The sequence below is a fragment of the bacterium genome, assembly GCA_035380285.1.
Taxonomy (GTDB): domain Bacteria; phylum Auribacterota; class Erginobacteria; order Erginobacterales; family DAOSXE01; genus DAOSXE01.
In genome coordinates, this window is record DAOSXE010000004.1 from 1 (window position 1) to 57,671 (window position 57,671).

Sequence of the window (57,671 nt, forward strand, 5' to 3'; positions counted from 1 at the left end):
CTACGGGTTCGCCACCGACACCGTCGTCCCCGGGGACTACACCGGCGACGGAGCCGCCGATATCGCCGTCTTCCGTCCCTCCAACGGGAAGTGGCTGGTCCGGGGCGGCCCCACCGCTTACTTCGGGAACTCGTCGGACACGGTCCAGCCGGCGGACTACGACGGGGACGGAACCTGGGACTTCGCCGTCTTCCGATCCGCCTCGGGGAAATGGCTGGTGCGAGGGGTGACGGCTCCCTACTACGGATCCTCGACCGACCATCCCGTCACCAACCCCTGAGGGGAGGGAAGCAGAGCATAGAGCATGGGGTATAGGGCATAGCGTGCCCCTTAACCTCACCCTCTTCCGTCCCCCTTCATGGCCTTCATGTTCTTCATGGTGATCGTTTCCTGAATTCTGAATTTTTCTCCAACCAGAGTAATCAGGTGCGAAATTCCCCAGGGGCCGGGGCAGGGGGCTACTGTATTCTGAATTCTTCTACTGGCCGCCGCTGGGCATTTTCAGTCCGTCCTCAAACCGTTGAAAATCCCCTTGTGCCCATTTGTGCCTCTTGTGGCCACTTTTTCCCCTCTTGTGCCTTTTGTGGCTAACCCTCCCCCTTCATGATCTTCATGTCCTTCATGGTAGATTCTTTCCCTCATCTGTGAAATCTGTGGACACTCTTCCCGCTTAGCCGGTCGTCGGTTCCAGACGGTTGAGGGCGCTGATCACGGCTTTGATCGACGCGCGGCTGATATTGTCGTCCACCCCGACTCCGAAGATCGGCGCCCTCTCCCCGGCTTCGATGCCGATATAGGCGACGGCGCGGGCGTCGGCCCCCCGTTCGAGTTCGTGTTCCTCGTAAGACGCCACCGAGAACGAACGGCCGAACTTCATGCAAAAACCCCGGACGAACGCGTCGATGGGGCCGGTCCCCCGGCCGGTAAACGCCGTTTCCCGTCCGCGGTCGGAGACCGTCGCCCGGACCCGGGCGGTCCCGTCCTCCCCGGTTTCGATGCGCGCGGCCTTCAGGGCGTAGGGCGAAACCCGGTCCAGGTACTCCCGCCGGAAACAGCGGTAGAGGTCGTCGGGGGAAAGCTCCGCGCCGTCCCGGTCGGTCACCTCCTGGACGACCCGGCCGAATTCCGCCTGCATGGCCGCAGGGAGCCGGAAGCCGTACGCTTCTTCCAGGACGTAGCGCACGCCTCCCTTGCCGGACTGGCTGTTGATGCGGATGAGCCGTTCGTAGCTGCGCCCGACGTCTCCGGGGTCGATGGGCAGGTAGGGGACCTCCCAGTGCGTCTGCCCGCGCTCCCGCCGGTTCTTCATCCCCTTCCCGATGGCGTCCTGGTGCGAACCCGAAAAGGCGGTGTAGACCAGTTCTCCGGCGTAGGGATGGCGGGGATGGACCGGCATCCCGGTGCAGCGGGCGTAGACCTCGCCGACCCGGTCGAGGTCGGAGAAGTCCAACCCCGGGTCCACTCCCTGCGAATAGAGGTTCAGGGCCAGGGTAACGACGTCCATGTTGCCGGTGCGTTCGCCGTTCCCGAACAGACAGCCCTCGACGCGCTCCGCCCCCGCCGCCAGGGCCAGCTCGGCCGCCGCCACCGCGCAGCCCCGGTCGTTGTGGGTGTGCACGCTGACGATGACGCCGTCGCGCCGGGCCAGGCGCCGGTGCATCCACTCGATCTGGTCGGCGTAAACGTGGGGGGGCGCCACCTCGACCGTGGCCGGCAGGTTGAGGATGACCTTCTTCTCCGGCGCGGCACCCCAGACCTCGGTCACCGCGTCGCATACCTCCCGGGCGAATTCCGGTTCGGTGAACGAAAAAGTCTCCGGGGTGTACTCCAGGACCCACTCGGTTTCGGGGTGGGCGGCGGTCAGCTCCCGGACCAGGCGCACCGCCCCCGCCGCCATCTCCCGCACCTGGTCGCGGCTCAGGCCGAAGACCACTTCCCGGAAGACGGGCGCGGTGGCGTTGTAGACGTGCACGACGGCCCGCCGCGATCCTGCCAGCGCCTCCACGGTGCGGCGGATGAGGTGTTCCCGCGCCTGGGTGAGGGCGGACACGGTCACGTCTTTCGGAATGCGTCGCTCCTCGATCAGCGTTCGGACGAAGTCGAAATCGGTCCGGGATGCGGACGGGAACGCCACCTCGATCTCCTTGAACCCGATGTCGCAGAGCAGGCGGAAAAACTCCAGCTTCCGGGACGCGTTCATGGGCTCGAAGAGCGCCTGGTTGCCGTCGCGCAGATCGACGCTGCACCAGATCGGGGCCCGGGTAACCGTCCGGTCGGGCCAGGTGCGGTCACGCAGTCCGACGTCCGGGCGGGGCCGGTATTTGGCGAAGGGCATTTTCGTCATGGTTCATCTCCTGGCGCCGGCTTCCGCCGGCAGGCTAATGTTTGTCTTTCCTCGTTCGGGGCGGGGACGGTTCCCCGCCGATTGTATCCAAAGAAAAAGCCGCCGCCTGGCGGAGGCGGTGGCTTCGTTTCGACGTGGTTATTTACCGACGATTCGAGTAATCCGGGCGCACCCCCTCCGTCATCTCCCGGCGGAGAGCAGGAGGAGGCTAAGTCGATGCCCCGGATTTTCGAAATGCGCAGTCATCGCGGACACAACTACCCGCTTTGCCGGTCCCTGTCAAGCCCGGATTTCTCGGTAGTATCGTCTTTCCGGCATGGCGCCCCCAAAGGCAGGGCCGCTATTTTAAGTGCTTCGCCGGCCGCGTTGATCTACTATGCCTTCGGGACCCGGACGGATTGAAACGTAAACGAAAGGAGAAGGCGATGAAGATAGCGAAAGTAACCGCCGCCCTGCTCGGGCTCGCGCTCTCGGGCTGTTCGATCTTCGGCGGCTCCTCGACCAAGAGCACCGAGGATCTGCTCACCGCCGCCGGATTCAAGCTCAAGCTGGCCGACACCCCCGAGCGGGAAGCCCATCTCAAGACGCTGCCCCAGCGCACCGTGTTCCCCCGGGAACAGGACGGGACCGTTTATTACTTCTTCGCCGACGCCAAGCAGGACCGGCTTTACCGGGGCACCCAGGAAGCCTACCAGAGCTATCAGCTCGAACTGCAGGCTCAGAAGGAAGACGCGCTCGACCAGGAGTTGAGCGAGAAGGAACACGACGACGCCGTGCTCAACGCCGCGACCATGGGGGGCTGGGAGGTCTGGGAAGTCTGGGATCCCTGAACACTGGATCTCACATGTAGGCATGTAGGTAGTGTAGGGGGGAAGGGAAGGGTTCGGGGTTCAGGGGGGCAGGCATGGAGCATGGGGCATAGAGCGTAGAGTCCGTGACATTTCTTTCTTCCTGGCCTTCATGTTCTTCATGGTGATCGTTTCCTGAATTCTTCCCCAATCAGAGTTAATCAGAGAAATCAGGTGCAAAAAGGGTTCGGGGTTCAGGAAGGAGGCACCCCCCCCGGCCCTTGGGGGGAGCAGAGGGCATAGAGTAAAACACTCTGCTTTTCTTCCTTCATATATCCCCATACCTTCCCGATCTGTGTCATCTGTGGACGTATTGAGGGGGCGCGGTTGAGGGCTACTGAATTCTGAATTCTGACTCCTGAATTCTTCCCCTGAACTGTCTCTATGCTCCATGCCCTATGCTCTATGCTTTTCACAGGTGCAAAGATCTCCAGGGGGCCGAGGCGGGGGGCTCCTGAATACTGAATTCTGACTCCTGAATTCTTCCCCTGAACCCTGGGGGCTGGTGGGGGGATGTCTTATCCACCGCCGGGAACCGTTTCTACCGGGTTTTCCCCAGGTTATCCACAGGGGAAAATCAGTTGCCGATGGTGACGTTCTGATCCTGGGGCAGCGTGTCGGGAACAGCCACCTCGGCGTCGGTGGGGAGGTTGTCGGGCACGGCCACGTCGGCGTTCGCCGGCAGGTACTGAGGCACCGAGACCTCGGCGTTCGCGGGGAGGTTGCCGGGCACCGCGACGTCGGCGTCGGTAGGGAGGGAATCGGGGACCGCGACCTCGGCGTCGGTCGGCAGATTGTCGCCTACGGCGACGTTTTCCGGGGAGGGAAACGGCTGCGGTATCTCGACCGACGCGGAGCTCCCGGAGGGCTCGGCTTCGGCTACCCGCAAGGCCGTCGAGGTGGAGATCAGAAAAACCGTCAGGATTCCGGCGGCAAATGTCCGCATTGCCTGCTCCTTTTTTCCGGTTGCGGTTCCGCGTTTTCTCGCCCCGCTACTATACCACCGCGCCGCCCGGGCCGTGCGGCAAATCCATGTAACCTTGGACGCACCATGAAGGGGAAGGGATTTACCACAGGGCACAGAGGGGGAAGAGAGGGTTCAGGGTTCGGGGTTCAGGGGGAGGGAGGCATGGAGCATGGGGCATAGAGCATAGAGCCCGGCATTCTGCTTTTCACGGGTGCAAGAATCTCCAAGGCCAAGGCAGGGGCCTGAACCCTGAACCCTGAATTCCTCTATGCTCCATGCCCTATGCTCTATGCTTTTCATAGGTGCAAAGATCTCCAGGGGGCCGAGGCAGGGGGCTCCTGAATACTGAATTCTGACTCCTGAATTCTTCCCCTGAACCCTGAATTCCTCCCCCGAACTGTCTCTATGCTCCATGCCCTATGCTCTATGCTTTTCATAGGTGCAGAAATCTTCAGGGTTCGCGGCGGGGGTAGCCCGCTCAGCGGGCTCGGATCAGGGAAAACAGCGAGATCAGGCCCCAGAGGCCCGCGGTCGCAATCGCCGCCGGGGCCGGCCACACTTCCCACCCCCGCAGCAGCGCGTAGAATGCGGGGGCGAGGAGCCAGCCGGGGACGACGGCTTCGGCCGTGCGCAGCCCCCGGGGGATGCCCCGGCTCAGGATCCACTGCAGCAGCGCCGCCGCCAGCCATCCCGCGCCCAGCCACAGGATTTCCGGGGAGACCCCGTTGCCGGCCAGGGGCCGGTACCAGCCCTCGAAGAGCCCGGTGGCGGGGCCTTCCAGGATGACGGGGAGCAGCAGGAAGGGCGCCAGGCAAAGCAGGGCCGCCGCCGCCGCGGACCGGGCCGTCCAGCGGGGACGCGGAAGCGGCAGGCAGAGACGGTTCCAGCCGTCGCAGCGGCGGTAGACGAAAAAGAGGGTGGCTCGGGAGCCGGGACCCAGTTGGAGAGACGGGAACGACAGTTCCCGAGGCCCCGGTCCGAACGAGTTTGCTGTTGACACCTGCCACCTCCCCCTGTTTACTACCATGCGACGGAACCAGCGGTCAATAAACCACAACTGGGAGCTTTTTTCAGTAAAAAGTTCCAACCCTGCAAGGAGAAGGTGCATGAAACAATTGGGCGCAATCCTGGGCATCGCCGCTCTCGTGGTCCTGGGCGGCTGCATCAAGGCCAACGAGGAGATCACCCTGAACAAGGACGGGAGCGGTTCCTGCACCCTGACCTACGGGATGAGCGAGCAGAGCATCCAGCAGCTTCAGGCCATGGCCAAGCAGCAGGAAGGCGGCGAGATGGAGATGGACATGGACGCCTTCGAGTTCGACGAGAACAAGGTCAAGGAGAGCTTCGAGGCGCTCAAGGACAAGGGCGTGACCCTCAAGGACGTCAAGGCCGAAGTCAAGGACGGGTGGAAATACATCACCGTCGCCTTCGACTTCCAGAGCCTCAACGGCCTGGCCGAATCCGACACGCCCCTGGAGGGATTTTCCCTGAGCAAGGATGATTCCGGCAATTACGTCTTCATGACCGGCAGCGGGGAAGCCTCGGAAGTGACCCCCGAGCAGGCCGAAGAAGCCAAGATGATGGCCGGGATGTTCGCCGGAATGCGGATCCAGATCCGGATCAACGTCCCCACCAAGGTCATCGAGACCAACGCGCCGGTCAAGGGCGATTCCTACGCCGAATGGGTCTGGGACATCGACAAGGACCCGGTCGCCCTGGTCAAGATGGAGAACGAAGGGATGAAGCTGGTCTTCGACGGGACCGGCGTCGATATCCCCGCGTTCCAGGAAGTCGAGGAAGAAGACGCGGGAATGGTCGCGGTGGGCTCTTCCGACAACGGCGACGAGATGGAAGAGGAAGGCATCGAGGTCGAGGTCGAGGAGTAAGTTCCGAGCTTCGCGCCGAAAGCCCCCCGCCGTTCGCGGCGGGGGGCTTTTTTTACCGCGCCGAGCGGCCGGCCGGGGAGGAAACTCGTTGCCCGCGGCCGGAAATTATCCCATGATTCCCACCATGAAAATTTCCTCGAAACTCCCGGGAATCTGCGCCGGGTTGGGCCTGCTCGCCTCGGGCTGTTCCACCGGCGTCAACTTCATCTCCGCCGACCAGCTCGCCCCCGGCGAGCTGGAGGAGGAGCAGCTGCGGGAAGAGACCTTCACGCCCACCCTCAACCTTCTCACCGGGGAGAAACTGGTCTACGACGTCAACTGGATGGGGATTTCGGTGGGGCAGGTCGAGGTGGAGAACCACGGGATCGAAGAGGTGGACGGCGTGGAGGCCTACCATGTCACCACCGTCACCCGGGCCAACGATTTTCTCGCCAACTTCTTCAACATCGAAGACACCGTGCATTCCTGGATCCTCCCCGGGTCCGGGTGCCCGGTCCGTTTCGAAAAAGTCATCAAGGAAGGCCACTACACCAAGCACCAGCGGATCGTCTACGACCAGGAGAACCTGAGGGCGGTGTATACCCGTCCCGACCGGGAAAAAGACGAGCCCTACGGATTCGATATCTCGCCCTGTACCCAGGACGTTCTCAGCCTGCTCTTCTGGGTCCGCAACCAGCCCTTCCGCCTGGGGGACATCCTCTCCACCCGGGTCAATGCCGACAAGAAGAACTGGGACGTCGAAATCGAAGTGGTGGAACGGGGGGCGTTCGACACCGGCCCCCTGGAGAGAGTCAAGGTGTATCGGCTCGAGCCCCGGGCCACCCACGAGGGGAGCCCGCTCAAGAAAGGGACGATGTCGGCCTGGGTGACCTCCGATTACCGCCATGTGCCGGTCGCGTTTCAGGTCGAGGCCAAGATCGTGGGCAACATCAACGCCGTCATCTCCGAGGCCGTTCTCCCCCCGCTCCCGGTCGAACCGGTCGTCAGCGTGGAGGAAGTCTACGACATCATGGAGATTTACGACCCCGACCAGTGGATCCGCGGGGAAGCCCAGACCGACAACTTTCTCCGCGGGGCGGCGCTGCGCGCCCTCATCTTCGATCCCCCTCCCGGCGAAAACGGCGGCGGCGATGAGTGAGCCGGGCCCGCAACGACGGCTCTTCGAGCTGGTCCGGGAGCGGATGGAGGCCAACCCGGCCTGCCACGACTACGACCACACCCTGCGGGTCTACCGCACCGCCCTCGAGATCGCGGAAGGGGAGGGCGCCGACCGGGAGGTGGTGTCCGCGGCCGCGCTCCTGCACGATATCGCCCGCGACCGGGAACTGGAGGAGGGGAGCGAAAACTGCCACGCCCGCCTCGGCGCCGAGGAGACGCAGACCATCCTGGCCGGGTGCGGCTTCGAGGACCGCGCCTTCATCGCCCGGGTCGCCGCCTGCGTGGCTTCCCACCGCTACCGCCGCCGCCCGGGGCAGGAACCCCCGGCCAGCCCCGAGGAACGGGCCGTCTTCGACGCCGACAAGCTCGACGGCATGGGGGCGGTGGGCATCGCCCGGGCGTTTCATTTCGCGGGCCGGATCGGCGCGCGGCTCCACAACTCCCCCGAAGCCGCCCTGGAATCGGACCCGTACAGCCGGGAGGACACCGCCTACCGGGAGTACCTGATCAAGCTGCGCCGCCTGGAAGACACCATGCTCACGGCCACGGGACGGCGCCTGGCCCGGGAACGGTCCGAATTCATGGACGAGTTCTTCCGCCGCCTCTGCGCGGAGACCGGCACCGGTTTTCCCGCCCGGGAAGAAGACTGACCCGGGAGCGGCCCCAGGCCGCCCCTCGCCGCGCCCGGGGATTTCCGAAGTTTACGTTCCCATCGGACCCCGTTTGTGTTTAGACTAACAAGGCAGAAAATATGTATTAATTTATCACGGTGAGCCCGCGGGGCCGCCAAGGGGGTTTCTCATGAAACGGTATGGCCGGCTGATGACGGCGGGGGTATTTTTCGCGGTTGTGGCTCTCCCTCCTTCCGCCCCTGCCGATCCCTCCCCGTCTCCGACCCCGGAACTCCCCGGGGAGTGCGAGCCCAGCTTCCGCAGCCTCCTCTTCAACGAATCCTCCGCTTTCGTGGCTCTGTCGGACGACATCGACGAGACCCCGCCGTTTTCCATCACGGCCTGGGTCTATCTCGACAGCTACGCCCCCAGCGATATATTCCCTTACTACGCCGGGCGCACGATCCTGGCCCGAGGGAATCTGAGATACTCCGGCGCGTGGGACTACCTTTTCAACGTCAACGGCCATAACCGTCTCGGTTTCGTCACCCACCCGACCGTCGCTTCGGCCCCGCACGTGGAGGCGGAAGACGAGTTCCCCCTGGGCCGCTGGGTTTTCGTGGCCTTCACCCACGACGGCCGTACCGGCCGGCTCTACCAGGACGGGGTCCTGGTAGGGGTCTCGGAAGCCCTGGAGCCGGGGGACAACCATAACACCAGCCCGACCTGGCTGGGCGCGAGCTGGAACTCGGCCCCGGGGAACTCCCATTCCTGGGCGGGGATGATCGACGACCTCGCGGTCTACCGCGGGGAGAACGGGGGGGCCCTGACCCCGGAGCAGATCGCGGCCATCCGCGACGGGAAGGGGCATCTCTCCGGGTGCCTGCTCGGCCGCTGGCCGGCCGAGGAAGGCAGCGGGTCCCTCCTGGGGGACGAGTTCGACGTCAACGACGGGACGCTCCACGAGGTCGGGTGGTCCGTCTCCCACCGGCCCAACGACCCCTGCGCCACGCCGTCGGAGACTCCCGAACCGCAACCTTCCCCGAGCCCCAGCGCTTCGGCGGATCCGATGCCGACGCTCTCTCCCCCGCCCGGCGCTACGCCGAGTCCGATTCCGACGCTCTCCCCCCGTCCCAGCGCTTTTTCGTCTCCGACCCCGGAACTCCCGGGGGAGTGCGAGCCCAGCCTGCGCAGCCTCCTCTTCGACGGGAACAACGATTACGTGGCTCTGTCGGACGACATCGACGAGACCCCGCCGTTTTCGATCACGGCCTGGGTCTATCTCGACAGCTACGCCCCCACCGCTACGTTTCCTTACTACGGCGGGCGCACGATCCTGGCTCGGGGGAATCTGAGATACTCCGGCGAGTGGGATTATATTTTCAACGTCAACGGCCGTAACCGTCTCGGTTTCGTCACCCACCCGTATTTTTCTTCGGCCCCGCACGTGGAGGCGGAAGACGAGTTCCCCCTGGGCCGCTGGGTTTTCGTGGCCTTCACCCACGACGGCCGTACCGGCCGGCTCTACCAGGACGGGGTCCTGGTAGGGGTCTCGGAAGCCCTGGAGCCGGGGGACAACCATAACACCAGCCCGACCTGGCTGGGCGCGAGCTGGAACTCGGCCCCGGGGAACTCCCATTCCTGGGCGGGGATGATCGACGACCTCGCGGTCTACCGCGGGGAGAACGGGGGGGCCCTGACCCCGGAGCAGATCGCGGCCATCCGCGACGGGAAGGGGCATCTCTCCGGGTGCCTGCTCGGCCGCTGGCCGGCCGAGGAAGGCAGCGGGTCCCTCCTGGGGGACGAGTTCGGCGTCAACGACGGAACGCTCCACGGGGCGGCATGGTCCCTGTCGCACCGGCCCAACGACCCCTGCGCCACGCCGCCGCCGTCCCCCGGCCCTCCGCCCTCTCCGAGCCCCAGCGCTTCGGCGAGTCCGATCCCGCCCACGACCCCCAGCCCCACCCCGGCGGCTCCCGAGCTGCTTCTCGGCGCCGACCCGGTCTCGGGGGCGGCCCCGCTTACGGTCGACTTCGAGGCCACCGTCCTCTTCGGAGGCTCGATTCAATACTACCGCTGGGATTACAACGGGGACGGGGTCTGGGACTATATATCTCCCCGTTCTCCGCGCAGTTCCCACACCTATAACGCCGTCGGAACCTACCAGGCCATCTGCGAAGTGGAGGATTCGCTCGCCCGGGTGGCGCGCAATTCCGTCTACGATATCCTGGTCTACGAGGAAACCGCCCCTCCGGTCGTCGAGGCTCGCGCCGATCCGGTTTCGGGTTCGGCTCCGCTTGCGGTCGGGCTCGACGGGACCGTGAACTCGCCTCACGAAATCCTCTTTTATCTCTGGGACTTCGAGAGCGACGGCACCATCGATCACCTGTCGCTCGAGGGCGCGTCCATCGTTCATGTCTACGGGCAGGCCGGGACCTGGCAGGCCCGCCTCAGCGTTCTCGACGACCACGGTTTGGTCGAGAGCGATACGGTCGAAATCGAGGTCTCCCCCGCGGGAACGCCCTTGACGGTCGCGGCCTCGGCGGACCCGGAATCGGGGACCATCCCGCTCGTGGTCGCTTTCACGGTTGTCGCCGAACCGGAGGAGGACATCGTCCTCTACGCCTGGGATTTCGACGGCGACGGCGAAAGCGACTGGAGTTCGCAGACTTCGGGGAGCGTCGCCCACAGCTACGCGCTGGCCGGCAATTACACGGCGACCGTCCGGGTCGAGGCCGCCGACGGTCGGGAAGCCGCCGATTCGGTCACGGTGGACGCGGGCACGCCCGCGGAGATGAAAATCTGGGTCTCCAGCCCCCGGGACGGGCAGACGATTTCGGGCAACGCCGTCACCGTCCGTATCAATACCGCCCCCGGAAACGGCACCGGCTGGGTGCAGCCGCAGTACCGCCCGGAGGGGGAATCGGAATGGACCGATATGACCGACCCCATCTATCCTCCCCCCTACAGCTTCTACTGCTCCTGGGACACCACCGCCATACCCTTCGGGGACTACCAGATCAGGGGAAAAGGAGCCGATACCGACGGAACCGTCGTCTATTCCGATCCGGTAACCGTAACCGTGGTCGCCGCCGACTCCCATATCGATGAAACCATCGACGAGTTCGGGAACCGCCGGAGGAGGGAAAAAACATCCGATGAAGCGTCGTTGCTGGTAGAGATCGCCGGCGGTCTCTCGCTCCACGTCCCCTGCGCGGCGCTGGGTTCGGCAGACGCCGCGGTCATTCTCGAACGCCCCGCCCGGAACCCGCACCCGGGCCGCGCGCTGAGGGCGTTGCCGGAGCGGATGATCCTGACCGCCGTCGTTTCCCTGGAAAACTCCGGGGGGCTGCGGAAACCGGCGGAACTCACGGTCCCCTATCCGGATGCTGACGACAACGGGATCCTCGACGGCACCGGTATCCGGGAAGGCGATCTCAAGATTTTCCGTTACAACGAGATCTCCGAAATCTGGCAGCCGACGGCGGGGAGCACGGTCTACCGCGAAGAAAACTTCATCTGCGCCCCGGTCATGTCGGTGGGGACGTACGCCGCCGGCGTCGTCTCGGTGCAGGGTGTCGGCCCGGGAGATTATGACGGCGACGGCACCGCCGAAATCGCCCTGTACCGCCCGTCTCGGGGACTCTGGCTGATACGGGGCAAGACCAGGGCGTTTTACGGGCTTTCGGAGGACCTGCCGGTCCCGGCCGACTACGACGGCGACGGGACGTGGGATATCGCCCTGTTCCGGCCTTCCTCGAGCAAGTGGCTGATCCGCAACGGCAACTCCTGTTTCTACGGGACCGGCGCCGATTTCCCGGTCCCGGCCGACTACGACGGGGACGGCGACGCCGACATCGCGCTCTTCCGCCCCCAGAGCGGGAAATGGGCGATCCGCGGCGGTTCCGCCGTCTACTTCGGCGCCGCGGGGGACGTGCCGGTTCGGGGCGACTACGACGGCGACGGCGACGTCGACATCGCCGTTTTCCGGCCTTCCTCGGGGAAGTGGCTGATAAGAGACGCCGAGGCCTGTTTTTACGGGGAATCCGGGGATATTCCGGTCCCGGCCGACTACGACGGGGACGGCGACGCCGACATCGCGCTCTTCCGCCCCCAAAGCGGGAAATGGGCTGTCCGCGACGGTTCCGCCGTCTACTTCGGCGTCGACGGGGATTTGCCGGTTCCGGCCGACTACGACGGCGACGGGGTCGCCGATATCGCCCTATTCCGGAGCGGCTCCTCCCGGTGGATGATCCGGGGGGGGATTTCGGTGATTTTCGGGATGGCGGCCGATCAGCCGGTGACTAACCCCTGACGGCGGCGGCCGCCCCGGGTCCCTTCCCGGCGGGGCGGATGCCGGAGGTGGGGCTGGAAATTCAGGTTGTTATGTCAGGCAATAAATACGCTTGATCGGATTGATCGCCTGGAGCCGGCCTCATCGAGGCCGGTTTTTGCCTGTCTTTGCCAATAGAATGGCGATAAACGGCATTGCCATTTTCGAATTGCCCCATGGAATATCCGTGACCTCGGTCCGATAACCCCATTCCGATCGAGGGGGGTAGTGGCCGTAAAACATTTAGGCGATCCGATATCCGGGACCTCCAAATCCGAGAAGCGGGAAATCCTCTTGTTTGAACTAAGAAACGGGAACATAATCGATATAGAAAAAGTTTTCCCTGTATCTACCCACAGCGGAGGGAGAACGGGATATGAGAATCCTTCAGACCCTGTTTCTCGTCCTTACCTTCACCCTGAGCCCGGCCTTTGGGCGGCAAGCTGACCCACCCTGGGAATACGAATGGAACGCCGACGAGCCTCCGCGGCACGCTCCGGATTTCACCTTCCGGGGGGTGCTGATCGCCCGGCGGGAGGCCGACCCCATAATTTCCGCCCCGACCGACGGCATCGCCTACCACGACGGCGACCTTATCGGAGACGCCCAGGTGGTTTATCTGGGGCGTGGGAATCCTATTTATACATCTTCGGGATGGTGCGATTCCGGGTTGATCGACGAGCACAGCTACTACTTCAAGTTGTTTTCCTATGACGAGGGTTGGAATTATTCCACGGGGGTGGGGGTCGATGCTGTGATCGTCGGCGCGTCGCCCACGCCCGTCTCCTACTCCAGCGCTCTCCGTTTAGGAGACCGTGAGGGTAAGCTTACGCTTTCTTCTCCGACCCCTGTCGCACTTCCCGCTGATGTGTCGTCCTTGCACGCCCAGCCCTACTCCGGGGGAGTTTGTTTGCAATGGGTCAACCCACGCGACCTGGTGGGCTGGGGGTGCGAGGGCTCGGACTGCTGCCTGACCGAAGGGGGGATCGTCGTGCTCGATACCGATACCCCCGAAGGTACGAGAAAAAGCTATTACTCTAAGGCCGTCGAGCTCGTTTCCTCCTACACCGTCGAGTTCCGGATGAAAGTGTTGACCAGTTCCGGCCTCGACGGAAGGTTGAAGTTTCGTTCCGTCACCCGACGCCCCGCCGGGGGTACGGGAGTCAATGTCGTTGAACTCGACTTCTCGGAGACCCAGATCGGGATGTCGCCGAGTTACCCGTATGTGTTCGTATTCGATATGGATACCGCCGACGACTTCCACGTTTATCGCGTAGTGGGGGATTCCGGGTACTGGTCTCTTTACGTGGACGGTACCCGCCGAGGCGGAGGGAGATTGACCAACCGAAACCCGGAATTGGCCGGAATCTATTTCGGCGATGCCGTCGGTGCCGGATCTCAATCCGAGTGGGATTACATCAAATACGCCTCTGGGGCTTATCATTATCCTACTCCCACCCCGACCCCCTCGGCCGCGCCGACCCCTACGACCACGCGGACGCCGGAACTTCCCGGCACACCCAGCCCCTACGTCCTGCCGGTCCTGTGCTCCGGCGACTACGACGGGGACGGAAGCTCCGACATCGCCGTCTTCCGCTCCCGCGAGGGCAAGTGGCTGGTGAGAGGCTTGGGGGTTTCCTGGTACGGGAAGAAGGGGGACCTTCCGGTTCCGGGGGACTACGACGGCAACGGGGTGACCGACATCGGGATCTATCGTCATGATAGCGGGTTGTGGGCGGTGAAGGGGCTGAGCCGGTTCCAAGTGCCCGCCAGCTGCGTTCCGGTCCCCGCGGACTACGACGGTGACGGCTCGACCGACGCGGCCGTCTTCCGCCTCTTATATGGGCTCTGGACGGTACGGGGTATCACCCAGGTCTGGTTCGGGCAAAATATGGACATCCCGGTCCCGGCCGACTATGACGGCGACGGTTCGGACGAGATCGCCGTCTGGCGCCCCGGAACCGGGGCCTGGCTGGTGAGGGGCTTGACCCGCTGGTACTACGGTCAGCGTGCCGACGATCCGGTGCCGGGTCGCTATGTTTGGGAGGGGACGCCGATAATTCGGGATCGGCCGGCGGTCTATCGTTCGAGACAGGGAAAATGGTTGGTCCTGGGTGGAGCCTCGTTCTATTACGGCGCCGGGGGCGCCGCCCCTTTGCCCGGGACCTACTTGGGCGGGGTTCTCGATCAAGCCGCCGTCTTCCGGCCGGTCCAGGGCCTCTGGTCCGTCCGGGGCTTCACCAAGGCCTACTTCGGGCAATATTGGGACTACCCGGTGACCAGATAAGGAATTATGGAATGAGTAAAATCCCTTCGGTGGTTTCTTTCCCCCGGGAGAGATGAAGCCATAAAGGCCGGCAAGTTTTTTATTCTGATCTTGTCCGTAGCCTGGGCCGGCCTTCCCTGTCCAGGGCAAGCCCAGTCTCCGGCCCCCAGTCCATCCCCCGCCCCGATAGTCGAATCGTTTACCAACAGCCTGGGGATGGAGTTCGTGCCTGTGGAGGGGCTGGACGGGGTTCTTTTCTCCAAGTACGAGACCCGGGTGAAGGACTTCCGGGCTTTCGTGGAGGACAAGGCCTTTAACGGGGGCTACAGCTACCGGGACGGCAACGCTCCTTTTGTTGTTGTTAAGGATGGCGAACTAGTCAGCAACTGGGATTACGGCTGGTCTAACCCGGGCTTTGAGCAGACCGGCGATCACCCAGTGACTTGCGTGAGTTGGGAGGATGCCAAAGCCTTCTGCGAGTGGCTGACCCGGAAGGAACGGCAGGAGCGCAAGATCGGCCTGGAAGAGGAGTACAGGTTGCCCACCGACTGGGAATGGTCAATGGCGGTGGGCTTGAGGGAAGGCCGAGAGGGGAGCCCAGAAAGTAAGGACGAGAAGATTAAAGACGTTTATCCCTGGGACGGAGGCAGGGGGAAGTTGCCCCCCCCGCGGGGGGCGGGGAATTACGCTGGAGAGGAAGTCCGAGATAAGGACTGGCCAAGTGGTTTGATGATCATTGAAGACTATAACGACGGATACCCGCGGACCTCTCCCGTGGGCTCCTTCGCGGCTAATGCTAACGGGATCTACGACCTGGGCGGGAACGTCTGGGAGTGGTGCGAGGATAGGTACTCGTATGGGTCGTACGGCCGGGTTCTGCGGGGTGGTTCTTGGAACGGCATCGATCCCGGGGCCCTGCTCTCATCGCGCCGCGGCTACACCAGTCCCGACGACCGCTACGGTTACGGCGGTTTCCGAGTGGTGTTGGGCAGTTCCCCCAAATAGGCTCGGTTATTGGTCTCAGGAGCCAGAAACGCTTTGTCCGGTAGTGGCTGTGGGAGGAGAGTACTAGCTTAGAAAGTGGCCTAATATTAGAGGCAGTTCATGGAACTAAATGTAAGTTGTGAAAATAACATGAAAACTGATTATGTCTTCTTGCCTGCTCTTTTTATCACAATATTATGTATAAGTTGCAGGGCAAAGGAGGGTGATAATAAGGCAAAACAGAATATAAATCTTAAGGGAACGATTGTTTATACAAGTATCGCACCAAATGATAACGGGGAAACTACGCAAATTATCGAGCACAATATTGAGGATATAAATGCTCAAGGAATAGTGATAACAACAGGTACTGATGCAAAATATAGTCAAGATGCAAAAAATATTGTTTATGTCAGGCATGGTAATCTTTATATTATAAACACCGATGATGGTATAACAAAAGAACTATGTGATTCTCCGAATGAGCTAATGGCAGATCCGTCGTGGTTGCCGGATGATACAAATATTGTTTTTGTGGGCATTGATATTGGAATGAACTCTACGATATACACAATTAATAAAAATGGGAGTGATATGAAACAAATATTTAAATCAACCTCAAATATAAGATCCCCATCATGGGTTCCAGGAGGCAATGAAATTGTATATTCAAGCGCGAAATTAGGAGATTACGCCCAGATATATAAATATAATATGCAATTGGGAACAGTTGATCAATTGACAAATGAGGGCGCTAGCTTTAATCCCTCGGTTTCGCCTGATGGAAAGCACATAGCGTATGTATGTAACGGGAAATATAGTGGTTCGAGCTTATGCATAATGGACATAAATGGAAAGAATCAACGATGTATTCTTGAAGGGAAAGGTTATCACCGTGATCCAGAATGGTCTAGGGATGGGAAAATCTTGGTATTTTCCTCGGCACGAAAGTGGGATTGGCCATTTGCGGGCAGTGAAATATATGCGATCGATGTAGACGGGCAAAATGAGACTCAAATTACAAACACTGTACATGGGAGGCACGATACAAATGAACGACCAAGTTGGGTGTATGGGCCTTCTTGCGAGGATTGGGACAGGTAGAAACTGGAATTCAAATAGATGATAAAGCTAAAATTTACCTAACAGCACGTTAGGCATTTCATAACATGGCTTTCAGCAGGTTACACATTTGGAATTATTACCGTATTAATGTATGGGAGAAGAGCGAATTTTGTCTTTAATCTAATTTTGCAATTAACTATATGGATAAAAAACCAAGATACAGCATAAGAACATATAATAACTGAAGCACCCAGGCTAACATTAGTAACGCGTTAGGGGCTTATTCCTTCGGAAAACAAGAACAACCAATGTGATGCCGATGAACAAAGCTAAGAAAGCTCTGGTATATATTTGGAACCTGGTTCCATAAAGCTTTTGAATTAGATTTTCGATATTGGGAAGATATGTGTGTATTCGGGCATCAATGAGTAATAATCCCAAGTTAATAGAGCTGAAAGCAAAGGCGATAATAAAGGAAATTAAATAACGTAATTTCAAGATTGCAATTGCGGTAATAAGTATAACGAAGAAAGTAAGTAATATAACTTGCATGAATTGTATTTCCGAAAGAAATTCATATAGTCCATGTCCTGTAATCCCCCTATCATAACAAAGTGGAATATAGAAAAAGGCTTTTATAACGAAAATAAAAATAGAAGTTAAAAATAAGATTAAAAGTTGCTTGTGATTTTCCCTCATGATTTGAACCTGTTATTAGAAATCTAGTCTGTGATTGGGGTTGATTCCGCAGCCTTACTCTCTAGCAATCAAAAAATTCGTACCTTACCTTCCCGAAGAGCCTCGTTGCGGGGGTGCAAGGGCAGATAGGCCAGGTCGATGTCTACGGATATGCGCGGGAGGTCCCGCACAAAAAAGTTGATGGCCGTGCCGCCTTTCAGGGCGAAACAACGCTGCCGATCGATCTCGGGTAGACAGCGGAGGAGCAACCCGACTCGGGCCTCATAGCTGGGGTCAAACATGGGGAAACTCCTCCCGCTCGGGTACGGTTATCCCGTACTTTCGGTTGAGCTTGCCGCCTTTGTATAGCTGGCGTTTCCCCTTGCCGAGATCGATCCGAGATAGATCCAGACGTTTGAACCAGGAGTGGCCGGCCGTCTCCGCGCTCCAGAGGAAGACGCGCTTGACTTTAGCCGAACGGCAATTCTCCAGTAATTCTTGGGCTGTTTTCGGTCGGATGGTGGTAAGTCCTTCCATAAGCTGAAGCACGTGTTCCATCTCATCGTTGCTCCCGGTCAGATGGATCTGCTCCATGATCGCCCTCTCCGCGCTTGACATCGCTATTTGGAATCCGCCGCAGTCCAGTTTGGCGGTGGCATCGTGGGGGATATTTTCAAATAGAGATAAGCATCGGTGCTCGACGTTGTCTTTCCACTGATGCTTTTTAAACCATGCCGGCAACTGTTCCGGCCGATCGCTGATCAAGATAACCCTCTTTTTCTCTCCAAGGGGTAAAAAATGAGACCTTCCCTCCAATTCCAGGGAAGTGCCGCCTCCGGCGTGGACGGTCATCCCGAGCTGCGTCTGGAGCGCGAAAAGGGCACCCTGCCACTCTACGGTATCCCCGGATCGTATGTAAGCTCCTGTGCCCAGCCGCTCCATCCAATGATAACGAAGATATTTAGCTATCAACTGGCGGTAGAATCCAAGCTCATCCAGGTATGGCTTAGTAACAACGGTTGCTTTCGGCCAGACTTTCAAGAGCCGGTTTATTTTTCTGCCGTTTTGTCTACCCATGGTTTACCTCTGTAATGGAAATTAAACTACCGATTAGTTTATATTTCCCTGTAAATGTAAACCCAGGGTTTACATTTGTCGATAGAAATAAACCAACAGAGAAAATCAGCGCCTAAATCCAGCCGGATCACCCTCCTTCCTGGCATAAGAAAAATGGACAGGACCACCTAACCCGTCAGCAAGGAGGGGACCATGAAGCCATCCGTACTCGAGGACGTGCCGGCCAAGGGGTTCCGGAAGCGCCGGAACATCCCCATCGCCGGGATCGAGAGGGTCAAGAGCCGGTTCGCGCTCGTGCGAAAAAAAAGAAACCACGCGAAAAACGGCGATAAAGGGCACATTCCCGTGGTTTCGATCTCATTCTGCCGGAGGTGGGGCTCGAACCCACACTCCCGGTAAGGGGAACGGGATTTTGAGTCCCGCGTGTCTGCCAATTCCACCACTCCGGCTCGAAAAGGTTTGTATTATCGAAAAAAGAGTGGGACGATGCAACGTATTACTGCGGAATCGAACCGGCGGAGCATGTGAAGAGTTCGCTCGTCAGGACATTCGGCTGGGGCGTCGTAGCCCTGTGCGCGGGGTGCCGGGGAAGCGCTTCGGTATCGTGGACCCCGGCCCCGACCCCGGTGCCGCCGCCCGGCTGCGTTTCCCTGGGGCTCACCACCTGGAATATCGAACGCTTCGACGGGGCCGGGGAGAAGGATACGACCTTTCCCACCCGCAACGCCGAACAGCTGGCCTGGCTGGCCCGGATCCTTCTCGACACCAACTCCGGCATCATCGTCCTGGAAGAGATCGCCGAGACCTCGGAGTTTTCCCCGGTCGCGCCCCTGCTGCAGCTGGTGGAGGAGCTGGACCGGCAGGAAGCGGCGCGTTCGGGGAAACCCGGCGGGGACGGGTCCTGGCAGGGTTTCATCGGGAGCTCCCCCGGTTTCCCCAGCAAGGTGGCCCTGGTCTGGAACCGGGACGAGGTCGAGGTGGAGGCCCTCGGGGAACTGGCGGAGCTGAGAGTGGGGTACACGGACGACGGGGTCCGGGTCCCGGCCGACGCCCTCCGCTTTCCCCGGGTCCCGGTCGCCGGCCGCTTCCGGCTGAAACGGGCCCCCTGGTTCGATCTGACCGTGGTGGGGGTCCACCTCAAGGCCATGAACGGGGGGTTCGAAGATGAACTGGACGTCGAGGACCGGCGCCGCCTGGGGGAACTCTCCGATTTGTTCGGCGACTGGGTCCTGCAGACCGGGGCGGTCGGCCCCCTGGCCGACCCGGACCTGGCCGTTCTCGGGGATTTCAACGAGCAGGCTTCCAACCTGGTGCGCCTGATGGAGGAACACGCTTCCGACCCCCGGCTCCGGAACCTGCTCTTCCTCTACCCGGACGCGGTCCCCGCCTCCGGCCCGGGGTTCTTCTTCGCCGACGCCGCCGCGCTCGGTCCCGACGATTACTCCTTTCAGGGCAACGCCGAAAAAGGGCAGCCGGGGAGAGACGGCCCGTACCCGGAAGACACGGTCTGGCCGAGCAGCGGATACGTGATCGACCACGTCCTCCTCTCCTCGGCCCTGGCGCGGTATTGGGACGGTTCGGCCTCGATCGAGTACTTCGACAAGGAACTCCCCCTCCACGATCTGGTCAGAATGTCCGATCACCGCCCGGTGACGGTGCGCCTGGTCGTCCCCCTCCGGGACCCCGCCGATCAGGTCAGGGCGGCGAGCCCCTCCGCCTCGGTGGAATAGAAGGGGAACACCCCGTCGAAGCCGCTGAGTTCGAAGACCCGGCGCGGTTCTCCCCCCAAGCCGCAGACGGCGACCGTTCCTCCCCGCTCGCCGGCTTTCTTCTGCAGGTGAAGCAGCGCGGAGAGCGTGGCGCTGTCGAGGTAGGTCAAGCGGGAGGCTTCGATCAGGATCCCGCTCAGGCCCCGGTCCAGGTAGGCCGAGCCCAGGGCGTCGAGATCGCGCGAGGTGAAGACGTCGGCCTGCCCGGTCAGGCGGATGACGACGACTTCGCCCTTTTCCTCGGCCTGGATGGAAAGTTTCCCCATCAGGCCGACTACGTCCTTGCGCGCGCCCACGTCAGTCTTCCTTCCGGAGCAGTTCCCGGCAGATGCCCTGAAACCCGAGGTAGATCCCCTTCAATTCCTCCAGGGAAACCGATTCGTTGACGGTGTGGGCGTCGCCCTCGTCCCCGGGGCCGTAGCCGATGATCTGGGCCGTGGAATCCGGGCACTTCTCCCGGAGCGCGACGATGGCGCTCCCGTCGGTGCAGAACGAGTAGTGGCCCAGTTCCGGTTCCTTCTTCAAAACCCTCTTCACCCCTGCGACCGCTTTCCTGACGAGAGGATCGTCGGGATCGGTCTTCCAGGCGGGCGCGAACTTGTCCTGTTCGATGGCGACCCCCGTCCAGGTGACGGCCTTATCGGCCGCGAATTTGACGGCCGGATCCTTGAAATGGGGGTACTTGGCCCGGCCGTTTTCGACCACTCGGGCGATGTTGTCCTTGACCAGGGCCAGGACGGATTCGCGGGTGTCTCCGACCAGGGTCCGGATATCGTAGGTGAGTTCGACCCGGCTGGGGACGGTGGAATTGCCGCCCCGGCCGTTGAGGCCGCCGCCGCCGCCGACCGGGATCTGGATGTCGGTGGGGACGATGTTGCGTTTCCCCAGGACCTGATCGACGTCGGACCGGTACCAGCGGTGGAAGGCGTCGATGATGTAGGCGATCTGTTCGATGGCGTTGATCACGGTCCGCCCGGTGGAGGCGTGCTTGGGTTGGCCGAACGAGGTGATCACGATCTCCGCGCGTCCCCGCTGCCCGATGTTGATCCGGCCCTGGGTCGCCTCCCCGACGACGATGAAGTCGGGGCGCAGCTGCCGCAGGGCTTCGAGAACGCAGACCCCCTCGAAGAGTTCCTCGACCACGGTTCCCACGACGAAGATTTTGCCGTCGTATCCGCGGGGAAGGCTCTTCATGGCGGCGGCGGCGTGCAGCATGGCCACCACCGATGACTTCATGTCCGCCGCTCCCCGGCCGAAGAGCCTTCCGTCCCGGATCGCGCCCGCCCAGGGGCGCGTTTCCGGGTCCCAGGCGTCGGGATCGGCGTTGACCGTGTCCAGATGGCCGGTGAGGACGATAACCGGGCCTTTCCCGCTCCCGACCTCGACCCCGGCGATCAGGTTCCCCATGCGGTCGGTGCCGACCCGGGAAAATCCGAGGCGGGAGGCCACCCGCATCAGGTATTTGACCACCGCTTCCTCCTGCCCGGAAAGGCTGGGGAAGCTGATCGCTCTTTGGATGACGCCGATCACGTCTCCGAAATCGGTCGATTTCGGAAGCGTCCGGCGCGGCCCGGAACCCGATGCTTTTTTCGACGATGTCGTTTTCATGGCGAAACTCTAACCGTCCGTATCCGATCGCGCAAGCTTAACTTGGACCCTCCGGGGTAAGCGGGCGCGGGCCTTCGGTTTTCGATCGTTTCCGGCGGTTACCGTTACCCGGGTTCCCCCGTCTCCGCGGCTTCGGCCCATGGTCCTTGACAGGGCCTTCGGACGGGATTAACCTCCTCATATCTATTGAACCCGCGCGGGGAGGACCGGCAGGATGGAGGCCATGAGAAAGAAGATATTCGTAATCCACGGCAAAGGCGTCAATAACGGCATCGGCAAGGAGGGTGGGGGAGACCTGGACACGGTTTCTTCCAACGCTTTCTACATGGTGTGGGCGCAGCACTCGCTGGGCGAGGAACTGGGGAGGGAGCCGGAATACGGCCGGGATTACGAATTCGATTTTCTCAATTATTCCGAGGGAGTGGAAAGTCTTCTGGCTCACCGGGGCTGCGACGTCTTCATACCCGATTTCCCCATCGACGCCCTGGCGCCGCGCCTGCGGCTGATGCTGATCGACGACATGGAATCGGCCGAACTCCTCAACCGCTACACCGAGGCCGCCGACGATTTCCGGCTCTGGATCGTCACCCACGCCTCGTCGGTGAGCCGGGAGTTCAAGGACATCTTCAACGCCACCTACCGCCAGGTCGGCAAGATCCTGGAGCACCGGGAAAAAGCCGCCCTGCAGTCGGCCCTGGAAGTCCTGGCTCTGCTCCGGGAAGGGACCGAACTGGACGCGGACCTGTCCGGGGCGGAAGAGTCGATCCGGTCCGCCGCCGAAGGCCTCCGGCGGGGGCTGATCGGGTTCCTGACCGGAACCCGCCTGGGCGAATTCAAAAAGACGCTTTTAGGGCACCTGCGCGATCAGAACAAGGAGAAGATGCTCGACCTTCTCGATGACCACGAAGCCATGGTCGCTTTCGACCTGGCGGTCCAGGAGGACATGTCCACTAGCGGCCGCATCAACTACACCGACGAGCTGCTGGTCGTCGTCCTCGAAGCCGCCGCCTACCTGGTCCGCGGGTTCAAGCAGCTGCGCGATCTTCCCTGGGAAGAAGGCCCGGCCCGGGACTATCGCCACACCCTTCGGGCGATCCAGGACGCGGTCATCCTCTATCTCCGGACCCTGGGCAGCCTGCTCGGCACCGGCGCCGGTTCCCTGCCGTCCGCGGCCGGGCGGTTGGAGAAAATGGCGAGGCTCTGCGAAGGCCTGCGGGTCGTCTTCGCCGAAATCCAGGACCGCATCCCCCCGCCGGTGCGCCCCGAGACGGAGTTCCCGATCCGCCTCCACCTGATCGAAGACGCCACCGGCAAGCCCGTGGCCGGGATCGAGGTGGTGATCAAGCGCCTGGCGGGGGAGGGCTCCTTCCGTCTCCCCGGAGGGGAGACCAGCGGCGCCGGGACGCTCGTGATTCCCTCGGCCGCGGACGGTTCGATCGAGACGGCGTATCTCCCCGCTTCCCCCCAGGAGGAATACCGGCTGTCCATCACCTTCGACGATCTTCAGGAGATCATCCTCCCCACCCCGGTTTCCGCTCCCGACGAAGACCCCGTATCCAGCTACGATCAGGCCGGCCCCGACGTTCTGGAGGAGGCGTTCGAGGAGAAGGAGGAAATCCCCGAGGAAATGGACCGGGCCATGCAGGTTTCCCTGGCCATGATCGAGCGCCAGTTCAAAAACCTTAAGGATCAGGACGTCAACGTCGTCAGCATCGACGACCACCATCCCTACACCCCCGAGATCTTCGGACTGCTCTCCCGGCTGGTGGAAGAAGGCGTGATCGGCCACCTCCAGGTGGCCAGCCTTCCCCGGGGAGAGGAACTCCCGGTGGAAAAACAGAAGTGCGGCGCCGACCTCATCTACGGCGACCGGGTCAGGGGGCGCCCCTGGGACAACCCCGGCCTGGCCGAACTCGACCGCATCGCCCATCTCCAGGACCTCCACATCGAGCTCACCCCCCTGGGCATGGCCCTCTCCAAGTTGATCGGGTCCAAATACAGCAAGGTCGAGATCGCCCGCGGCCTGGCCTCCGTCTCCAGCCTGGAGGAGATGACGACGATCATGGAGCGGCTCGGCTGGGACAAGCTGGTCGAGGCCTACGAGGAAGCCCTGGAGAAGGTCTATCCCCGCACCGAACAGGTGGTGGGGGTCATCGAGCTGGGGCGCCGGGGCGAGGAGGCCGACCCGATCCGCATCACCGCCGCGCTCTCCCCCTTCTGCGACGCCAAGAAAGGCGAAGTGCAGGTCAACGTCGCCTCGGCCATCCATTACCTGCTCTCCCGCAAGAAGAACCTGTCCGATTATTTCTTCTACTGCTACGGATCCCAGTTGATGACCACCCGGCGCCCCAACGAGAACGAGACCACGCTCAACCTCAGCACCATGTGCCAGCACATCGGGACCCGGGCCGACGGAGGGCATTCGGGGGCGGCGACCTGCAAGCCTTCTTCCAACCCCCTCTTCCCCCGGCGCCTGGAAAAAGTCAAGGACACCAACTTCCTGGGCTATCTCGACTACCTGGCCGACCGCGTCGCCGATTATTCCGGGTTGGACAAGATCGCGGTCCGCCCCCTTCCGTTTCCCCGCTACGGAGATCCGGTGGAGCGGGCGCTGGCCCATGTCCGGGAAAACCTTTACCGCATCCGCCTGGAGGGCAAGAAGGACCCCGGCGACATGCTCACGGTCCTCTTCACCCGCGCGCCCCGGGTGGCGTACGCCCTGGGCGAGGAAAAACCTTCCTTCCTGCAGATAATCAACTACCTGCGGCGCGATCACGAATTCGACTACCTGGTGTTCGCCCAGGGAATGCTCTACCGGGTCATCCTCGCCAATGTCGGAGACTCCCGGTGCCGGATCGACCTCCCGCGCCTGGCCCGGACCGTCGGGTGGAGCGAAGACGGAGGCTGTCCCATCCTGGCCGTCGCCGACATCCGGAAAAACCGGAAGGTGAAGAAACGCCTCCGCCGCCTGCTCCACCCGCACCTGCCCCAGCTGGCGCGGCTGATCGGGGGCTTCATCGAGGAAACGTCCGAATACAGGATCTCTTCCCTGGAGCCGCTGGTCCCCGAAGGGGCCACGGCCGCCTTCGAGCCGGTCCTGGAGAGGATGAAGGCCTCGACCTGGCTGATCGACCTGGTTCGGCCGGACGGGAGCCCCGCGGTCCGGGTTCTGGCCACGCTTTCCGTGCCCTACGACCGGAAAAAAGGAGAAGCCGACCCGCCCCTGCCGGTGGTGGCCGACTATTTCCGGGAGCACTCCCCCCATTACCTGATCTACAGCGAGGCGTTCCTGGCCTTCCCCCGCAAGCAGCCGATATCGGCGCTGATGCGGGTGCAGGACCCCGACGCCCTCATCGATTGTTCCCGGGCGGTTTCGGCCCTGGCCGGCAAACGATTCTGCGGCGACGCCGAAGTCGCCGAGTTCATGCCCGGCTTTCTCGAGGACTCCCCCCTGGGGAAAACCCCGCTGGCGCCGGGGAACTACCGCGAATTTCTCGATTACGTCGTTCCCCGGATCGCCGAGGCTTCCGGGCTGACCGTGGGCGGGGTTCGCGGCCTGTAGCGTCCGGCCGCCGGTTGCGGCCCGCGCGCTGAGCGAGGAGAAAAGACAATGAGCATGGAGAGAATCGACGACTTGCGCCGCCGCCGCGGGGAGATCGAGGCGGGCGGCGGCGAGGACCAGGCGGTCAAACAGCACGAGCGGGGGAAGCTGACCGCCCGGGAAAGATTGGACCTGCTGTTCGACCCGGGAACCTTCGTCGAGATCGACGCCTTCGTCAAGCACCACTGCGTCAATTTCGGGATGGAGCGAAAATCGGCTCCGGGGGACGGGGTGGTGACCGGCTACGGACAGGTGGAGGGCCGCCCGGTGTTCGCTTTCGTCCAGGATTTCACGGTGATCGGGGGGTCGCTGGGGGAGATGCACGCGGCCAAGATCTGCAAGGTGCTCGACAACGCGCTCAAAGTCGGCGCCCCGGTGGTGGGAATCAACGATTCCGGCGGGGCCCGGATCCAGGAAGGCGTCAACTCCCTCAAGGGGTACGGGGATATTTTCTTCCGCAACACCCGGGCTTCCGGGGTCGTCCCCCAGATCGCGGTCATTCTCGGCCCCTGCGCCGGCGGGGCCGTCTATTCCCCGGCCATCATGGATTTCATCTTCATGACCGAGGGGGTGTCGAAAATGTTCATCACCGGGCCCGACGTCATCAAGTCGGTCACCGGCGAGGAGATCTCCCCCGAGGCGTTGGGCGGGGCGATGACCCACAACAGCGTCAGCGGAGTCGCCAAGTTCATCGCCCCCGACGAAAAGACCTGCCTGGCCGAAGTCAGGCGGCTCCTGGGCTTTCTCCCCTCCAACAACCTCGACCCGTCGCCCCGGGGGCCCCGGACCGACCCGGCCGACCGCCTCATCCCCGAACTGGACGAACTGGTCCCGGACGCGCCCAACAAACCCTACGACATGATGAAGCTGATCCGGCTCCTGGTGGACGGGGGGGAGATCCTGGAGTACCACGCCCACTATGCTCCCAATATCATCACCTGCCTGGCCCGGCTGGACGGGCGCTCCATCGGGATCATCGCCAACCAGCCCGCGGTCCTGGCCGGCTGTCTGGATATCAACGCCTCCGACAAGGCCGCCCGTTTCGTCCGGACCTGCGACGCTTTCAATATTCCGATGCTGACGCTGGTGGACGTTCCCGGTTTCCTGCCGGGGTCGGACCAGGAGTACGGCGGGATTATCCGCCACGGAGCCAAGCTGCTGTACGCCTACAGCGAAGCCACCGTCCCCCTGGTCACCCTGATAACCCGCAAGGCCTACGGCGGAGCGTACATAGCCATGTGTTCCCGCCACCTGGGAGGAGACCTGGTCCTGGCCTGGCCCAGCGCCGAGATCGCGGTGATGGGCCCCGAGGGCGCGGCGAACGTCATCTTCCGCAAGGAGATCAAGAGCGCGGCCGATCCGGCGGCGGAACGGCTGGCCAAAGTGCGGGAGTACAAGGAAAAGTTCGCCAACCCCTACGCCGCCGCCGAGCTCGGGTACGTGGACGACGTCATCGAGCCCGCCGCGAGCCGTCTCCGGCTGGCGGACGCCTTTGAAATGTTCGCCTCCAAACGGGAGCGGGGTCCGGCCCGCAAACACGGCAACATTCCGTTGTAGGGGGAGACGGCCATGACGCTGTTGGAACAATTCGCTCGAAGCGAACTGGTGCACGGCCTCTCCCTGGGCGAGAAGGCGCTGGGGTCCTGCTACGTCGCCGCCCTGGGGATGTCCATCACCTTTCTGGCCCTTGTCGTTTTGATGAGCAGCCTGGTCGTCATGTCCAGGATCGTCAACCGGAAGGGACCGAACCCGCCGCCGCCGCCGCCGCGTCCGCTTCCCTCTCCGGGGGGTGAGGAAAACCCCGGCGAACGGCTGGGGGTGGTGCTGGCGGCGGCGGCTTGGGCCGCTCTGGGCGCGCCTGCCCGGATCGTCAACGTGCGGCCGCTCCGGCGCGAACGCGACGACACCTCCGCCTGGGCCCGGGCGGGGAGAATGGAACAGATCAGGGGAGGACGGTGGCAATCGTGAAAAGACTGAGAATTACTGTCGACGGAAAAAGCTACGAAGTCGAGGTGGAGGAGTTGGTCTCTTCCCCCTCTCCGCCCGCTCCGGTTTCGCCCGCTTCCCGGCCGCCCGCACCTCCCGCTCCGGCGCCGGGCCGTTCCGGCGCCAAGCCTCCCGCCGCTCCCGCCGGGTCCGGGGTCGTCGCCGCCCCGATGCCGGGGACGGTCCTGGAATTCAAGGTCAAGGAGGGGGACGCGGTCAAGGCCGGGGACGTGCTTCTGATTCTGGAGGCGATGAAGATGGAAAACGAGATCCCCGCGCCCGCGGACGGGAAAGTGGTTTCGATCGCGGTGGGGAAGGGGGCTTCGGTGAACGCCGGCGACCCCCTCCTGACCGTCGAGTAGCGCGGGAAACCGACGGAGTCCCGGATGGGAGCGATTATCGAGAGTTTTCTGGCCGGCACCGGGTTCGCGGGTTTGGCCTGGGGCAACGTCGGCATGATTCTGGTTTCCGCCGTTCTCCTGTACCTGGGAATCAGGAAGAAGTTCGAGCCGCTGCTGCTGGTCCCGATCGCCTTCGGCATGTTTTTGGCCAACCTGCCCCTGGCGGGCGTGATGAAACCGCCGGAGGCCGGGGGCACCCCCGGAGGGTTGATCTGGTATCTCTACCAGGGGGACATGCTGGGCATCTGGCCCCCTCTTATTTTCATGGGCGTGGGGGCCATGACCGATTTCGCCCCCCTCATCGCCAATCCCCGATCCCTCCTGCTGGGGGCGGCGGCCCAGTTCGGGATCTTCGTCACCTTTCTGGGCGCCATTCTCCTGGGCTTCACCGCCAAGGAGGCCGGCTCGATCGGGATCATCGGCGGCGCCGACGGTCCCACCGCCATCTTTCTCACCTCCCGCCTCGCTCCCAAGCTTCTGGGCCCGATCGCCGTGGCGGCCTACTCCTACATGGCCCTGATCCCCATCATTCAACCGCCGATCATGCGCCTGCTCACCACCCGCTCCGAGCGGCGGATCAAGATGGAACAGCTTCGGCACGTATCCCGGACGGAGAGGATCATCTTCCCCGTCCTGGTGTCCCTGATCGTCATCCTCATGGTCCCTCCGGCAGCTCCGTTGATCGGAATGCTGATGCTGGGCAATCTTTTCCGGGAGTGCCTGGTCGTCGACCGGCTCAAGGAAACGGCCGCCAACGCCCTGATGAACATCGTCACCATCTTTCTGGGGGTTTCGGTCGGGGCCACCGCCAGCGCCGAACGGTTCCTCAACGTCCAGACTTTGAAGATCATACTTCTGGGGGTGCTGGCTTTCGCCATCGGCACCGCTTCCGGGGTTCTCCTGGCCAAGCTGCTCAACCTCTTCTCCAAGAACAAGATCAACCCCCTGATCGGGTCGGCCGGCGTCTCCGCGGTGCCCATGGCCGCCCGGGTTTCCCAGGTGGAGGGGCAGAAGGCCAACTCCTCCAACTTCCTCCTGATGCACGCCATGGGGCCCAACGTCGCCGGGGTCATCGGGTCGGCGATAGCCGCCGGGGTCATGCTGACGCTTTTCGGCTGACCGCCGCCGGAGCCCCGGGAACGGTCCCGGCGGGTACGGGCGCCCCCGGGTCCGGCGCGGCCGTGACAACTTTGAAAGGATTGCCGGACGATGAAACTTGAATATCTTTTCCGCATTCAGAAGATCGTCGACGAGGAGATCAGGACGGTCTGCCAGTCGGGCGGCGAGACGCTCGACCGCAGCCACCTGATCAAGACCCAGGTCCTGGCGCTGGAAGTCAAGACCGGGGAACTGGCCAACCTGACCAAATGCTACAAGTATCCGACTCCCCTGCGCCGGCCGGAGAAAAACAAGCTCCTGCTGCGGTACCTGGACTGCTTCAAATTCCTGCTCTCGATCGGCAACGACAACCAGTTCAACATCGTCGACTTCCAGGTCGAGGATCTGCTCCGGACGGTCCCGGCCGACACCTACGAGACCATCATCGATCTTTTCCTTTCCCTCTTCGACAACATCACCAACCTCAAACGCGACCTGGTCCACGACAACTTCATCTCCGGCCTGAACGTCTACATCACCATTTTTCAGGAGTTCGTCCTGCTCGGGACCCTGCTGGGTCTGACCTTCGAGGACGTCTTCAGTTACTACGACCGGATGTACCGGGCGATGACGTCCGGCCCCGCCGGCGCCGGGGAGGACTGACCCGCTTTTCATGGACGCCGCGGCCGTCATCAGCCCTTGGGGCGCTCCCGTCGTCTCCCGGGAGTCGGTAGGGTCCACCAACGCCGTCGCGCTCGAGTTGGGCCGCGCCGGCGCCGCCGCCGGGACCGTGGTGACGGCGGCGGTCCAGACATCCGGCCGCGGGCGCCGGGGGCGGGAATGGTTTTCCCCCCGGGGGGGGCTGTGGTTCTCGATCGTGCTCCGCCCCCGGTCCACCCCCGAACGCTTCGGCCTCCTGTCCGTCATGGCCGCCCTGGCGGTCCGTCGGGCCCTGGCCGAGGCCGCCGGCTTCGAATGCGGGATCAAATGGCCCAACGACCTGCTCCTCGAGGGGCGCAAGGTCGGGGGGATCCTGGTCGAATCGGCGCTGGACGGCGCCGGCGAACGGTTCGCGGTCGTGGGGATCGGGATCAACAGCGTGGTTGAAGAATTCCCCGCGTCCCTGGATAATACGGCCGGTTCTCTTCACCGCTTTTCCCGGGGAGCGGTATCGAACCGCGATCTCTTGAACGGAATCCTGGGAGAAGTCCACGCGGGGTGCGCTTCCCTGGAGAGCGCCGCCGGCCGAGCGGGGATCCTCGGGGAATACCGCGGCTGCTCGCTGACCCTGGGCCGCGCGGTGACGGTGCAGGCGCCCGGAGGGGCCTTTCCGGCCCGGGCCCTGGACCTGACCCCCGGGGGGGAGCTTCTGGTGGAGACGGAACAAGGCGAAAAAATCGTGATCAGATCGGGCGAGGTCTCGTTGGGACAATGCTGCTGAGCCGACATCCCAGCCGATTTCAGATGGGGATGTTCCGGGTGGACAGGTTCTTCCGGACCCTCTACCAGAGGCTTCTGCTGGGGAAGAAGGTCTATGCCCTGGTCGGCCCCGCGGGAACCGGGAAGAGTTTCCGGGCGCAGCTGATCGCCCAGAAGGTGGGAGCGACCGTGATCGTCGACGACGGTCTCATCATCCGGGGGGAGAGCATCCTGGGGGGGACCTCGGCCAAGGACCAGTCTTCCGGCTACCGGGCGGTCCGGACCGCGATCTTCGCGGACCCGGGGCACGCTCTCGCCTCCAAGCGGATCCTGAGCCGGCTCGATTTCAAGAAGATCCTGCTCCTGGGCACCTCGGACCGGATGATTCTCACCATCGCCGACCGCCTGGGTCTCCCGCACCCGGTCCGGACCATCTACATCGACGAGATCGCCACCGAGGTCGAGATCGAGGCGGCCCGGCTGTCGCGGCGGCGGACGGGGAAGCACATCATCCCCGTGCCCGTGGTCGAGGTGCTGAAGAAACCCCGCAACATCTTCATGGTCCCGATCCACGTCCTTCTCAACCGCGGCCTGCCCCTGCGCCGCCGCACCCGTTTCGAAAAGACGGTGGTCAAGCCCGAATACAGCAACCGGGGAAAAGTGCTCATATCGCATAAGGCCCTGACCCAGATGGTCTGCCACTGCGTGGAGGAATACGATTCCGATCTGAAAGTGCTCAAGGTCGTCATCGGGGACGAATGGAACAGCTACGATCTGGAAGTCGTTCTGGAAGTCCCCTACGAAAGCCGGATGGGCGGCCATCTCCACGGGCTGCAGCGGTATCTGCTCGACAGTCTCGAACATTTCGCCGGGATCGACGTGACCAGGATCAACGTCACCGTGGGACAGGTCCGCGAACCCAGCCCGGAGGAGGAAGCCGGAGAGGGGGGAGGGGAGGAATGAGCGGGACCCGCACGGAGCATATCCGGAACTTCTGCATCATCGCCCATATCGACCACGGGAAGACCACTCTTTCCGACCGTTTCCTGGAGCTGACCCATTCCGTCGATGCCCGGGACCTCAAGGCGCAGCTCCTGGACAACATGGACCTCGAACGGGAGCGGGGGATAACCATCAAGGCCCATCCGGTCCAGATGGATTTTCTTTCCCGCTCCGGGACCTCCTACCGCCTCAACCTCATCGACACCCCGGGGCACGTCGATTTTTCCTACGAGGTCTCCCGGAGCCTCAAGGCCTGCGAAGGCGCGGTCCTCCTCGTCGATGCCGCCCAGGGCGTCCAGGCGCAGACGGTGGCCAATTTTTACCTCGCCCTCGAGAACAACCTGGAGATCATCGCCGCCATCAATAAAGTCGACCTCCCCAACGCCGACCCGGAAAAGTGCGAGCGCCAACTCCACGACCTGACCGGGATCGATCCGGCGGAGATGATCCGGGTCAGCGCCAAATCGGGGGCCGGGGTCGCCGAGCTGCTGGAACGGGTGGTGGAACGGGTGCCTCCCCCCTCCGGCGACGCCGAGGCCCCGCTGCAGGCTTTGGTCTTCGATTCCCTCTACGACGTCTATCGGGGGGTGATCGTCTACATCCGCATCGTCAACGGCGCCCTCCGGGTCAAGGACCGGATCTCCTTCTTCAGCACCGGCAGCCAGTACGAGATCGGCGAATTGGGGGTGTTCCGCCCGGCCATGACCCCGGTCGACCGGCTGGCGGCGGGGGAGGTCGGTTATTTCGTCGCCACCATCCGCGAACCGGCCGAGGTCAAGACCGGAGATACGGTCACGCTGCCGAGCCGCCCCTGCTCCCGGCCGCTCCCCGGTTTCAAGGAGCACCGCCCGGTGGTCTTCAGCGGCCTGTATCCGGTCAATTCCGCCGATTACGAGAACCTCAAGGCGGCCCTGCTCAAGCTGCATCTCAACGACTCCTCCTTCGTGTTTCAGCCCGAAACCTCGGTCGCCCTGGGGTTCGGCTTCCGCTGCGGTTTCCTGGGGCTGCTGCACCTCGATATCATCTCCGAGCGCTTGAACCGGGAGTACGACCTCGACCTGATCATGACCTCTCCCAGCGTGGTCTACGAGATTACCAGGACCGATTGGGAGGAGATCCTTCTCGACAACCCGGTCAACTACCCCCCCCGCAGCGAGATCATCGAGGTGCGCGAACCCTTCATCCGCGCCTACGTCATCACTCCCAACGAGCACATCGGGCAGATCATGCAGATCGCCCGGGAACGGCGGGGGGAATGCAAGGCCACCGAATCGCTGGGGTTGAAGTCGGTGATTCTGACGTTCGAACTTCCCCTCAACGAGGTGGTGATCGATTTTTACGATCTGATCAAATCGGTGACCCACGGGTACGGCTCGCTCGATTACGATTACATGGGGTACCGCCCCAGCGATCTGGTCAAGATGGAGATTCTGCTCAACGGCGAGCCCGTCGACGCCTTCTCTTCCCTGGTGCACACGGAAAAGGCCTACTACAAAGGGCGCCGGGTGGTGGAGAAGCTCAAGGAAGTCATTCCGCGCCAGCAGTTCCGGGTGGCGATTCAAGCGGCGGTGGACGGCAAGGTCATCGCCCGGGAAACGGTCCGTCCCTTCCGCAAGGACGTCACCGCCGGCCTCTACGGAGGCGACCGGACCAGGAAAGACAAGCTGCTCAACAAGCAGAAAGCGGGGAAGAAAAGAATGCGGCAGGTGGGCAAGGTCCAGGTCCCGCAGAAAGCGTTCATCGAAGTGATGAAGCTCGATACCTGAGGCCGCGGCGGCGGCCGCCGGAGGCCCGGAAATTCGCGGGGAAGACCCTCGACCCGGGCCGGGTCCTCCCGTATACTCCTCCCCGGGCGACGGAGAGAGCGGATGTTTCAGCGCAGCGTCAAGTTGATCGACATTTTCGGGTTCGAAGTCAGAATCGACCTCAGTTGGCTGATCCTGGCCGTGCTGGTCGTCTGGACGCTGGCCCGGGGCGTTTTTCCCCAGTACTACCCGGGGCTGACGGGGTCGGCCTACTGGTGGATGGGAGTGGTGGGGGCCCTCGGGCTGTTCTTTTCCATCGTCTTTCACGAAATTTCCCACTCGCTGGTCGCTCGCCGCTACGGCTTGCCGATGAAGGGGATCACCCTCTTCATCTTCGGGGGCGTGGCCGAGATGGGGGAGGAGCCGTCGACGCCCCGGACCGAGCTTCTGATGGCGATCGCCGGGCCGGTGTCCAGCCTGATCCTGGGGGCCTGCTTCTACGCCCTGCGCCTCGCGGCCGCGGCCGGGCAGTGGGCTACTCCTCTTTTGGGAGTGCTGGGCTACCTCGCCTTCATCAACCTGCTTCTGGCCGGGTTCAACCTGCTCCCCGCGTTTCCCCTGGACGGCGGCCGCGTTCTCCGCTCCATCCTCTGGCGCTGGCGGGGGAACCTCCGCTGGGCCACCGCGGTGGCCGCCCGGATCGGTTCCGGCTTCGGCACCGCCCTGATATTCCTGGGGTTGCTCACGGTGTTGAGGGGCGATTTCATCGGCGGGATCTGGTGGGTTCTGATCGGGATGTTCCTGCAGAACGCCTCCCGGATGTCCTACCGCCAGGTGCTCATGCGCCGGGCGCTGGAGGGGGAGACGGTGGCGCGGTTCATGAATCCGGACCCGGTTACGGTGTCTCCCGACATCTCCATCGAGGAGCTGGTGAACCGGTACGTCTACCACCACCATTTCAAGATGTACCCCGTCACCGACGGGGACAGCCTGCTCGGGTGCGTCACCCTGGGGAAGATCAAGGAGATCCCCCGGGAGGAGTGGGCGCGGAAAACCGTGAGGGACCTGATGACCTCCTGCTCCAGGGAGAACACCATCTCCCCGGGAACCGACGCCATGCGGGTGCTCACCCTGATGAATCAGGCCAAGAGCGGCAGGATGATGGTGGTCGACGGCGATAAGCTGGTGGGGGTGATCACCCTCAAGGACCTGCTCGACTTTTTTTCGATCAAGCTCGACCTGGAGGGCACCCGGGACGCTCCCGGGCCCGATCGCCTCTGAGACCCGCGCCCGGGATCAGGGCAGGTGCTTGCGGGTGAAGCGCTTCATCGCCTTCCACAGCGACTTCTGATCGCCGCACTCCAGCAGCGCGTCCCGAGCCGTTTTTTCCCGGAAGGTCTCGACCAGCCCCGCCAGGAGCTTGAGGTAAAAAGCGCTGGCCGCCACCGGGATCACCGCGAAGAAGAAGATCCGGGTCAGGCGCCCGCGGGGGGCGCCGAACTTGATGCCTGAATTCTTCAGGCCCACCGCCAGGGTGAGGCTGCTCCCGTCCACCCCGCGGACATGGGGAAAAGCCAGGCCGTGTTCCACGGCGGTGCTCATGATGACTTCGCGCTCCAGGGCTTTTTCGGTCAGCAGCTCGGGGTGGGGGAAGAAAAGTTCGTCCGCTATCTGCTGGGCCATTTCGTGGATCACCTCGCGGCCGGAGGAACTGGTCAGAGCCGGCATCATCAGGCGCTCGGACGAAAACTTGTCGATTCCCAGGCGCGGCAGCTGGCTGTGCGCCTGGGCCTGGGAAAAATCCAGTTTTTCCCCGGAATAGGGGTAGAGGAACCTCGAGCAGCTGGGGCATTGGTAGATGTCGTCGTAGTGCATGATCTCCGAGGGCAGGTAGATGGGGAGGTCGATGCCGCAGCCGTAGCAGGTTCCGTCGATGACCGGCGCGATCGCCGGCGGGTCGCGCCGCTGCAGCTTTTTGAAGAATTCCGCCTTGTCCGGCGGCAGCTGATCCATCAGGAGGCGGATGTCTTCTTCCAGGGCCGAGAGCTTGTCCCCGTCACCGGATACGCGATGCTCGTCCAGTGCAAAATAGAGCTCCTGGAGCTGAATCAATTGATTGAGTAGCTTGCGCATCCTGGACTAGAATCTACACGTCGCCCGGGAAGCGATCAAGCAAAGAAACCCACGCGTGGAAAAAACGCCTTCTCAACGCAGGAAATCGCGAGTTCGTCTCGTTCTCCTCTGGACTCTGGCGGCGGCGGCGGCGCTGGCGGCGGCGGCGGCCTTCTGGGGGTACCGGTATCTCAATGCCGAGGATTTCCAACGCCGCCTCGCGCGTCGGTTCCGTTCCGAGACGGGACTGGATCTGACCGTCCGGGACTGGAACGTGCTTCCTCCCCTCAAGGTGGAGGCCTCCTCCCTCGCCGCCGTCAACCCCGTCTCCGGCCGCACCGTTCTCGAAACCGGGCGCATCGAAGTCGACTGCGGGCTCGTTTCGCTTCTGCGCCGGCGGCTGGCGTTCAACCGCCTGGTGCTGGAAAACCCGCGCCTCGACCTCTCCGCCCTGCGCCGCGGCGGGGGGCGCCGCCGGAGCGCTTCCGCGCCGCGCCCGGCCCCGGCGGGAGAGACCGCGCCGCCGTCCCCGGGGCGCCCGGAGCTGTCGCTCTTCTTCGAGGAACTCGACCTGACCGGGGGAAGCCTGACGCTGCCGGGGAAGGGCGCCCGCCCCCTCTGGCGCTGGGACGACGTCAGGATCAGGATCAAGGGAGCCGGGTGGCGGCCCTTCCGGGCGGGCCGGGGAGCGGCCGCGCTCGCCTCCTTCGCCGCCGGCACCGAGACCTTGGCCCGGGGAGTGCAGGTGGCCTGGCGGTCTTCTCCGAGGGGGTTCGCGATCGAGGACGTCCGGGGAGAACTGGCCGATGGGGTTTTTTCGGGGGGACTGCGGGTGCTCCTGCCTCAAGGGGACCGGTCCGTGCTGTCCCGGGGGCGGATCCGCCTGAGGGGGGTTTCCCCGTCCCGCCTCCTTGCCGGCCTGACCGGCAGCACTCTTCTCGGCCCGGGCCGGGCCGACGTGGTGATCGCGGGCGGCGAGACCGCTCCCGTCCACGGGAAGCCGTGCCTGGTCATGGATTTCAGGTGTCCGGAACTGGAAGTCGCGGGTTGGGACCGGTTGCGGGAAGCGCGGGGTTCGGTCCAGGTCAGGGGGAGAAGGATCAGGATCGCCGAAGCCCGCGCGGAGTTCATGGGGGGGACGATCGAGTGCCGGGGACTGCTCCGTCCCCCGCGGGGGAAGCTCTGGCTGGACGGGGCCGGCATCGACGCCGGGCGCTTCCTCGGGTTCCTTCTCGCCGGAAACGATTCGTCCCTGCGGCTGGAGGGGAAGGCGGGGTTCGCGGTCTGCCTGCTCTGGCCCGGGTCCGGCCGCCCCCCGGCGGCGCGGGGGCGGTTCGAGATCGGGCGCGGGAGCCTGGCCGGCCTGCCCGGTCTCGATCGCCTGGCCCGTCTGCTGGGAAAGGGCGAAGTCGGGAGCATCCCCTTCCTTTCCCTGGGGGGGGCGTTCGAAGTGAGTGGTCGGCAGCTTCGGCTCGAGGGCGTCTCCCTGCGCTCGCGCCGCTTCGTCCTGACCGTCGACGGTGCTTTGGAACTGTCGTCCGCGGGGAGAATCGACCTGCGCATCGGCTTCCACGTCCAGCAGTCGTTGGCCCGGCGGCTGGGGCGGGACCTCCGCGACCTGCTGGTGGAGTCGTCGCTGGGCGGGGGCTACCGCGAGTTCGATTTCCGGGTCTGGGGGCGCCGGGGGCGGTTGCGCGACGACATCGTCGGGCGGCTCGCTTCCCGGGCGGCCGAACAGTGGATCCGGGAACAGGGGTCGGCTCTCGACGACGCGGCCGTCCGGGAAACGGTCCGCCAGGGGGTCGGGATCCTCTTGCAGCATTTTCTGGAGAAGTAGGCCGTGGCCCTGCTCAAGCGGTTGAAAAAGCATCCGGCGGTCCGGGACCTCCGTCACCGGGCGCTGGCCGGGCTGCTCCGGGGGTGCTGCCGGGCGGCTTCCCGGCTGCCCCTGGGCTGGCTGCGGGGAATGGGCGTCTGCCTGGGAAGCGCGGGGTTCGCGCTGCTCGGCCGCGACCGGCGCCGGGCCCTGGACAACCTCCGGCTGGCCTTGGGCGAGTCGGTTCCCGCCGCGCGCCGCCGGGCCATAGCCCGGGAATCGTTCCGCAACCTGGCCGTCACCGCGCTGGAATTCTCCCGGGTCCGCGTTCTCGACACTCCCCGCTACCTGGACCTGATCGATTACACGCCTGAGCAGGAAGCGCTGATCCGGGACACGCACGCCCGCGGCCGCGGCGTGATCTTCGCCAGCGCGCATTTCGGAAACTGGGAAATGCTGGCCGAATTCGGGCCCCGGCTCGGAATCGAGATGTCGGTCCTCTTCAAACCCTCGACCAACCCCTACTTCACCCGTTTCATGACGGAGCTGCGGGGGAAAACCCGCATGATCGACATCAACGCCGATCTTTCCGTGGTGGTCAGGCGCCTCAGGGAAGGAGGTGCGGTCAGCCTCCTCTTCGACGAGAACGCCCGCGGGCGCGGGGTGGAACTGCCCTTTTTCGGGCGCCCCGCCTCCACCTACCGCGGCCCCGCCTATTTCTGTCTCCGGGCCGGGTCCCCCATCATCTGCGCCTACCTGGTCCGCGGCGCCGGTCTTCGCCACCGGTTGCTCCTGGAACGCACGATCGAGCCCCGGCGGCTGGGATCCCTGGAAGAGGATATCCGGAGAATCATGCTGGAAATGAACCGCAGCCTGGAAACCGTCGTCCGGCAGTACCCGGGCCAGTGGTACTGGATGTACCGCCGCTGGCCCCGCCGACCCGCCTCCCCGCCGGTCCCGGATCCTTCCGGCGGCTGACGCCGGCCCGGGGGCCGGGCTTCAGGGGGCCAGGGCGGAGGCGGCGGCCCCGATGAGGTTCGAGTGATCGAGGGAAAGGAGGGCGGGGCAGGGATCGAGCAGCGTCTCCAACCGCGACTGCAGCCTGCGGCGATAGAGGGGGTTGCGGTTGACGGTGCTTCCTTCGAGCACGCACGCCGCCGTTTCGGGCTTCTCGAGGGAGTCCACGGTCCCGGCGACGACCGCGGCCATCAGGTCCCCGGCCCGCTCCAGCAGCAGCCGCCCCGCCGTCCCCTCCGGCGTCGAAGGATCTTCCTCGGCCCGGCGCGAAATTTCGGCCATCTCCGCCACCGGGGCACCCTCTCCGAGGACCAGGGGAAAAAGCCGGGGAAGAAAGGCACCGGCCACCGCCTTTTCCAGGCGCTGGGTTCCGGGATCGGGGGAAGCCCGGTCGAGAAGTTCGTCCCATGAAGAGAGATGGGGGGGGTGGAAGTTCCCGGCCTCGAGGTTGACCGCGATCTTCTCCCCCCGGAAACTCCGCAGGAGGGGACGCCTCTTCAGGAGCCGGGTGGGGTAGATCGCGGCCAGGTTGGTTCCGGTGCCGATGACCAGCCCGATGAAGGTTCCGCCGGAGCCGGAAAAACCGACGTACCCGCCCATGAGTGCGGCGACGGTGTCGTTGAGGACGGTCACGGCGCCCGGGTCGAAACCGCGCCGGCGCAGGCCCTCCTCCAGCAGTTTCCCCACCGCTCGCCCCTCCACCCCGGGGACCCGCAGGTGCTTGGTCCAGCGGATCAGCACCGCGTCCCGCTCCGGGGTCACCGCGGTGGGGTAGGAAAAGCAGTAGCCGACCGGAATCCGGGCGGGGGGAGAGAGAGAGAGAACGACTCGGGCCTGCCAGTCGAAAAAATCTTCGGGAGAGGACCATGTTTCCGGGATCCGCGCTTCGACCGGCCCGGCCGCCACGGCCGCCGGGCCCGGGCCCCCCACCTCCACCACCGCCGCCCGCAGGTTGGTCCCTCCCAGGTCGAGGGCCAGGGCCGGCCTCCGGTCCCCGGGAACCGGGGGGGAGAGGTAGGTGGGTAGGGATTTGAGTTCCCGGTCGGGAGCGGCCAGCCCCTCCTCGATCCGCGCGCGCATCGCGCGGCGCACGTCGGCGACGTCGGAAGCGGACAGGATCAATTCGCGGAAACGGGCGGGGGTTTTCACGGCGGCCGGTTCGCTGGCGCTCAGTATTCGAAAAAGCTCTTCCCGATGAATTCGCGCAGGATCGATTTCGAAGGAACGGCTTCCTCCGGGATGGGAGCGAAAAAGGAAAGGAAGTTCAGCAGCCGGTCCGCTTCGACGTATTCCGCCTGGGCGGGGGTGACGTCGAGGAGGGCGAGTTCGGCGTATTGCTTGAGGACTCCGAGTTCGTAGACCAGGGCCGAGTTGAAGGTGACGTCGGCGTTGTCCTGGAAGGGGAAGATGTTGCGGTTTTCCCCCCGGCGGACCGAGGGCCAGCGGAAGATGCTCTCGGTGGCGTCGCACCCGCGGTATTTCCGGTCCCGGACGATCCGCCGCAGGAACCTGGTATCGGCGGTGAAGACCCGGTTGTGGTCGTCGAGCATGAGCTGGGGGAGGGCGGTTACGTAGATCTTGAACTTGAGTTCTTCCGGGACGGCGTGGGTGAGGCGCGGGTTGAGGCCGTGGATGCCTTCCACGATCAGCACCGAGTCCCGGGAAAGCTGGACGGGGACGTGGGCGTCGTCGCGGCGGGCGCCCCGCTTGAAATCGAAGATCGGGGTCGGCGTCAGCTCGCCCCGCATCAACTGCTGAAGATGCCGGTTGAACAGTTCCAGGTCCAGGGCGTCCAGATCCTCGAAGTCGGGTTCGCCGCTGTCGTCCCGCGGAACCTGGTCCGGGGACTTGTAGTAGTTGTCCATGCTCAGGACGATGGGTTCGAGTCCGTTGACCTGGAGCTGGATGATCAGGCGCTTGGCGAAGGTGGTCTTGCCCGACGACGACGGCCCCGCGATCAGCACCAGCTTGAGGCGTTCCCGGTGGAGGTTGATCTCGTCGGCGATGGCGGCGATCTTTTTTTCGTGCAGCGCTTCCGCGATCGCGATCAGGTGCCGGATGCCGCCGTTGACGCAGAGCCGGTTGACCTGGCCCACGTTCTCGACCTTGAGGATGCGGTTCCAGGAGCGGGTTTCGACGTATTGCTGGAAGAGCTTTTCGTCCTTGAGGGTGAGGCTGAGCTGCCAGTCGCGGGCCCAGCTGGGGAACTTGATCAGTTCCGACTGGCGGGGGAAGCGGAGGATGAAACCGTTTTCGTACGGGGCCAGGGCGAACACCTTGATCGCGCCGGTGGTCGGCGCCATGGGGGCGATGTAGATCTCCCGGTAGTCGCCGCAGCCGACCAGGCAGATTTCGCTCGAATGCAGGTATTGGAGAAGTTCCACCTTGTCCTGGAGGCCCAGGGACTCGTAGTAGGTTTTGGCCTCGTTGTAGGAGACGAAGCTCCGGCGGATAGGGCGGTTCTCGGCGATGATTTCCCGCATCTTCATCGAGATTTTGTTCAGGTCCGGCTTGGTGACCGGCCTCCCCAGGATGAGCTGGAAGTAATAGCCGTTGGCCATGGACTGGCCGATGACGAGCCGGCAGCCCTGGAAGAGTTCCCGCACGGCCTCGATCAGGATCAGGACGGCGGTCCGGCGGTAGATCCCCATCCCGTGAAAGTTGTCGTAATGCACGGGGGTCAGCTCGCAGTCCTGGGTCACCGGGTAATCGGGGTCGACCAGCCGGTTGAAGATAATGGCCCCCAGAGGGGGGTAGGTGGTGGTCTGGGAGATGGAAGCCAGGATGGCGGATACCGTTTCTCCCTTGCGGAACGTGTGGCTCCGGCCCTTGATGGTTACGGTGAGCAGGTTGTTTTCTTGGTTCACGACGGTTCCCGGCGCTGCCGGAGCGCTTAATAGTTGAAGAAGCTTCCCCCGATGAACTCCCTGAGAATGGAAGTGGAAGGGACCTCTTTCTCGGCCAGGGGGGCGAAGAAGGAGAGGAACTGCAGAAGCCGGTCGGCTTCGACGTACTGCCGGTGGGAGGGCGTCACTTCGAGCAGGGCCCGTTCGGCGTATATTTTCAGGACCGATTGCTCGTAGACCAGGGCCGAATTGAACATGACGTCGGCGTTTTCCTGGAAAGGGAAGATGTTGCGGTTTTCGCCCCTGCGGACGGCGGGCCAGAGGCGGATGGTGTCGGCGGCGCTCCAGCCCCGGTAGCGCCGGTCCCGGACGATCCGGCGCAGAAGCCGGGTGTCGGAGGTGAAGATGCGGTTGTGGTCGTCGACGCAGAGCTGGGTGAGGGCGCTGACGTAGATCCGATATTTCATCTGCGCGGGCACGACTTCCGAGACCAGCTCGTTGAGGCCGTGGATCCCCTCCACGATCAGAACGGTGTTCCGGCCCAGGGAGATGGTGACGGGCCCGGGCATCTTCTGCCCTTTCTTGAAATCGAAGACGGGAGGGGCGACCGGTTTGCCCTTCATCAGTTGATTGAGGTGGGAGTTGAAGAGAGCGAGGTCGAGGGCTTCCAGGGCCTCGAAGTCGTATTCCCCGTTGGCGTCCCGGGGGGTGTTTTTGCGGTCCTGGAAGTAGTTGTCCATGCTCAGGGCGATGGGAGAGAAGCCGTTGACCTTGAGGGCGATCATCAGGCGCTTGGCGAACGTGGTCTTCCCCGAGGACGAGGGGCCGGCGATCAGGATCAGTTTGACCTGGTCGCGGCGCCGGGCGATTTCGTCGGCGATGGCCGCGATCTTCTTTTCGTGCAGGGCCTCGGCGACGATGATCATTTCCTGAATGCCGCCCTGGACGATGAGGTCGTTGAGCATGGCCACGTTCTCGACCCCGAGAATGTTGTTCCAATGACGGGTCTCGCGGTAGACGTTGAAGAGCTTGGTCTCCTTCCTGGCGGGGGAGAGCTTCCAACCCTTCCCCTCCATCCAGCTGGGGAACCGCAGCACCATTCCCTCCTGGTAGGGCTCGAGGGAAAAGACCTCGATGGTGCCCGTGGTCGGGGCCAGGGGCCCGGAGTAGAGTTCGAGGAAATCCCCGCAGCTGACCACGCAGATTTCCGAAGTGCGCAGATAGTCCAGGAGTTTCTCCTTGTCCTGGAGCTTCTGGGCCCGGAAATACTCCTTGGCTTCCTCGTAGGGGATGTACTTCTTGGTGAACCTGCGGTCCTTGGCCACGATCTCCCGCATTTTCTTTTCGATGGAGCGGATGTTGTCGCCGGTGAGGGGCCCGTCGAGGTGGAGATCGAAATAGTAGCCGTCGGCGATCGACTGGCCGATCACCAGCCGGGCCTGGGGGTAGAGCTGGTGCACCGCCTCGATCAAGATCAAGGTGGCGCTGCGGCGGTAGATGGCCAGCCCTTCCCGGGAGTGGTAATCGACGCCGCGGATAGTACAATTTTGGTTCAGCTTGTAATCCGGATCGACCAGCCGGTTGTAGAGGATCGCCCCCATATAGGGCAGCGATTTTTTGCGCCGCGCTTTTTCCAGCACCGTTCCCACGGCGGTCCCCTTGGGGAACGCGAGTTTCCGGTTGTTGACGGTGACCGCGATCTGTCTCTTCATGCGCAACTCCCCCCGTTCCGGGGCCGGTGTGGTTTGTAAACAATTACTTCTACCCCGTAATCGCCGCGCGGTCAAGCTTATGTCGGAATCGCCGGGGGGCGGTCTCCGAATTTGCGGGCAAAGCCGGGCGCGGGTTGCTATACTCTGCCGAAAAAGCGCACCGCCGCCGACGGCAAGGAGCCCGGCAATGAACGATACCGGCACAATCAGGATCGCCCCCTCCCTCCTCTCCGCCGATTTTGCCCGTCTGGCCGAAGAACTGGAACGGGTGGAAGCCGCGGGTTGCGAGATCGTCCATCTGGATATCATGGACGGCCATTTCGTTCCCAATATCAGTTTCGGCCCCGGGGTCTGCGCGGCGGTCCGCCGGGCGACCGGGCTGTTTCTCGACGCCCACCTCATGATCGACGACCCCGGTTTCTACCTCCGGGCGTTCGTGGACGCGGGGGTGGACGAGATCACCATCCACCCGGAGATCGAAGGCGATTACCGGCAGGTTCTGGCCGCGATCGCGGCGGCGGGGGTGAAGGCCGGAGTCGCCCTGCGCCCGGCCACCCCGGTGGAGACCGTGAGGGAAACGCTGCCCCTGATCGATCACCTCCTGATCATGAGCGTGGAGCCCGGTTTCGGGGGGCAGGCCTTTCAGGCTTCCAGCCTGGAGAAACTGCGGACCGCCGCCGCCTTGATCGCGGAATCGGGCAGGGATGTGGATCTGGGGATCGACGGCGGCATCAACCCCGCCACCGCGCCGCTCGCGGTCGCGGCCGGCGCCCGGCGTTTGATCGCCGGCAGCGCCGTGTTCGGGGGGAACGTGGAAGAGAACGTCGCCGACCTGCGCGCGGCCGCGGAGGGAAACCGGCAGTAGCCCGACGGGCGCTGGAGAGACACGATGAATCGCGGGTTGGAAGAGTTGGCCGCCCTGGGGCAGAGCGTCTGGCTGGACAGCATCAGCCGGAGCATGATCGAATCCGGGGACCTGGAGCGCCTGATCGACGCCGGGGTGGCGGGAATGACCTCGAACCCGGCGATCTTCAAAGCCGCCATTTCCGACAGCGGCGACTACGATTCCGCTATCCGAACGCTGTCCGGACGGGGAAAAACCGTGGAGCAGATCTACGACGATCTGACCGTGGCCGACATCCAGGCCGCGGCCGACCGGTTTTTGGGGGTGTTTACCCGCACCCTGGGAAACGACGGGTTCGTCAGCCTGGAGATCAACCCCCTCCTGGCCGACGATGCCGCCGCCACGATCAGGGAAGGGAGGCGGCTCTGGGAAAAAGTCTCCCGTCCCAACCTCATGCTCAAGGTGCCCGCCACCGAGGCCGGGTTCGAGGCCGTGGAAGAGCTGGCCGCGGAAGGCAAAAACGTCAACGTCACCCTGATCTTTTCCCGGGAACAGTACCGCCGAGCCGCCGCCGCCTGGAAGCGCGGCGTCGCCCGGCTGAGCGCGCTCGGCGGCGACGCTTCCATCCCCCGGTCGGTGGCCAGCGTTTTCGTCAGCCGGGTGGACACCGAGGTGGATTCCCGGCTTTCCCGGCTGGGGCCGGAAGCCGGGGCGGGGGATCTCGGGGGACGGGCGGCGGTGGCCAACTGCCTCCTGCTCTGGGGGGACTTCACGGCTTCCGCCTCCGACGCTGCTCCGGCGCCGGTTCAGAGGGTTCTCTGGGCTTCCACCGGCACCAAGAATCCGGCCTACGGCGATCTTAAATACGTGGAGGAACTGGCGGGCGGCCCGTCGGTCAACACCATGCCCCCGGCCACCTTCGGAGCCCTGATCGACCACGGCCGTTTCGAAGACCGGCTGGGCCGCGGTCCCGGAGACTCGGCCGAAGTCGTCGAACGCCTGGCGCGGCTGGGCGTCGATATCGACGAAGTCTGCCGGGAACTGCTCTCCGCGGGGCTGGAGGCGTTCAACCTCAGTTTCCGGGCTTTGCTGGCCGGGATCGAAGCCAAGGCGGCCGGGACCTGACCCCGGTCGGGAAGAAAGGAGCGGTTCATGGGTATTCTGTTCGGAACCGACGGAATCAGAGGCCTGGCCAACGCCGGGCCGGTGGTTCCCGAGACCATCGTCCGACTCGGCCGGGCGATCGTCGGAGCCTGTCGCGCCGGTTCGCGTCCTTCTCGGATCCTGGTCGGACGGGACACGCGCCGCAGCGGGACCATGATCGAGAACGCCCTGGCCGCGGGCATCACTTCGGCGGGAGGAGACGTCGTCTCCGCCGGGATCGTCCCCACCCCCGCCGCCGCCTTTCTGGGGCGTGATCGCACCTGCGGCGCCGCCGCGGCCGTCTCCGCTTCCCATAACCCCTACCAGGACAACGGGATCAAGCTGTTTTCCGGCGAAGGCTTCAAGCTCTCCGACGCCGAGGAGCAGGCGATCGAGGCCGCGGTGCTCGACGGGAACGCCGCCGGGCCGCTCCCCACGGGGGCGGGCGTGGGCGTCCGCGAGGAAGACCCCGGAGCTTGCGACCGCTACTGCGCTTTCTGCCGGGGGACCTGGCCCCTGGAGACGGACCTCGAGGGAATAAAACTGGTTCTCGACTGCGGGAACGGCGCCACCTTCAGGTGCGCTCCCGAAGTTTTCCGGGAGCTGGGGGCCGACGTCGTCGTGATCAACGACCGCCCCGACGGCGTCAACATCAACGCCGACTGCGGGTCCCAGTTCACCGCGGGCCTGAAAAAGGCCGTCATCGCCCGCGGCGCGGACGCTGGCCTGGCTTTCGACGGCGACGGGGACCGCCTGATCGCCGTGGACGAGACCGGAACCGAGTTGACCGGGGACCATGCCCTGGTCGTCTGCGCCCGCCTCTACCGGGAGCTGGGGCTTCTGAAGGGCGACCTGGTCGTTTCCACGGTCATGAGCAACTTCGGCCTCGACGAAGCCCTGGGGAAACTGGGGGTCCGCCGGGAGGAGACCGCGGTCGGCGACCGTTACGTGCTGGAAGCCATGCGGGAACGCGGCGCCGTGATCGGGGCCGAAGCCTCGGGCCACATGATCTTTCTCGACCGCCACACCACCGGCGACGGGATCGTTTCCGGGCTTCAGCTCCTGGCCGCCGTCCGCCGTTTCGGAGAGCCGCTCTCCCGGTTGGCGTCGGAGATGCGCATGTTCCCCCAGACCCTCGTCAACGTGGAGGTCTCGCGCAAACCTCCGCTCGAGGAACTGCCCGAGCTGACGGCGGCGGCGGCGGCGGCGGAAGCCGAGCTCGCCGGCCGCGGCCGGGTGCTGATCCGCTATTCCGGCACCCAGAACCTGTGCCGGGTGATGGTCGAGGGCCCGGACCCGGAAAGCACCGAACGGACGGCCCGGAGCCTGGCCCGGTTGGCGGAACGACTGTTGGGCTGAACCGTCTCACCGGCGGCCGGAACCTCCGCCGCCGGGAGGGGAGGAGCGATGCCCCGGCTGGTCAAGGGCGGCAAATTCGTGTACGGCTGGTCGCGGGTGGGCGAGCGGGGAAGCATCGCCGTCCTTCCCGCCGCCGCCGCCGAATACCGCCTCCGGACCGGGGACCCGGTGGTGCTGATTCCCGGCAGCAGGACTTCGGGCGGTTTCGGCGTGGCCAGGCTTCAGGCCCTGCGGCGCTCTCGCCTGGCCGCGGTCCTGCGGGACGGACCAGGGGGGACCCGCTCCTGCTTCCGGACGGTTCTGGACGAAAAAGGGCTGAACGTCCCGGCCGCCGTTCTCGCCCGCTTCGGGGTCCGCCCGGGGGCCCGTCTCCTCCTGGTCCGGGGCAGCGGCCTGGCGTTGGGGTTTATCGTCCGGGGGCCGCTGGTCGAGGAAGCCGCCCGGCACCCCGACCTGGAGTCGCTCGGCTGAACCGGCCGTTCCCGGCCCCGGAGGGCGCAGCCCCCGGGGCCGGAACGGACCCTCAGTTCACCTTGAAGGCGGTGTCGCCGGTTTTGAAGAAAGCCACGATCTGAGCCGCGGCCGCCGTCCCGGCGTTGAAGTTGGCCTCCGCGGACTGGGCCCCCATCTTCTTGGGGGTGAAGAAACAGCGGTTCCCGTCGCAGGAGACGATCTCTTCCCGGTTGCCCGGGGCCACGTCCGAGATATAGCGGAACCCGGGCCGTTCGCGGTAGATCCGGAGCAGGTCGTTTTCGTCGACGATGTCGGCCCGGGCGGTGTTGACCAGGACCGCTCCGTCCTTCATCAGCGAGAGGAGGCCGTAGTCGACCGACCCCTTGGTCTCGGGAAGGGAAGGGACGTGGAGGGAAAGATAGTCGCAGCGGCGGTAGAGTTCTTCCAGGCTCCGCGCCTTCTCGGCGCCGGCCGCCCGGAAGGTCTCCTCCGGGAGGTAGGGGTCGAAAGCCACGATCTTCATCTCGAACCCCCGGCTCGCGATTTCCGCCACCCGGCGGGCGACGTTTCCGAACCCCTGCAGACCCAGCACCTTTCCCCGCAGCTCGGTCCCCGACTTGCCGCTGTAGTTTCCCCGGGCGATCATGATCATCATCCCCAGGGCCAGTTCGGCGACGGCGTTGGCGTTCTGCCCCGGCGTGTTTTCGACCACGATCCCCAGCTCCCGGGCGGTTTCGCAGTCGATGTTGTCGTATCCGGCCCCGGCCCGCACCACGATCTCCAGGTCCTTCCCGGCCTTCAGGACTTCGGCCGTGATCTGGTCGCTGCGGACGATCAGGCCGTTGACGCCCGCCAGGGCCGCCGTCAGCTGGGACGGATCATTGTAGGATTCCAGCGCCTCGGCCTCGCACCCGCCCTCGGCGAGGATGGCGAGGGCGGCGTCGCGGGCTTCGGGGGCAAAAGGTTTGGATGTGGCGATCAGCACTTTCTTCGCCATGGTTTTCGCCTCCTTGCTAGTTCGGGGGTCAGGAATTGTCCGCCTGGAACCGTTTCATGAACGCGATCAGGGCTTCGACTCCCTCGACGGGGAACGCGTTGTAGATCGAGGCCCGGCAACCGCCCACGGAGCGGTGCCCCTTCAAGCCCAGGAACCCGGCGTTCTTGGCTTCGGCCAGGAATTTCTTCTCCAGCTCCTCGCTGGGCAGCCGGAAGGTGACGTTCATGGTCGAACGGTCCTCGGTGGCGGCGGTGCCCCGGTAGTAGCCGCCGGCGTCCATGAAGTCGTAGAGCATGGCGGCCTTGCGGTCGTTGACTTCCTCCATGGCCGCGATGCCCCCCCGCTTTTTCAGCCACTTCAGGACCAACCCCACCATGTAGATGGTGAAGACCGGGGGCGTGTTGTAGTTGGAGTCGTTTTCGGCGTGGGTGGTGTATTTGAGCATCGTCGTCAGGTCGGCCGGGACTTTCTCCAGCAGGTCCTTGCGGATGATGACCACCGTCACCCCGGAGGGCCCGAGGTTCTTCTGGGCGCCGGCGTAGATCATGGCGAAGCGGGAGACGTCGATGACCCGGCTGCAGATCTCCGAGGACATGTCGGCGATCAGGGGAACGTCCCCGGTTTCGGGGAAGTCGTTCCAGCGGATGCCGCCGATGGTTTCGTTGCTGCACAGGTGCACGTACCTGGCTTCGGGGGTGAACTTCAGGTCCCGGGGAATGCGGGAGTAGTTCTCCGCCTTGGAGCTGCCGGCTACGTTCACGGTGCCGAAGAGCTTGGCTTCCTTGATCGCTTTTCCCGCCCAGGCCCCGGTGTCCACGTAGTCGGCGACTCCCCCGCACAGGAAGTTCATGGGGATCATCCCGAACTGAAGGCTGGCTCCGCCCTGGAGGAAGAGGATCGAGTAGTTTTCGGGGATCTCCAGCAGGGTTCTGAGGTCGTTGGCGGTGGTCTCGTTGATTTCGGCGTAGAGGGGGCTGCGGTGGCTGCTTTCCAGCAGGGAGAGGCCGGTGCCGCCGATGTCGAGAAGGTCGTGCCGGGCTTCCTCCAGAACTTCGAGGGGGAGGATGGCCGGTCCCGCGTACAGGTTATGGGGTCGCTTGCCCATGGTTCGCCTCCTGGCGTTTGAAAGGTTGTGTTGGATAAAGGCCCGGGCCTGACTCCCGCCAGGCCCGGGACCGGAAATTCACGTATCGCTCCGGGTTCAGTCGCGCAGAATCTTGCGGTGGGATTCGAGGATGTAGGGGGTGGTGAGGATGATGATCCCCTGGCCTTCGCGGAAATCTTCGAAGACCGCGGTCTGGCCGCTCTCGACGATGCCCTTGGTATTGAGCCGGAATAGGCGCCAGACCTTGGCCCGTTTCACGCCGTCGCGCTCCACGACCGGGAATTCCGGGTATTCGGCGGGGTCGGCCATGAAGGTGGTGGCGACTTCCGAGATCAGGTGGAAAGCGATCCGGTTGTTCTCGATCACCTCGGGCTTGATGGTGAGCCGGGATCCTTCCCAGATCTGGGGAGCGACCGGCTGCCCCGGCCTCCCCGCCGCCACCGGCTGGATTTCCGGCTGGGAGGAGATGACGCTCTGGTCCCCGTTGGCGGTGACCCATTTCCGGCTGAAGAGAACTTCGGCGCTTCCCAGGCTCCGCAGGTAGGCCATGAAGGGCTGAAAGCGGTAGATCCGCAGGGAGCCGAAGGCGGTGTCTTCGTTGACCTCGTCCGGGGTCTTGGTGTCCTCCCAGATCGGCCCGAAGTTGAACTGGTCGACTCGCGTCTCCTCCACGATTTCGAAGTCGGTGTTCTTCTCCCGGCCGGGAGCCACCCGCTTCTGCATGGGGTTGAAATCGAGGCGCCGCGCCGCCCGCTCGCTGAACGGGAACAGGCCGGTGGTGCTTTGCTGGTTGTTGAGGAAAAGCTGGACCAGGTCCCAGTTGATGCCGTCGCGGTTCTCCGGCGCGAGCTTGACCGAGATGATCTTCTGTTCGATGAGGATGGGGATATTGAGGCCTTCCTGGGCCGGGGCGCTCGGGGCCCCCGCCAGCAGGGCGCCAAGAACGGCCGCCGACAGCACTGATGACGTAAAGCGATGACGCATCTCCTCCTCCTTGCTTGATGGCGCGCAGCTTTGGATGTAACCTACAGAACGTTCTTCCCGGGACGACCCGGGACGATTAACGATAGTACGGCCGGGGTGGCCCGGGCAAGGGATTTTTCCTTGAGAAATATCGCATCCATGGCACGGTGGGCGGCGTCGGCGGCGCTCCTGGGGGCGCTGGCCGGTCCCGGCTGTTCCTCGATACCCGCGCGGCCCGACGAGCTCTTTCGCGCCTCCGCCCCCGACCTCCCGCGGCCGCTGCGGGACATATTCCTGGAATCCCTGCGCGTCGTGGTTCTGCTGGAGGATCTCCGGGAGGGGTTCGAGCGGGAGGACATCCGCGCCTACGGGGCCTGTTTCTCCCCCCGCTTCTCCTACTACGAACAGGGGTGGGCCTGGTGGCGGGAGAAGGTGGAACGGGAATATTTCCGGCCCTACGCCGAACTCCGGCTCGATTTCGAAACGGTCGACATCGCCCTGTTCAAGCAGGACGCCTACTTCTGGATCCGGCAGGAAGGCTACGACTGGCTGGGAGGGGAGGCGGGTCGGCGCCCCTTCCGCCGGGACTACCGGATGCTGATCGCGTCCCCCTGGGGCGACGCCGATGTTCTCTTCGGCCCTTCCCCGGCCAGAACGGGGAAAGCGTCCAGGGAGGAAAATTCGCCCCGGATACCCGTCGCGGTCACCTGCCGCGTCGATCCGGAACTGGACGTGACCATGGCCGAAGTGACGGTGCGGGGGACCGTCCGGGGGGCTTCCCCGGGCGGCGGTTTCGAGATGCGCCAGGAACAGATACTGCTCCTGGAGAAAGACGCGGGCCGCTGGAGCATAGTGTCGGTCCGCTGAATTCGAAAACGGTCGAACGGGAGGGACGCCGTGAAGAACGAAGGGACGCTCGAACTGATCCGGGGCGACATCGTCCGCCAGGAGACCGCGGCGATCGTCAACGCCGCCAACTCCTCGCTGCTGGGGGGAGGGGGGGTGGACGGCGCCATTCACCGCGCCGCCGGCCCGCGGCTCCTGGAAGCCTGCCGGGCGCTGCCCGAGGCGCGCCCCGGGGTGCGCTGCCCCCCCGGGGAGGCCCGGATAACCCCGGGGTTCGATCTGCCGGCCGCGTTCGTCATCCACACCGTCGGGCCCGTCTACCGGGACGGCACGTCGGGCGAGGACGAAATCCTGGCCTCCGCCTACCGCAGCAGCCTCGACCTGGCCCTGGAGCGGGGGCTCGCCTCGGTCTCCTTCCCCTCGATCGGCACCGGGGCGTACCGCTACCCGGTCCCCGCCGCCGCCCGGGTCGCGCTGGGCGCGGTGCTCGGCTTCCTCGGGGAAACGGAGGGGCTGGAGCTGGTTCGGTTCGTGCTCTTTTCGGAAAGGGACCTGGACGCCTACCGCCAAGCCTTCGAGGAACTGACCGGACTGGGGGAAGCATAGGGCAGAGAGCAGAGAGCATAGGGGGGAAGAGGGTTCAGGGTTCGGGGTTCAGGGGGGGAGAGGAGCGCCGAGCGCAAGGTGCCGGGCGTAAAACCCCTCCGCCTCGCCCCCATACAGGGGCCGGGGGAGGAACTCAAGAATCAGTATTCGGTAGCCCCCCGCCGCGCCCCCCGAAGGTCCGTTCACGGACATAGCCGTTTCAATCACGAATACTGCATAACCCTACCCGAGCGGAAGGCTCATATCCGATCCTTGGGGAAAAAGAAAAAGGATTGATGGTCTTGACTTTCGGTGCAGAAAGTCATAGATTAACTTTAGAGGTGAATCATGAGATTTCCTATCTTCGATGATTTGGGGATCGAATCCATCGACTTCGATCACATTTTGATTTCATTTTTGCCGGACAGAGATAAAGAGGGGAACAAATTCAGCAATAAAGCATGGGAAACCGGAGCGTTAAAACTGCAGGCTGAACTTTTCCGGGGAGCTACTTCCTATCCTCGGACGATTCCTTCGAGGGGATCTTACAGAACTTCAGAAGGAAAAATCATCTTGGAAGATACCAAGGCCGTTCTTTCATGCGTGAAGAAAGAAGAACTTACACCGGAAGCTTTAAAAAAATTCTCCGATTTCTTGAAAGAATTCGGCCAAAAGACCAACCAGGAAACGGTAGCGTTCGCTTTAGATGATCAAATGCATTACATCGACTTTGAGTAAAAGAGGGGGATAAATCATGAACAAGAGAGTCTATTCGCCAAAACAAATTAAGGAGATTACCGGTGCCTCCCGCCATGAGGATATCAAAATACCCTTTTATTACGCTCCGCCGTTTCTGGACATGCTGAAGGATGAACTTTTGCACAAATTACGGTCCAGTGGCGGTCGTCCGACCATCCCCGAATGGGACGTGATCCGTAAGATCCGGTTCTCGGAAGAGTCCTGGAAGAAGCTGGAAAAAGTGTCCGACGAGTGGAGCAAATCGGGGCAAACGGTAAGTCCGGGACAGGTAGCTTCAGTTTTTCTCCAGGCTTGTCTTTCCCGCTCTAAGTAATATTCAAAGCGGGATCTCAATTCGGATGCACCAAGGAGCGCAGAAATTTAAAAATCCAGTGAATCCATGTGTTAGCGTTCTCCTTCTCCTATCAGCAACGCTTTGTGAAAAGCAGGGTGTATCACGAAACGTTTGTCGCTATTCCCAATTCCACGGAGGAGAGCATTAATGCGCTCGCGACTGTAACCCAAGTCATAGGCAAAGATATCACCACTATCTCGCCGAATACCTAGGAAACAGAACCACAGTAAGGCTTGAATAACTTCCGGCCAGCGTTCCTCTGGGACGTCCGCTTCAAGCGCTAAGAGGGAGATGTCCTCGCGAGAGATGGCTAAATTCGTACCCAAGAACTCTGGTAGTACGTCCGCGTACTGAGGATAGATGTCCCGCAGTTCATATCGCAATTCATTGAACATGTCTTCGGAGTACTCACTTTCTGCGGTCACAATATCTTCCTCTGTCACTCGCTCGTGAGATCTACTTGCGCCAATTTGGACGGCCTTTCTCACGAAGTTAAGCAGGTCACGCGGTCGCTGCAATGTTCGGTTTAGAATATAGCGGAAAGAACTTTCCCCTCCAACATGTGCATCGAAAAGCCGGTGCCAGACATCATTGAAATTACCTCTTAGTGATGCGACGGAGGCTTGGATGCGACTGAGGATGAGTTGCTTCATCAACTCTTCATCCGACCAATCGAGGTCAACGTGAGATTCCTTGCCCCGGTCTGGTGTTTCATCTACCAGAAGATCATAGACATCCCGTCGCACGAATACCACGGAAGTGCAGTCAACGCTGTGCTTCTGGAGTTCACGCTGCAATTTGCGAGAAGCATCGAGGAGTCCTCGAAGAATAAGGATGTCCTCCTTCGCAACGCCATGGGTTGGGAAACCTTTGTCGATGTTATCGAAAAGAATCCACAGCTCTCCTACTGCCGCCTGACGGCGGATAACGAGATCCGAGAGTTCGGAAATATCGCTTCCGTAAATCATTTGGGTCAGCACCGTGCCTGTCAGGCTTTCAGCAGGCTGCTCGGGAACGGTGTCAGCCAAGCGTCCGATCAGCGCCATGAGGCGTTCCGAGAAATCTCCTTGGGTGTCGGCGGCATGAGCTTCATATTGACGTTTAAGTTCGTTGAAGGCATCAAGAGCTTCTGGATCTCGCCATGCAGATAGCGCCTCACGTTCGATAATCTTTTTGGCAACTTCAAGAAGGAGCAGGTAGTGCCAGAAAGCTGACAAGGTGTGTTGTTGCGCACCCTCTGTCAAAGGGGCAAGGACAACCTCCCGGAGCCGAACAAATTGATGACCTTCAGGTTTCAGGTCGAGAACCAGAGGATCCTTGCCAACAGAGACGGCCTTCCTAAGTCCGTAAAACAGTGCCGTCTTGCCTGCGCCTTTTCTCCCGATCACTAATCTTGCATGCCCCTGTCGGGCTTGCATGAACTGAGGCGTTCTCACAAAATATGTGGACGAAAGGGCCTTGATCTCGTTTTCGGCTGCTACATCTCCCAAGTCCAACTGATCCAGAATCTTTTCCGGGACTTCCCTTGTTTCGGGGGCCGCATTGTAGATCGACTCTGCGGTGGCACGGACAACTTTGGAGATGGCGTACGGAATAACTGAAACACTCTCATATGGCACAATGATGTCACGGTAATCAATCGGGTGAGTCAACATTCCTTCCTGAAGCATCAGTACGTACTTATCGGCGGCCATCGCAAGGCCACAGACAAAGGCGCAACGCGCATTGTGGGCATTAGCACCAGTACGATCTGGATCAAGCAAATGGGCGACGACAGCAGTTGAACTGTGCACTTGCTTGAATGCCTCGTGGAGTGATAGTCGTGGTGTCTCCCGGGAGTCAAACGAACGAAATGGGCAGCTCGACTTCTTGAGTTCCGAGAAGATGCGAATGCTGCCGTCATTCTCTATGGGTGCCCGCACATAGAAGATCGGTTGTGAGCGGTCGTGTCCGGGAATGTGGTGAACCGGCGGCGACGTATCACGACGACTTCGCACGACGGATGACAGATCAACATTGTTGGCGAAATTCTCATAGCCCAGAACGTCGAAAATGCCAACCTCGTCGAAGAGTTTCTTGTCCTTTTCGTATGAAGTATCCCGCACGGGCAGAACTGGTTTGCCCAGACCCAGAGCATAGCCGATCTCGAAAAGGACATTGAAATTCAAGGTTGTTATGTTGGCAACCACAAGCCTTGAATTGCGTATTGCCTTGCAGATTTCACAGAAGACAATTTGACCTGATATGTGGAGGTCTTCCCACGTCAACCAGTTAATCTCGGAGGAGTATTGCTGGAGGTTCCTGACTGCTTCTCTCACGGTCTGCGCTAGTAATGGTGGTGTCGAAGGATAGATGAAAAATGCGGCGCGCTCAATGGAACCATCAAAGGATTGATCGCAGGGTCCACCTACATAAGGGCAAAATGTTGGGGGGGTAAGGATGCTGTTACTTGTTCTATTCATTTTTCTCTTCCGCTAACGCCGAGGTTAAGAGGGCAGCACAGGAACAAAGCGGTTTTGCCAATTCTTCTTCAACCGCTTGTTAGCCGCTTTCGTTGTTTTTCTGCTCATCGTCTGGACTATGATCCCCTTCATCCTCTGCACTTGTGTCTGTCAGAGACTCATCGACTGACTCGTTACCAATTTGAGGCAACATAACAGCCCGTGCAAGGATTCCGGTAACGAATTGCTGTCTCTGTTCCTCCTGCTTGCGAATCTGCTCAATGAACTTTGCGACATCATTGCTTTGGTCGCTGTGAGAACCCAGAGTATGATCAAGTATCTCTTGCCAGTTTTGTTGCTTCTCAAGGGCACTTTGGATGATTATTGTGTGAAGGCTAGACAGGAGCTGTTCTTTTTGTTTCTGTTCTGTAAGAATTTGCTTCATAAAAGAATTAACAAACACATTTCTCTTCGCTTCCCGATCTTCTTGATTTTTCTCCTCGAGCGCTCGGACCTCAGCTATGGATTCTTTCTTCACATCGACCTCGATCCGTTCTGAAGCGAAGTGCAGGAACCGTTCGGAGGTATACATATAGAAGCGGGCCTTCGCCTTTGCCGCTATTTCTTCGTATAACTCCGGTCGGCAGCCGAGATTTCGGCCTTTTGAGACCCACCACCAATCTTCCTTTAAGTCGTTACTGAGAAAGATAACTCCAGATGCATCGGTTGCCATGGCTTGATCTATGATTTGAAACCACAGAACTAGATCACCATAGATCGCATCGCCTTCTTTCTTGTTTGGTCCTCGTGCATCTTCGTACCCAGGCGGCACTTCCTTATCGTAACGGTCTTTGCCTTCCGCGAAGATTTCCTCTAGTCGCTGTGCTTCATATGGATTTCCAACCTTGCCGTCAAAAAGTTCCAATAGGGCATCAAGAATAGGGTCGTTTTGAAAAAAGTCAGGATGGGCTTTTGCATAGGCATCTATCTTCTCTTCAAGTTCGGTCAGAGGGGCTTCGAATGCCGTTTGGAACTCTTCACGACTCAGAACAGGGTGTAGTCGGAAGCTCAGGATCTTCTCTGTCTCTTTCGCAGTCGTAGCTCGCAAAGATGACACGAGTTTCTTGGCCTTCCGATACATCTGAACCTGCTCAGAGATAACATCAGGACGATTCCGTGAATACTCAAGTGCAACCTGATGCGGCAACCATAAGCGATTGGATAGTCGTTCGAAGAGCGTCAGAAAATCATTTCGAGTGCTCTCAGAGTATCGATACATATCCAGCAGTACATTTGCATCGAGCACAATTAAGGCTTTCTCCCACAGTTGCTCGAAGAACTCTTCAGTGTGCGGGTAATAGCCTTCAAACATCTTCCGCATTATTCGTTTCCCTCTGGGCTAATGGGACCGTGGCTGACCGTCAGCCGCAGACACGTTTACGTACCGAAGAACTGTAGGCTACCCGCCACTGCCCTGTTGAAGTGACGCGCTGAACGCATCGCCTCAATTGATGATTCGACACAATTAGCAATTGCGGCACTGCCAACGAAAGTTTACCGGCGAGAGGGGAAAACGTCAGTATTTTTTTGCGTTTCCCCGGCGGCCGGTCTTTCTCGTGTGAGAGATTGCTTTGTCGTTCAGGCTCCGAAGGCATAGGGGGCGAGGCGATCCTTGGGGAAGGGGTGGGGCCGGGCCGTAGACCGTCGGTCGGAGTACAATGTCGCGGCGGCTTCAGCCGTAGCCTTATTCGCGTTCCGGCTATGCGTGGGTGCGCTCAAGACGGTCGGCGATCCAGACCTTGATCACGGCTTGCCGTGGGACGCCGAGTCGCCGAGCTTCTCGGTCAAGCGCCTCGATCATCCAGACGGGAAAATCCACGTTGACCCTCTTCTGTTCGCGCCCGGGGCGGGTGGCCTGGGAGAAGTCCAGGTGTTCGGAGACGTCCTCCCCGGCCTCGAACTTCTTGTCGAACTCCTTACTCTTCATATCGCCCGATCTCCTTGGTCCGAGAGCGTCGGACCGAAACGATCGACGCGATGAACTGTTTGCAGGCTCGTTTCATGCGGTTGTGCGTTTCCTGAAATCGTCGAGGAATTGCTGGGGGGAGAGCACCCGCACGCCCGCGCGACAGCGCTTGGGGAAGTGCTTGAGATTGCCGGTGACGAGACAGTCGGCAGCGGCCGACAGGGCTACCTCCAGAAAGGGGTTATCGTCTTCGTCGGGTAAAGACCTGCCGATCGGAGAGGCGGGATGGACCTCGGAGTAGTCGTGGATGTAATCCATGACGACAGCGGCTTTGTGCGGATCGATATCGAACTTGGGGCGGCGCAACACATCGTCGTATTCGAGTAGAATTCGCGCATCCACGCAGAGAACGATGTCGGCCGAAGTCAGCATGCGGACGATTGCTCCACACGTTCCGAAGGGTGTGAGCAGCCCCGAGACCAGCACGTTCGTGTCCACCACGATTCTCACGTCGTCCGCTTGCGTCGTTCCCGTCTGGCTTGGTCGATCTCGGCGTCGATGTCGCCCATCGATAGCCGATCCGTGCCCTTCCGCGCGGACCGTCGTTGGATGTCGGCAATGGCCTGCGTCGCCCGGACCCGCCGCCAGGCGGCCAGCGATTGCTCGACGTCGCCTTCGTCGACCGCGGTCAGCACGGCCACGGGCCGTCCGTTGCTGGTGACGACCATTTCTTTTTCGTCGGCCAGCTCGCGCCAGACGCGGGCCGAATTGCCCCGCAGGTCTCTCACGCTAAGGAATTTCATTATGCACCTCCATTGTCACCCGATAGTGTACACAGATGTGTTCAGAAAACAAGCGTTCCTTGATCTCGGTGGTTAATTCCCTTTCCCCCACAGTACCTACCTGTCTACATGTGAAATCGAGGGTTCGAGGTTCGGGACCAGGGGGAGAGGCCGACATGACTATGTGTGCTTCACCTGGGGGGAACGAGGCCGGACTGCTTGTGCCATCGGATGAAACTGCGGTACGACGCCATCACCAGCGGCCGGAGCGTAGCATAGGGCGTCGAGTGCATGGACCGGTTGTGCACCCCTACTCCAATATCCGGAAGAATGCCAACTGTGCGGCTCGTTTGTCAAAGGTGACGCCTTCTTCGCAACCGCTTTCGCGAGCGGAGTAGGCAATGAGGATATCGGCGAGATCAGCCTTCGATGTCCTCCCTTCCCTAAGAAGCCCTTGGACCGCATCATCCTTCTCGAAACCGAAAATAGGCATCCTCTTCATATCCTCGACGGCGTCCAAGATCTGAGACCGAGACTTACTGTAGGCGCCGCCAAGGACCCAAATCACCTCCAGGAGCACCAGTAGGGGTACGAACAGCACCTCTCGGTCTTGTTCGGCTCGCCTCAGACGCGCGTAGACTGCTTGCGCCTGGGTCTCATCATCGCGGACGAGAAATCGGACTATCACGTTGGTGTCAAGGGCGGTCACGTTCTCTGCTTCCTCGCCAAATCGGAGATGGCAGTA

Annotated in this window: 51 protein-coding genes, 1 tRNA gene and 1 pseudogene (1 of these 53 running past the window's edge); 31 read left to right on the forward strand and 22 right to left on the reverse strand. The window is 62.5% G+C overall.

Going from position 1 to position 57,671, the window contains the following annotated elements; all coding sequences use genetic code 11:
• The coding region (locus PLZ73_02165; GenBank protein ID HOO76673.1) for a hypothetical protein at positions 1–280 on the forward strand (280 nt) is incomplete at its 5' end.
• Between the two features lie 390 nt (positions 281–670).
• Here the strand turns inward: PLZ73_02165 and leuA are convergent.
• On the reverse strand, positions 671–2,344 hold the full coding sequence (gene leuA / locus PLZ73_02170; GenBank protein HOO76674.1) for a 2-isopropylmalate synthase: 1,674 nt from the start codon (positions 2,342–2,344) through the stop codon (positions 671–673).
• A 425-nt stretch (positions 2,345–2,769) separates the two neighbouring features.
• Between leuA and PLZ73_02175 the strand changes: the two genes are divergently transcribed.
• The gene (locus PLZ73_02175) at positions 2,770–3,174 is read left to right on the forward strand and encodes a hypothetical protein (protein ID HOO76675.1); all 405 of its coding nucleotides are present in this window, start codon (positions 2,770–2,772) and stop codon (positions 3,172–3,174) included.
• 595 nt (positions 3,175–3,769) lie between these two features.
• On the opposite strand, the gene PLZ73_02180 is transcribed toward PLZ73_02175, so the two are convergent.
• A complete protein-coding gene (locus PLZ73_02180) occupies positions 3,770–4,138 on the reverse strand; it encodes a hypothetical protein (protein ID HOO76676.1) in 369 nt (122 codons plus the stop codon).
• 499 nt (positions 4,139–4,637) lie between these two features.
• Complete coding sequence (locus PLZ73_02185) at positions 4,638–5,159, reverse strand: hypothetical protein (protein HOO76677.1); 522 nt, start codon at positions 5,157–5,159, stop codon at positions 4,638–4,640.
• Positions 5,160–5,265: 106 nt separating this feature from the next.
• Between PLZ73_02185 and PLZ73_02190 the strand changes: the two genes are divergently transcribed.
• From PLZ73_02190 to PLZ73_02220, 7 genes are all read left to right on the forward strand, one after another.
• Positions 5,266–6,045 carry a hypothetical protein gene (locus PLZ73_02190; GenBank protein ID HOO76678.1) on the forward strand — a complete coding sequence of 260 codons (780 nt, stop codon included), beginning with the start codon at positions 5,266–5,268 and terminating at the stop codon, positions 6,043–6,045.
• 88 nt (positions 6,046–6,133) lie between these two features.
• Positions 6,134–7,183 carry a DUF3108 domain-containing protein gene (locus PLZ73_02195; GenBank protein ID HOO76679.1) on the forward strand — a complete coding sequence of 350 codons (1,050 nt, stop codon included), beginning with the start codon at positions 6,134–6,136 and terminating at the stop codon, positions 7,181–7,183.
• The gene (locus PLZ73_02200; protein ID HOO76680.1) at positions 7,176–7,853 is read left to right on the forward strand and encodes an HD domain-containing protein; all 678 of its coding nucleotides are present in this window, start codon (positions 7,176–7,178) and stop codon (positions 7,851–7,853) included. The genes PLZ73_02195 and PLZ73_02200 overlap by 8 nt, the downstream gene beginning before the upstream one ends.
• Positions 7,854–8,004: 151 nt before the next feature.
• The gene (locus PLZ73_02205) at positions 8,005–12,129 is read left to right on the forward strand and encodes a PKD domain-containing protein (protein HOO76681.1); all 4,125 of its coding nucleotides are present in this window, start codon (positions 8,005–8,007) and stop codon (positions 12,127–12,129) included.
• A 394-nt stretch (positions 12,130–12,523) separates the two neighbouring features.
• Positions 12,524–14,434, forward strand: coding sequence for a VCBS repeat-containing protein (locus PLZ73_02210; protein HOO76682.1), 1,911 nt, complete (start codon positions 12,524–12,526; stop codon positions 14,432–14,434).
• 204 nt (positions 14,435–14,638) lie between these two features.
• On the forward strand, positions 14,639–15,418 hold the full coding sequence (locus tag PLZ73_02215; GenBank protein HOO76683.1) for an SUMF1/EgtB/PvdO family nonheme iron enzyme: 780 nt from the start codon (positions 14,639–14,641) through the stop codon (positions 15,416–15,418).
• A 99-nt stretch (positions 15,419–15,517) separates the two neighbouring features.
• A complete protein-coding gene (locus tag PLZ73_02220) occupies positions 15,518–16,501 on the forward strand; it encodes a DUF5050 domain-containing protein (protein ID HOO76684.1) in 984 nt (327 codons plus the stop codon).
• A gap of 758 nt (positions 16,502–17,259) precedes the next feature.
• Here the strand turns inward: PLZ73_02220 and PLZ73_02225 are convergent.
• Positions 17,260–17,442, reverse strand: a pseudogene (locus PLZ73_02225) (nucleotidyl transferase AbiEii/AbiGii toxin family protein).
• Positions 17,435–18,217, reverse strand: coding sequence for a type IV toxin-antitoxin system AbiEi family antitoxin domain-containing protein (locus PLZ73_02230; GenBank protein ID HOO76685.1), 783 nt, complete (start codon positions 18,215–18,217; stop codon positions 17,435–17,437). The pseudogene PLZ73_02225 and the gene PLZ73_02230 overlap by 8 nt, the downstream one beginning before the upstream one ends.
• A 192-nt stretch (positions 18,218–18,409) precedes the next feature.
• Between PLZ73_02230 and PLZ73_02235 the strand changes: the two genes are divergently transcribed.
• Positions 18,410–18,616, forward strand: coding sequence for a hypothetical protein (locus tag PLZ73_02235; protein ID HOO76686.1), 207 nt, complete (start codon positions 18,410–18,412; stop codon positions 18,614–18,616).
• Here PLZ73_02235 and PLZ73_02240 read toward each other — a convergent pair.
• Positions 18,581–18,666 (reverse strand) — tRNA-Leu (locus tag PLZ73_02240). The two genes, PLZ73_02235 and PLZ73_02240, sit on opposite strands and share 36 nt — an antisense overlap.
• Before the next feature lie 75 nt (positions 18,667–18,741).
• Between PLZ73_02240 and PLZ73_02245 the strand changes: the two genes are divergently transcribed.
• Positions 18,742–19,947: a hypothetical protein gene (locus tag PLZ73_02245; protein HOO76687.1), complete on the forward strand. Its 1,206-nt coding sequence runs from the start codon at positions 18,742–18,744 to the stop codon at positions 19,945–19,947.
• Here PLZ73_02245 and PLZ73_02250 read toward each other — a convergent pair.
• Together PLZ73_02250 and PLZ73_02255 are read right to left on the reverse strand one after the other, a co-directional pair.
• Positions 19,908–20,282, reverse strand: coding sequence for an STAS domain-containing protein (locus tag PLZ73_02250; protein HOO76688.1), 375 nt, complete (start codon positions 20,280–20,282; stop codon positions 19,908–19,910). The two genes, PLZ73_02245 and PLZ73_02250, sit on opposite strands and share 40 nt — an antisense overlap.
• A gap of 1 nt (position 20,283) precedes the next feature.
• The gene (locus PLZ73_02255) at positions 20,284–21,594 is read right to left on the reverse strand and encodes a M20/M25/M40 family metallo-hydrolase (GenBank protein ID HOO76689.1); all 1,311 of its coding nucleotides are present in this window, start codon (positions 21,592–21,594) and stop codon (positions 20,284–20,286) included.
• Positions 21,595–21,817: 223 nt separating this feature from the next.
• On the opposite strand from PLZ73_02255, the gene PLZ73_02260 reads away from it, so the two are divergent.
• The 10 genes from PLZ73_02260 to PLZ73_02305 all read left to right on the forward strand — a co-directional run bounded on the left by PLZ73_02260 (position 21,818) and on the right by PLZ73_02305 (position 34,127).
• Entirely contained in the window at positions 21,818–25,156 is a 3,339-nt protein-coding gene (locus PLZ73_02260; protein HOO76690.1) for a hypothetical protein, read from the forward strand.
• 48 nt (positions 25,157–25,204) lie between these two features.
• Positions 25,205–26,752, forward strand: coding sequence for a carboxyl transferase domain-containing protein (locus PLZ73_02265; protein ID HOO76691.1), 1,548 nt, complete (start codon positions 25,205–25,207; stop codon positions 26,750–26,752).
• A 12-nt stretch (positions 26,753–26,764) separates the two neighbouring features.
• A complete protein-coding gene (locus PLZ73_02270) occupies positions 26,765–27,163 on the forward strand; it encodes an OadG family protein (protein HOO76692.1) in 399 nt (132 codons plus the stop codon).
• Positions 27,160–27,543, forward strand: a complete 384-nt coding sequence (locus PLZ73_02275) for a biotin/lipoyl-binding protein (protein ID HOO76693.1) — start codon at positions 27,160–27,162, stop codon at positions 27,541–27,543. Before PLZ73_02270 ends, PLZ73_02275 begins: the two co-directional genes overlap by 4 nt.
• A gap of 24 nt (positions 27,544–27,567) precedes the next feature.
• The gene (locus tag PLZ73_02280; GenBank protein HOO76694.1) at positions 27,568–28,701 is read left to right on the forward strand and encodes a sodium ion-translocating decarboxylase subunit beta; all 1,134 of its coding nucleotides are present in this window, start codon (positions 27,568–27,570) and stop codon (positions 28,699–28,701) included.
• A gap of 90 nt (positions 28,702–28,791) precedes the next feature.
• Positions 28,792–29,343 (forward strand): dUTP diphosphatase, encoded by a 552-nt coding sequence (locus PLZ73_02285; protein ID HOO76695.1) that lies wholly within the window; start codon positions 28,792–28,794, stop codon positions 29,341–29,343.
• A gap of 10 nt (positions 29,344–29,353) precedes the next feature.
• Positions 29,354–30,121: a biotin--[acetyl-CoA-carboxylase] ligase gene (locus PLZ73_02290; protein ID HOO76696.1), complete on the forward strand. Its 768-nt coding sequence runs from the start codon at positions 29,354–29,356 to the stop codon at positions 30,119–30,121.
• 38 nt (positions 30,122–30,159) lie between these two features.
• On the forward strand, positions 30,160–31,062 hold the full coding sequence (locus PLZ73_02295; GenBank protein ID HOO76697.1) for a hypothetical protein: 903 nt from the start codon (positions 30,160–30,162) through the stop codon (positions 31,060–31,062).
• Positions 31,059–32,867: a translation elongation factor 4 gene (gene lepA / locus PLZ73_02300; protein HOO76698.1), complete on the forward strand. Its 1,809-nt coding sequence runs from the start codon at positions 31,059–31,061 to the stop codon at positions 32,865–32,867. Before PLZ73_02295 ends, lepA begins: the two co-directional genes overlap by 4 nt.
• 102 nt (positions 32,868–32,969) lie before the next feature.
• Positions 32,970–34,127: a site-2 protease family protein gene (locus tag PLZ73_02305; GenBank protein ID HOO76699.1), complete on the forward strand. Its 1,158-nt coding sequence runs from the start codon at positions 32,970–32,972 to the stop codon at positions 34,125–34,127.
• A gap of 15 nt (positions 34,128–34,142) precedes the next feature.
• On the opposite strand, the gene PLZ73_02310 is transcribed toward PLZ73_02305, so the two are convergent.
• Entirely contained in the window at positions 34,143–34,979 is an 837-nt protein-coding gene (locus PLZ73_02310; protein HOO76700.1) for a PTS sugar transporter subunit IIA, read from the reverse strand.
• Positions 34,980–35,034: 55 nt separating this feature from the next.
• Here PLZ73_02310 and PLZ73_02315 point away from each other — a divergent pair, with 55 nt between their 5' ends.
• Positions 35,035–36,795 carry a hypothetical protein gene (locus PLZ73_02315; protein ID HOO76701.1) on the forward strand — a complete coding sequence of 587 codons (1,761 nt, stop codon included), beginning with the start codon at positions 35,035–35,037 and terminating at the stop codon, positions 36,793–36,795.
• Positions 36,796–36,798: 3 nt separating this feature from the next.
• Positions 36,799–37,752: a lysophospholipid acyltransferase family protein gene (locus tag PLZ73_02320; protein ID HOO76702.1), complete on the forward strand. Its 954-nt coding sequence runs from the start codon at positions 36,799–36,801 to the stop codon at positions 37,750–37,752.
• Positions 37,753–37,773: 21 nt separating this feature from the next.
• Here the strand turns inward: PLZ73_02320 and PLZ73_02325 are convergent, their stop codons facing one another.
• From PLZ73_02325 to PLZ73_02335, 3 genes are read right to left on the reverse strand one after another with little or no spacing between them, the layout of a single operon-like run.
• Positions 37,774–38,940, reverse strand: coding sequence for a hypothetical protein (locus tag PLZ73_02325; GenBank protein ID HOO76703.1), 1,167 nt, complete (start codon positions 38,938–38,940; stop codon positions 37,774–37,776).
• Between the two features lie 20 nt (positions 38,941–38,960).
• On the reverse strand, positions 38,961–40,658 hold the full coding sequence (locus PLZ73_02330) for a nucleoside kinase (protein HOO76704.1): 1,698 nt from the start codon (positions 40,656–40,658) through the stop codon (positions 38,961–38,963).
• Between the two features lie 26 nt (positions 40,659–40,684).
• Complete coding sequence (locus tag PLZ73_02335; protein HOO76705.1) at positions 40,685–42,349, reverse strand: nucleoside kinase; 1,665 nt, start codon at positions 42,347–42,349, stop codon at positions 40,685–40,687.
• A gap of 187 nt (positions 42,350–42,536) precedes the next feature.
• Here PLZ73_02335 and rpe point away from each other — a divergent pair, with 187 nt between their 5' ends.
• The 4 genes from rpe to PLZ73_02355 are packed head-to-tail and all read left to right on the forward strand — an operon-like array spanning position 42,537 to position 46,166.
• Positions 42,537–43,214, forward strand: a complete 678-nt coding sequence (gene rpe / locus PLZ73_02340; protein HOO76706.1) for a ribulose-phosphate 3-epimerase — start codon at positions 42,537–42,539, stop codon at positions 43,212–43,214.
• 24 nt (positions 43,215–43,238) lie between these two features.
• Positions 43,239–44,318 (forward strand): transaldolase, encoded by a 1,080-nt coding sequence (tal, locus tag PLZ73_02345; GenBank protein HOO76707.1) that lies wholly within the window; start codon positions 43,239–43,241, stop codon positions 44,316–44,318.
• A gap of 27 nt (positions 44,319–44,345) precedes the next feature.
• On the forward strand, positions 44,346–45,695 hold the full coding sequence (gene glmM, locus PLZ73_02350) for a phosphoglucosamine mutase (GenBank protein HOO76708.1): 1,350 nt from the start codon (positions 44,346–44,348) through the stop codon (positions 45,693–45,695).
• A 48-nt stretch (positions 45,696–45,743) separates the two neighbouring features.
• Positions 45,744–46,166: a hypothetical protein gene (locus PLZ73_02355; GenBank protein HOO76709.1), complete on the forward strand. Its 423-nt coding sequence runs from the start codon at positions 45,744–45,746 to the stop codon at positions 46,164–46,166.
• A 52-nt stretch (positions 46,167–46,218) separates the two neighbouring features.
• Here the strand turns inward: PLZ73_02355 and PLZ73_02360 are convergent, their stop codons facing one another.
• The 3 genes from PLZ73_02360 to PLZ73_02370 all read right to left on the reverse strand — a co-directional run bounded on the left by PLZ73_02360 (position 46,219) and on the right by PLZ73_02370 (position 49,234).
• Entirely contained in the window at positions 46,219–47,145 is a 927-nt protein-coding gene (locus tag PLZ73_02360) for an NAD(P)-dependent oxidoreductase (protein ID HOO76710.1), read from the reverse strand.
• 28 nt (positions 47,146–47,173) lie between these two features.
• Positions 47,174–48,250 (reverse strand): 3-phosphoserine/phosphohydroxythreonine transaminase, encoded by a 1,077-nt coding sequence (gene serC / locus PLZ73_02365; GenBank protein HOO76711.1) that lies wholly within the window; start codon positions 48,248–48,250, stop codon positions 47,174–47,176.
• Positions 48,251–48,346: 96 nt separating this feature from the next.
• Positions 48,347–49,234: a hypothetical protein gene (locus PLZ73_02370; protein HOO76712.1), complete on the reverse strand. Its 888-nt coding sequence runs from the start codon at positions 49,232–49,234 to the stop codon at positions 48,347–48,349.
• 120 nt (positions 49,235–49,354) lie between these two features.
• On the opposite strand from PLZ73_02370, the gene PLZ73_02375 reads away from it, so the two are divergent.
• From PLZ73_02375 to PLZ73_02390, 4 genes are all read left to right on the forward strand, one after another.
• A complete protein-coding gene (locus PLZ73_02375) occupies positions 49,355–50,080 on the forward strand; it encodes a hypothetical protein (GenBank protein HOO76713.1) in 726 nt (241 codons plus the stop codon).
• Between the two features lie 30 nt (positions 50,081–50,110).
• Positions 50,111–50,665, forward strand: a complete 555-nt coding sequence (locus PLZ73_02380; GenBank protein ID HOO76714.1) for an O-acetyl-ADP-ribose deacetylase — start codon at positions 50,111–50,113, stop codon at positions 50,663–50,665.
• A 327-nt stretch (positions 50,666–50,992) separates the two neighbouring features.
• On the forward strand, positions 50,993–51,382 hold the full coding sequence (locus tag PLZ73_02385) for a hypothetical protein (protein ID HOO76715.1): 390 nt from the start codon (positions 50,993–50,995) through the stop codon (positions 51,380–51,382).
• A 16-nt stretch (positions 51,383–51,398) separates the two neighbouring features.
• Positions 51,399–51,716 (forward strand): hypothetical protein, encoded by a 318-nt coding sequence (locus tag PLZ73_02390; GenBank protein ID HOO76716.1) that lies wholly within the window; start codon positions 51,399–51,401, stop codon positions 51,714–51,716.
• Between the two features lie 71 nt (positions 51,717–51,787).
• On the opposite strand, the gene PLZ73_02395 is transcribed toward PLZ73_02390, so the two are convergent.
• The 7 genes from PLZ73_02395 to PLZ73_02425 all read right to left on the reverse strand — a co-directional run.
• On the reverse strand, positions 51,788–54,199 hold the full coding sequence (locus tag PLZ73_02395; GenBank protein HOO76717.1) for a hypothetical protein: 2,412 nt from the start codon (positions 54,197–54,199) through the stop codon (positions 51,788–51,790).
• A 79-nt stretch (positions 54,200–54,278) separates the two neighbouring features.
• Positions 54,279–55,559: a PIN domain-containing protein gene (locus PLZ73_02400; GenBank protein ID HOO76718.1), complete on the reverse strand. Its 1,281-nt coding sequence runs from the start codon at positions 55,557–55,559 to the stop codon at positions 54,279–54,281.
• A gap of 378 nt (positions 55,560–55,937) precedes the next feature.
• Complete coding sequence (locus PLZ73_02405) at positions 55,938–56,165, reverse strand: CopG family antitoxin (protein ID HOO76719.1); 228 nt, start codon at positions 56,163–56,165, stop codon at positions 55,938–55,940.
• Positions 56,166–56,237: 72 nt separating this feature from the next.
• Positions 56,238–56,654: a putative toxin-antitoxin system toxin component, PIN family gene (locus tag PLZ73_02410; GenBank protein ID HOO76720.1), complete on the reverse strand. Its 417-nt coding sequence runs from the start codon at positions 56,652–56,654 to the stop codon at positions 56,238–56,240.
• Entirely contained in the window at positions 56,651–56,947 is a 297-nt protein-coding gene (locus PLZ73_02415; protein HOO76721.1) for a type II toxin-antitoxin system prevent-host-death family antitoxin, read from the reverse strand. Before PLZ73_02415 ends, PLZ73_02410 begins: the two co-directional genes overlap by 4 nt.
• A 289-nt stretch (positions 56,948–57,236) precedes the next feature.
• On the reverse strand, positions 57,237–57,635 hold the full coding sequence (locus PLZ73_02420) for a PIN domain-containing protein (protein HOO76722.1): 399 nt from the start codon (positions 57,633–57,635) through the stop codon (positions 57,237–57,239).
• Positions 57,632–57,671: the 3' portion of an AbrB/MazE/SpoVT family DNA-binding domain-containing protein gene (locus PLZ73_02425; protein HOO76723.1), read on the reverse strand. It continues 209 nt past the right edge of the window; the window shows 40 of its 249 coding nt (coding positions 210–249); the start codon falls outside the window, past its right edge; the stop codon is at positions 57,632–57,634. Before PLZ73_02425 ends, PLZ73_02420 begins: the two co-directional genes overlap by 4 nt.

Bases quoted from the DNA above. Each gene is read 5' to 3' on its own strand.
- leuA (HOO76674.1), bottom strand. From the start codon at position 2,344: ATGACGAAAATGCCCTTCGCCAAATACCGGCCCCGCCCGGACGTCGGA.
- PLZ73_02175 (HOO76675.1), top strand. From the start codon at position 2,770: ATGAAGATAGCGAAAGTAACCGCCGCCCTGCTCGGGCTCGCGCTCTCG.
- PLZ73_02180 (HOO76676.1), bottom strand. From the start codon at position 4,138: ATGCGGACATTTGCCGCCGGAATCCTGACGGTTTTTCTGATCTCCACC.
- PLZ73_02190 (HOO76678.1), top strand. From the start codon at position 5,266: ATGAAACAATTGGGCGCAATCCTGGGCATCGCCGCTCTCGTGGTCCTG.
- PLZ73_02200 (HOO76680.1), top strand. From the start codon at position 7,176: ATGAGTGAGCCGGGCCCGCAACGACGGCTCTTCGAGCTGGTCCGGGAG.
- PLZ73_02205 (HOO76681.1), top strand. From the start codon at position 8,005: ATGAAACGGTATGGCCGGCTGATGACGGCGGGGGTATTTTTCGCGGTT.
- PLZ73_02210 (HOO76682.1), top strand. From the start codon at position 12,524: ATGAGAATCCTTCAGACCCTGTTTCTCGTCCTTACCTTCACCCTGAGC.
- PLZ73_02220 (HOO76684.1), top strand. From the start codon at position 15,518: ATGGAACTAAATGTAAGTTGTGAAAATAACATGAAAACTGATTATGTC.
- PLZ73_02230 (HOO76685.1), bottom strand. From the start codon at position 18,217: ATGGGTAGACAAAACGGCAGAAAAATAAACCGGCTCTTGAAAGTCTGG.
- PLZ73_02235 (HOO76686.1), top strand. From the start codon at position 18,410: ATGAAGCCATCCGTACTCGAGGACGTGCCGGCCAAGGGGTTCCGGAAG.
- PLZ73_02255 (HOO76689.1), bottom strand. From the start codon at position 21,594: ATGAAAACGACATCGTCGAAAAAAGCATCGGGTTCCGGGCCGCGCCGG.
- PLZ73_02260 (HOO76690.1), top strand. From the start codon at position 21,818: ATGAGAAAGAAGATATTCGTAATCCACGGCAAAGGCGTCAATAACGGC.
- PLZ73_02265 (HOO76691.1), top strand. From the start codon at position 25,205: ATGAGCATGGAGAGAATCGACGACTTGCGCCGCCGCCGCGGGGAGATC.
- PLZ73_02270 (HOO76692.1), top strand. From the start codon at position 26,765: ATGACGCTGTTGGAACAATTCGCTCGAAGCGAACTGGTGCACGGCCTC.
- PLZ73_02280 (HOO76694.1), top strand. From the start codon at position 27,568: ATGGGAGCGATTATCGAGAGTTTTCTGGCCGGCACCGGGTTCGCGGGT.
- PLZ73_02285 (HOO76695.1), top strand. From the start codon at position 28,792: ATGAAACTTGAATATCTTTTCCGCATTCAGAAGATCGTCGACGAGGAG.
- PLZ73_02290 (HOO76696.1), top strand. From the start codon at position 29,354: ATGGACGCCGCGGCCGTCATCAGCCCTTGGGGCGCTCCCGTCGTCTCC.
- lepA (HOO76698.1), top strand. From the start codon at position 31,059: ATGAGCGGGACCCGCACGGAGCATATCCGGAACTTCTGCATCATCGCC.
- PLZ73_02305 (HOO76699.1), top strand. From the start codon at position 32,970: ATGTTTCAGCGCAGCGTCAAGTTGATCGACATTTTCGGGTTCGAAGTC.
- PLZ73_02310 (HOO76700.1), bottom strand. From the start codon at position 34,979: ATGCGCAAGCTACTCAATCAATTGATTCAGCTCCAGGAGCTCTATTTT.
- PLZ73_02335 (HOO76705.1), bottom strand. From the start codon at position 42,349: ATGAAGAGACAGATCGCGGTCACCGTCAACAACCGGAAACTCGCGTTC.
- rpe (HOO76706.1), top strand. From the start codon at position 42,537: ATGAACGATACCGGCACAATCAGGATCGCCCCCTCCCTCCTCTCCGCC.
- tal (HOO76707.1), top strand. From the start codon at position 43,239: ATGAATCGCGGGTTGGAAGAGTTGGCCGCCCTGGGGCAGAGCGTCTGG.
- glmM (HOO76708.1), top strand. From the start codon at position 44,346: ATGGGTATTCTGTTCGGAACCGACGGAATCAGAGGCCTGGCCAACGCC.
- PLZ73_02355 (HOO76709.1), top strand. From the start codon at position 45,744: ATGCCCCGGCTGGTCAAGGGCGGCAAATTCGTGTACGGCTGGTCGCGG.
- PLZ73_02360 (HOO76710.1), bottom strand. From the start codon at position 47,145: ATGGCGAAGAAAGTGCTGATCGCCACATCCAAACCTTTTGCCCCCGAA.
- serC (HOO76711.1), bottom strand. From the start codon at position 48,250: ATGGGCAAGCGACCCCATAACCTGTACGCGGGACCGGCCATCCTCCCC.
- PLZ73_02370 (HOO76712.1), bottom strand. From the start codon at position 49,234: ATGCGTCATCGCTTTACGTCATCAGTGCTGTCGGCGGCCGTTCTTGGC.
- PLZ73_02385 (HOO76715.1), top strand. From the start codon at position 50,993: ATGAGATTTCCTATCTTCGATGATTTGGGGATCGAATCCATCGACTTC.
- PLZ73_02390 (HOO76716.1), top strand. From the start codon at position 51,399: ATGAACAAGAGAGTCTATTCGCCAAAACAAATTAAGGAGATTACCGGT.
- PLZ73_02395 (HOO76717.1), bottom strand. From the start codon at position 54,199: ATGAATAGAACAAGTAACAGCATCCTTACCCCCCCAACATTTTGCCCT.
- PLZ73_02400 (HOO76718.1), bottom strand. From the start codon at position 55,559: ATGCGGAAGATGTTTGAAGGCTATTACCCGCACACTGAAGAGTTCTTC.
- PLZ73_02405 (HOO76719.1), bottom strand. From the start codon at position 56,165: ATGAAGAGTAAGGAGTTCGACAAGAAGTTCGAGGCCGGGGAGGACGTC.
- PLZ73_02415 (HOO76721.1), bottom strand. From the start codon at position 56,947: ATGAAATTCCTTAGCGTGAGAGACCTGCGGGGCAATTCGGCCCGCGTC.